This is a genomic window from Agrobacterium sp. CGMCC 11546, assembly GCF_013365515.1.
Taxonomy (GTDB): domain Bacteria; phylum Pseudomonadota; class Alphaproteobacteria; order Rhizobiales; family Rhizobiaceae; genus Agrobacterium; species Agrobacterium fabrum.
Window position 1 is genome coordinate 173,015 of the sequence record NZ_CP047390.1, and the last position, 55,505, is coordinate 228,519.

Genomic DNA, 55,505 nt, shown 5'->3' on the forward strand with positions numbered 1-55,505 from the left:
CCGCGACGGGCGAGCACATATTTGGTCAGCCGCATGCGATAGACCGCCTGCAGAACCAGAAGCGGAAGGGTACGGACATAGATCCGGCGAGCCTCTTCCTGCCGCCCGGCAACAAGCGCCCGGTCGATGGCCACATGTTCCTCGGCGATCTCCAGCGCCGGCATCGCGGCCGTAGCACCTCGGGCATATTCGTCGAGAATATAACGCGCGCCGCCGCCACCGATGACGCCCTTCAGCGTCGAAGGCGCATGGGCGATAATGTGGCTGATGGCCGGGCCGGCGGGAAGCGTTTCTTCCTTGACGTAGGTTACCTGCGGCAAGGCGCGCACGATCTCCACGATCGCCTGTGGCGAAAGATCGGAGCCGCGCGGTGCAGGCGCGTTCTGCAGAATGATTTCAACCTCGGGCAGCGCCTCGACGATCCTGCCGAGGAATTCGATCAGCGCTGACGCATCCGTGCCGACCGATTTGGGCGGCTGCACCATCAGGTGGCGAATGCCAAGCGCCGATGCCGCCCGCCCATGCCCGACCACCTCACGCCAGTCGGCCGCGCTTGCACCCGCCACGACCGGCACGCGGCCCGCCGCTGCGTCCACGACGATCTTCAGCAGCGCCGCGCGCTCGGCGGCATTCAAAGTCTCCACCTCGCTGGCGAAACCGGGAAACACGACACCATCCACGCTCTTGTCGAGCGCAAAGACCACCAGCCGCTTCATACCCGCTTCGTCAATACCACCATCAGCCAGAAACGGCGTGGGCAGAACAGGCAAGATCCCCTTGAGGCCAACCACCATCTTTCTCCTCCCATTTAAGTATCATATATTGATACCTTGAATTCACTAATTGACACTACATAGACTTGCGCCGTATGACAACCCCCCAGATGAAATGAACGAGGAGGTTCACGAAATGGCATCACAGGCGACATCGATCATCGTCGATTGGGGAACGACATCACTACGGGCAACGCTCGTTGGTGAAAGCGGCGAAGAACTCGATTATCTTGAAACTACCGACGGCATTTCGAGCCTTGGCAAAGGTCAACACGAGCCTGCACTGATGACTGCACTAGCCCCTTGGTTCTCAAGCCTGGGCGCCCTGCCCGTCGCCGCGTTGGGTATGATCACCAGTCGCAACGGCTGGGTGGAAGTTCCGTATGTGCAATGCCCGGCAGGCCCGGCGGAACTTGCCGCCGGTACAGTGCGAAGGTCACTGCCGAATGGGTCAGAGCTCGTGTTTTTACCCGGTCTTCAGGATCCTCTCAGAAAACCTTTCCCAGACGTTATGCGAGGGGAAGAAACGCAGGTCATCGGCCATGGTCTCGACAAGGACATTACGATCATCATTCCTGGCACGCACAGCAAATGGGCGCGTGTGAAAGCCGGGAAAATCGACTGTTTCCAGACCTTCGTCACGGGTGAAATCTTCAATCTGCTCATCAATCACTCCTTTGTCGCCCGCGGCTCTACCCAGCCCGCCGTTGACGACGCTGACGCCTATCTTTGGGGACTTCACGAGGCCAAGCAGTCCACCGCCATGTCGTCCCTTCTGTTTTCAGCCCGTACAGGCACTCTTGCGGGCAAGCTGTCGGCGGATCAATTGAGGTCGTTCGTCAGGGGGCTGGTCATCGGGCAAGAGTTCCGGCAGGCACGGGATGCGAACTGGTTTGGGGAGAATGGTCGGGCGACGATCGTGGGTAATGATGGCCTGAATGACCTTTACGTGCAGGCAGCGGAAATCTTTGCTTTGAAAATATCGTTGGGTGCTGACGACGATTTGACCAAAGGCGCTCTGACGGTCCTGCATCAGGCACTTTCCTGAGAATTTGAGGGCGGGACCCAACACGTTCCAGAATAAAAGGAGTGATGATGTACGACTTTCCAGCCAGCATCGGCACCAACCGCTATGATAGTGATGTTATTGTCGTCCTGACGCGACTCCAGCGCCTCGGGCTGCCGGACGATCCGATCGCATTCTACGGCTCCTCGTCGTTCCGACTGTGGAACTCGCTGGCCGAGGACCTGAACTCGCTCAACGTTGTCAATCTGGGGTTTGGCGGGGGAACATTTCTGTCCGCCATCCACTACATGGGCCAGCTTCTTGTGCCCCTGAAACCAAGACAAACGCTCCTCTATTTCGGTGAGAACGACATTGCGAGCGACGGACAAACGGCTGAGACCGCGTTTCGCCATTTCCAGACACTGATGAATCGCATTTCTGAAGGGCTGCCCCAAACGCGCTTATACATTCTTGCGATCAAACCCAGTCCAGCGCGCTGGATTTATCGCGACGAATTCGACCGTTTCAATCGATTGACGCAGGCTTGGTGTGAAAACCGATATAAGGTGACTTGGCTTGACCTGAGTGGCGACCTGCTCGGTGAGAACGGCTTGCCGATGTTTCGCTATTATCAGCCCGACCTCGTTCACCTCAATGCGGCCGGCTATGCGGTCTGGGCGCAGTCTCTCAAGACTGCTCTCGGCATGAGGCCATCGGTTGACAGGCCTGAACGTTAAAGAGCCAACCGGAAATCGGGTTTTCAGTACCCCGTCATTTCCAGATAACCCCGCCCGCTGGTGGTTCCGCTAAACTCTATCGGCCCCTCCCAATAAGGCATCGAGGTTGCCATCCATGCCTGCTCATTGAGAGCCACTGTTTTGATATCAAGACCACGGCTCGGAATCTTCACGTTCCATTCCACCGGCATAACCCTGCCGTTCACAGTCGCGGTCCGCAATGGAGATAGCTGCACATCTGCCGGATTTATGGGTGATGTTTTGCCATCGGCCGAAATCCAGTTGGCGGAGATATATTCTCCTTGCTCTTCCCGCAGCCGGAACGCCATGAGCTTTTCGCCGGATGCCAGATGGAGGGAAAACCAGTCCCATCCCTTCTGGTTTGACGCCAGCGGCTGCGAAGACCATTCCCGATCGAGCCAGGCTTTGCCAGTTACCTCCTGGTTCTTACCGTCGAGACCGATAGTGCCACTGACGTCGTAAAATGGCTGGGAGTAATAATAGCTTGCCTGTCCGTCCGCCGATTTCACCGAAAAACCTCTTTCCCCCTAGGGCCCGCGGGCCTGAAGTTTCAGTTGATAATGGAAGTCCTCGCCGCCAGCGTTCAGATCAATTTGATCCAGCTGATCGGCGAGGCCGGTCGTTGCCGCCTTCATCTGCCAGTTGTCGATCCAGGCTTCGAACGGTTCGGCTTCGACAGCCGCCTGCCCAACGCCGCCCCGCGCCAGTCTTTCCGCAACATAATGGCGGCTCGCGGTCGTGACGGCGGCATGCCCCAGCCATATCTGCGGATCTGCCCATCCGGCGCGCCGACCCGGTTGAAGCGCCGAGCGAAAGAGCGTCCATTGGACGCCCAGTTGTTCGCCACCCGCTGTCTGCAGGTTTGCGGTAACATACCACCACTCAATCCTGAAATCTGGATGCGGCCCGTGGTCTCGTGGAAAAGTCGGAGCGACCCCTCTTTGGGGAATGCTAAAGCCCTCGGCGCTTGAGCCGAGGCCGGCAAAACCCTGTCCAACGGCCACGGCAGGTGCGGGCAAGGACAAGGCGCAAAGAAGAAGGATGCGTTTAACGTTCATTGGCAAATATCCTCAACAGATCGGCCGGCGCTGTTTTTGCCAATTGACGCACCGGAATCAAAACGGAAATCACAGCAGCGAAAAGCGCGACGAGGCCGAGTTTCACCCATTCCCAGGGAAACAGGATCATCGGCAGGCGCCATCCGAATGCCTCCACATTGATGATCGTCAGCAGAACCCAGGCCAGAGCGAGGCCGACGGGAATGGCGGCTACGAAGGTAACGAACCATAATGCCAGCGCGCGAATAAATTCCAGCCACGCCAGATCGCGGCGGCGAAGCCCTAGCGCCCAGACAGGAGCGAGTTGCGGCAGCCGCAGCGAGGCAAGCGTCAAAAGACTGGAAAACATGGCAAAGCCGGCAACGGCAAGCGTCAGTATGTTCAGTGCGCCGGTCACCGCGAAAGTCTGTTCAAAAATGGCGGCGGACTGCCGTTTGAGTGAGGCCTGATCCACGATATTGTCTTGTGGCAGGCCAAAGTCGTCTATCAGACGTCGGCGAAAATCAGCCGCATCATCAGGTGCCACGCGAAGACCGTAACGCAGCTTTTCAACATCTGGATAGTGTTGATTAAGAGCATTGATACCGATAATCACTTGCCCCGTCGGATTGCCGTAATCCGAAAAAATACCGACGACCGTGGCGCTCCAGCCGCCTGGCAAGATGATTTTCTGACCAAGCGAAGCATTTCCGCTTCTCCAGAACTGCTCGTTGACGAGCGCTCCGCGCCCGCTCGCAATTTCATCCCACGTTGTGGCAGAGCTAAGAATCAATGGCCAGTGATCTCTGTATGTAGGATCATCGGCGACACCGAAAATCTGAACCTGTGCCCCGGAGACTTCGCCACGGGTGCTCCAGATCGGGAGGACTGCCCTTGCGTGATCTGGAAACCATTTGCGCAGGCGGGCAGCTTCGGCCTCATCGCGTGCCGTCACGTAAACCTCCGCCGCAAGCCGCTGATCGAGCCACCCCAGAAACGTCTGCCGAAAACTGGAAACCATCGTGCCGACGCCGATGTTGGCCGATAGGGCAAGTAACAGTGCCATCAGCGCGAGAGAAAGCCCCGGCAACTGCTGCCTTGTGTCGGCAAAAAACCATCGTGCCAGCACATGCCGAGACGACCGTTCACCTGCCCTCAGAGCCAGGGCCAGCAGTGGGGGAAGAATAAATGCCGCGCCAAGCAGAAAGGCCGCAAGTATCGCAAATCCCGCCAGAAGCCCACTGCCGATCCAGATGAGCAGGCTGGACAACGCGATTAGAAATATCCCTGCGATCGCCTGAAGCACCAGACTTTTGACGGATGCTATGGTCCACACCCGGCTATGTGCTGTCGACAATATCGGCATTCTCCAGACGCGATAAAGATGTTGCAGCGAAGAAAGCCACGTCCCGACCAATGCCATGCCAAGACCAGTCAGCCACCACTCGGGGCGAATGGAAAGTGAGCCTGCAACACGCGCGCCATACAGGCCGCTCAACGTTGCTGCCACGCCGGGCAGAAGCGTGGAGGCCACAACGTAGCCTAGGACAACGCCGAGAGCGCCCGCCACGAGGGCGAAAAGCGTTATTTCGATAACGAGCATCGTCGTCAGCGAACTTAGCGGGATACCGAGCGACCGCAAGGTCCTGAACGTACCGCGCCTCTGCTCGAATGACAGTCCCGTTGCGGAATAAGCGATAAAAAGTCCCACCACGAAAGCCAGAAAGCCGAAGGCGGTGAGATTGAGGTGAAAACTGTCGGTGAGCCGAGCGACATCCGGCCTCCCGCCGGCCTCTTTCAGGGACAGTTCGGGTGCGACGGTCGCAACCGCCTGAATGTCCAATTTTTGCGTTGGAGAAATGACGATGCGGCTGAGGTTTCCATTGCGGTGCAGAACGCGGTCGGCTGTGGAAATGTCGACAAAACCTGCTCCGTCGGGAATGTTCGCAGCCGTTTTGATGGGAAGTCCTGAAGTGTCTTTCAACGTGCCGGCCGTAGCAGGCGATACGATCATCACGCCGGGTGCCGTCATGAAGTCTATTAGTCCGGATGGCTCCCCAACGGGTAAAACCCTTCCTTCCGATGGCATCGTCAACGGGTCGATCCCGATAAGCCTGATACGCGTTGTACCAAACCTGTGTTCACCCTCGATGATTGGCGACACATCAAGGCCAGCCCGGCGGAGGCGTGCATAAGTGTTGGAGGAAATCGTGCTGCCGTCCTTAGCTACCAGTTGATCGAGCTGGTTTTGCGCCAACACTGACGCAGCGCGGTCATAACTGGCGCGGGCTTCGGCATTGATGGCCTGCACGGCAGACCAAAGGGCGGTCGCGAGAGCCACTCCCACAAAAAGCGTGAAGAGTTGCAGGGGTCTATGGCGCCAATGCGAAAGCAATGCCTGAAACGCGGTGCGGTTCATTGCGAAACTTTCCCGCCGGTGAGCGTAATACGCCGATCGAGTTTCGCCGCCAGCCGGCTTGAATGGGTGACAAGCAGAAGTGCGATCTTGGCTGATTTCGCCAGTTGCAGCATAATGTCGATGACGATGTCCGCGGTCGCTTCATCGAGATTGCCGGTCGGCTCGTCGGCAAGGATCAGTGGCGGCCTTGCTGCAAGTGTCCGCGCGATCGCAACCCGCTGCTGTTGCCCGCCGGAGAGTTGCTCGGGATAGCGACCGAGAAACGATGCAATTCCGAGCGCTTCGACCAGTGTCTTTTCCCAGGTTGGGTCACACCGGCCAGCGAGCTTTGCGTGGAAAGAAATATTGGATCCGACATCTAGGCTTGGGATGAGATTGAACTGCTGGAAGATCAAGCCGACATCACGACGGCGAAACAGTGCACGACCTCTATCGTCCAAATCGACGATATTGCGATCCCTCACCATGATGATGCCACTGTCGGGGAGTTCAAGGCCCCCGACGAGGTGAAGGAGCGTGCTCTTTCCACTGCCGGACTCTCCCGTCAGGGCGAGGCTTTCGCCCGCATCGAGTGAAAGGCCGACACCATTGAGCACGGGTATTGTGCCCTCAGCGGTCTCGTAGGTCTTTCTGATGTCGCAGATTGCCAGGATCATGGGGCGTCGCTCTAATTCATCTTATACGATCGGATGTGTCTGCAGGTTTCAATCAATCTCTCTCGAGGATGTTCCGGTGATGCGCTGCATAGGATAATCCGCATTCGGCCTCTGTTCGGGTAGATCGGTTGTGCTCCATTATTACCGTTGCGTGCGATGCAGTCACGCCGCTTCCAACTACAAAAGCGCGCTCCACCCCCTGAAAATAGAAAGGTACGAAAATTGCACCGGGCCACGATGCCGACACCTGATATTTTCGTCAGTGAACTGTCAGTGATGCAGGCCCGGCGCGGCCTCACGCAATGTAGTTTTCCGGGCCGGAGAGATCGATGATGGTTGAAACGAAAGATGGCGGCGGCAGCAGCAGCCCCACTGGCGGTGGGCGTGACAGCGGAGCACCATAATCGATGTCACGACGGGGCAGTAACGTCTGGGATCGTCGGCGCGCACACGAACTCACGGCCCAACCGGTCGTGTAAAAGTCTCGCGCCAAAGAAACACGCTCGTTTATTTTGGACAGTCAGTAAAAGCGATCCCGCGACACCAATTGACCGGCGAATAAGTAGCTCGTTCGGCATTGGAACCGCGGGCTGATCTCCAGCAGCCCGCTCCCACATATTGCCCTTCGTCAATTTGCCTCAAGACACGCGCGGATCCTTGTCCCGGCGCGCGCGCGACGAGACGATGAAGTTCGTTTCCGGCGCCAACAGATCGTTCTTTTCAGCGAAGGCAAAAAACAGGCCGCGGGCAGTGTCTGCTTCGATTTCACCGCGCAACGCTGCGCCGCATGCCTTAAGCGCGACCGAATGCGCGTTATCTCTAAGGTCAGCCGGCCATTCGCTAAGATACCTGTAGGCATCCATCGCACTGCGCATCTCGGCCGGAACGCCCAGGCCGACAAGAATAGACACAGGCTCTTTGAACATATCGGGTTTCATTGCTTTCTCCTTCCCAACCCGCAATGTTGACGGGCGTCGCAGCAACGGCGCCCTTGTTTCTGTTATGCAGCCTTCTTTTCTTCGATCCGCTCCGCAGGAGTTGAAGGCTCAAGCTTCAGCGCAGTCTCGATGGCGATTTTTCGTGGTCTCATTTCTTCCGGAACCTCGCGAACGAGATTTACGGAGAGGAGACCGTTTTTTAGCTCCGCTGCGCTTACCCTGACATGGTCGGCAAGTTCGAAGCGGTGTTCAAACGATCGCGCGGCGATGCCGCGGTGGAGATAGGCTTCAGTAGACGCCTCATGCTTCTGGCCAGTCACGGTCAGAAGGTTGGATTGGAATGTTATGTCCAGATCGTCCAGTGCAAAACCCGCCACCGCGATAGCGATCCTATAGCTGTCATCGCCGGTCTTGATGATGTCATAGGGCGGCCAGTCGCTGATCGAGCGGGCACGCTGTGCGTTTTCGAGAAGATTGAGCGCCCGATCGAAACCGATGCTGTTTCGAAACAGCGGTGCATAGTCATAAGATGTTGCCATAGCCATATCCTCCTTGAAGCAACATGGGTACGGAGCGCTGAAAAACGGCGCGTCCAACAAGGCCAGCCCCTGACCTCAGCGGCTGGCGGATATCGATTTGGTTTTGGGAATTCCCGATTCAAGGGTGTGCTGGAAAAAATTTGCAGGTCTTTAAGACGCGACGATACTGATCAGTAATCGCGGTACGTTTCGCTTCCGGACTGCGCTTAAATTGCAGCAGAGCTAAAAGACGAGCCGGTTCTTGGCCTCCGGGCAGCGATTTGGGAAAGCAGCGGTAGCAGATTTTGGTTCGTCCGCGATATCAACCTCGGTCGCGACCAGTTGCAGGACGATAGCCTCTCGAACGTTTTTGCCGGGTTAACGTAAGAAAAAGATCGACTGCTTCTTCTTCGCGCTCGAAGTGATGCATTTTGCTCTGCCCTCGCTTCCCGATACGTCCCCATGAGCGGGTAAGGCAGGCGTCTCCGAACAGTGTTGTCGTGATTTCCATGGCATAATAGCGGGCCATATTTTTCTTGCAGTCCGTGCGCTCGACGTAAAGGCGATAAGGCTGTGTAATCATGCCGACAGAATCCGAAATTCCGTAGCATCCGTCCAACGCAACTTATGAATCGGTCGGCTCCAACCGATTCATTCTAGTGAAGTGATCCATATGACTGTCGAAGATCGATGACTGTCTCAGTCGAGCTTTGCGTCGGGCAGCACGACCTGTTGCGCCTATAGGCGTCCCAGATCACTGCATCACGACCAAGGTGGGTCTCGCGCCACTTTATCGTAGGCGTGATCCCGTATTTGTGGCCGACATCCCGTGTGGCTAGGATGCGTATGTGACTACAACCTTGCCTCTGGCCCGTCCGGTCTCGACATAGGCCAGGGCGTCGGGCGTCTGCGCAAATTGAAACACCTTGTCGACGACCGGACGGATAGTGCCGGCATCGATCAGCTTGGCGATCTCATGCAATTGCTGACCTTCGGCGCGCATGAACAGGAAAGAGTAATCGACGCCGCGTCTGCTTGCCTTTTTCAGGACACCACGGCTCAGCATTCTGACGACAAAGCGCAGGAGCGGATTCAGTTTCAACGATCTGGCAAAGGCAACATCCGGCGGACCGGAGATCGAAATGAGCTTTCCGCCCGGTCTCAGCACGTTCAACGACTTTTCCAGCGTCTTGGCATCCTGGCTGTTCAGGACGAGATCGTAGCCGGACAGCACCTGTTCGAAGTCCTGCGTCTTGTAGTCGATCACCACATCTGCGCCGAGGCTTTTGACCAGTTCGGCATTCGCGGCGCTGGTGGTCGTGGCCACGGTAGCGCCGAGATGCTTGGCAAGCTGGATGGCGAAGGTGCCGACACCGCCGGAACCGGCCTGGATGAAAACCTTCTGGCCGGACTTGACCTTGCCAACCTCGATAAGCGCCTGCCAGGCAGTCAGTCCGACGAGCGGGATCGACGCTGCCTGCTCCATGGACAGGCTCGTTGGCTTCAGCGCAAGGTCTGCGGCATCGACCGCAATGATTTCTGCGAAGGTTCCGACCCGGTGATCACGCGGGCGAGCGAAAACCTCGTCGCCTGTCTTGAACTGCCGTACATTCGCGCCGACGCGGATGACCGTTCCGGCCAGATCATGACCGAGAATGAAGGGAGGACGATAGGGCAGGAACAGCTTGAATTCCCCGTCGCGCACCTTGGAGTCGAGAAGATTGATGGCAGTGGCACGGATGCGAACCAGCACATCATTGGCGCCGATGACCGGATCGGGTATGTCGGCCAGACGCAGCGGGCCCTTCTTCTTGTACTTGTCTACGACGAAGGCTTTCACGGGCTTTCTCCAGTGTGAAACGTTTATCAGGTCAGGTAGCGAGGAAAGCCAGGGCTTTCGGCACGAACTCGGCATGGTATTGGAAGATCCCGCCATGGCCCGCATCCTCGTAGATCACCAGCTCGGCATTCGGGATGCGCCGGGCGATATCGCGGCTATTAGATGTCGGCACCATGATGTCATTGTCCCCGTTGGCCACGAGGACGGGAATGTGGATGCGTCCCAGATCCTGAGGTGCCTGACGACCCCAGGCCTTGATCGCCGCAAGCTGGCGCAGGAATGCGTGCGGCGTCGCTCCTTTGTCGCGCCCCATCTTGCGCTCTTTCAGGCGCGCGAGGAAGTCCTTCGCTGCCCGGCGACCGTTGGTAGTCGAGGTGAAAAACAGGTAGGTCTTTGGATCACGAAGCGTCAAAATGCCCTTCAGGATCAATGGCCAGGAGACGGCTCCGACTCGCTCAATACCTGCATCTCCCGCAGGGCCCGTACCCGTCAGGATCAACTTGCGCACCAGGTCGGGGGTTTTCAGCGCAATATCCTGGGCCACGAAGCCGCCCAGCGAAAAACCCATCAGATCGACGGTGGAGAAGCCTAGTTTGCCGATAACGGCGATCACGTCGCGGGCCATTTCATCGATAGTCACGGGGGCCGTTCCGCCGGAAAGGCCGATCCCCCTATAGTCGAGTACAACGATATGATGCGAGGATGCGAGTCCGTCGACAATCCGGGGGTCGAAGTTGTCCAGCACCGCGCCCCAGTGATTGAGCAGGACTAGCGGGGTGCCGCCGTGAGGACCAAGCTCGCGATAGGCAAAGCGGATGTTGCCTGCCGTAACAAAGCGGTTGGGCGCGTCGCGGTAGAAATTCGTAGATGTCGTCGTCATGGATGCGTCGGTCGCGGGTGCAGACGTCTGTCCATTTGATGCGAGGGTCGCCATAGCTGTTTTCTCGATCTGGCATGCGGTATCCGGCCGCGCTGCCTTGGAAATTTCAGGGATTGATGATCACTCGATTATTGTGGGTCGCACCGAGGCACGGCCCATGACGGTTCAACTGCCGGAAGCCTCGTTGAAGCGGGGATAATCCGTGTAGCCCTCAGCACCGCCGCCATAGATGGTGGCAGGATCGATCTCAGCCAGCGGAGCGCCGCTCTGCAACCGTTTCACCAAATCCGGATTGGCAATGAACGGACGACCGAAAGCGATGAGATCCGCCTTGCCCTCGGCTATATGCGTCGCTGCCAGCTCAAGATCGTAGCCATTATTGGCTATATAGGTCTTGGAGAAGCGGCGGCGCAACGATCCATAATCGAAGGGTGCGACGTCGCGCGGGCCGCCCGTCGCACCTTCAACGACATGGATATAGGCGACGCCGAGCGCATCGAGCTGATCGACGATATAGTCATACTGCGCCTGGGCATCGCTACAGGAGATACCGTTGGCGGGCGAGACTGGCGAGATCCTGATACCAGTGCGCGCAGGCCCGATTTCCTGCGCCACCGCAGCGGTGACTTCCAGCATCAGACGCGCGCGGTTTTCCACGGAGCCACCATAGGCATCGGTGCGGACATTTGCACCGTCCTTGGCAAACTGCTCAAGGAGATAGCCATTCGCCCCGTGAATTTCGACCCCATCGAAACCGGCATCGATGGCGTTGGCGGCAGCCTTGCGGAAGTCGTTGACGATGCCGGCGAGTTCCTCAATCTCGAGTGCGCGGGGCTCGGATACATCGACGAAGGCATTGTTGACAAAGGTCTTGGTCGCGGCGCGAATGGCGGACGGCGCCACCGGCTGGCCACCATTGGGCTGGAGGTCGATATGGCTGATGCGGCCAACATGCCACAGCTGCAGCACGATGCGTCCGCCTTTTTCGTGCACGGCTGCGGTCACCTTGCGCCAGCCGTCGATCTGCGCCCGGGTGTAGATGCCGGGTGTGTCCTGATAGCCTTGTCCCTGCTGCGAAATCTGGGTGGCTTCGGAGATGATCAGCCCTGCGGAAGCGCGCTGGGTGTAATACTCGGCGGTCAGATCGCCGGGCACGAAACCCGCCCCTGCCCGGTTGCGGGTGAGCGGGGCCATGACGATCCGGTTTGAAAGGCTGATAGCGCCGAGGGCGTAGGGTTCGAAAAGTGTCTTGTCAGTCATGATTTACCTATACTGTTGCCGCAGAAGCGGCCATCTATCGGGATGCATTCGCGCTCTTCAGGCAGGGTCGCGGTAACGTTCGCCAGGCAGTGCATTGCCGAAGTTGGCCATCATGGTCTTGCGGGCGAGATCGAATGCCTCCCACTGGCCGGCGTCCGGAAGCGGCGGGATGGTGACCGGCTCGCGGCGGTCGAATCCGACCAGGGCCGCATCCACGAGATCGCCTACTTCCATGACGTTGTTCAGGGTGTTGACGTCGGCACCGACGTGATCCCAGATCTCGGTCCGGGTCGTCGCGGGAAGCACAGCCTGGACGTAGACGCCCTTCGGTCCGAGTTCGTGCGCAAGCCCCTGCGACAGGAACAGAACAAAAGCCTTGGTCGCGCCGTAAACCGTCATGCCGAACTCGGGCGCGAGGCCAACGACCGAACCGATATTGACGATTGCTCCCTCGCCGGTCTTGGCAAGACGCGGAGCAATGGCACCGGCAAGCCGGACGAGCGCGGTCGCGTTGAGCGCAACGAGCCTGGTCATGTCATCGACGCTCTGGTCGACAAAGGTTCCGCCGATGGCCGTTCCTGCATTGTTGACGAGAATGCCAATGCGCTCATCGTCACGCAGCCTGGTTTCGACCTTTACAAGATCCGTCGCCTGGGTGAGATCGGCCGGTAGAATATCGATCCTTACACCGGTTTCCTGGCTCAGACGACTCGCGAGCGCCTCCATGCGCGCCATGTCTCGGGCGACCAACACGAGATCATGTCCGCGTCGGGCGAACCGCTCGGCATAGGTGGCGCCAATGCCCGTGGAGGCGCCGGTAATCAGGACTGCGGAAATTTGGCTCATCGGATTGCTCTTTTCTCTGCTTGAACCTATATTCATGACGGTCATCATGATTGATTTAAATATGATGGCCATCATATAAAAGTCAACGGGCGTTGCGGAGAATTTTGAAAATGAAGGTCAGCCGAGAACAGATGGCCGAGAACAGACGCCGGATCCTGGACGTCGCCAGCCGATTGTTTAAAGACAAGGGGTTCGAGGCGGTCAGCGTCGCTGAAGTGATGAAGGCGGCCGGCATGACCCATGGCGGGTTCTACGGGCACTTCACCTCAAAGGACGATCTGGTGGCGGAGACGCTGGCGCACGCGCTTGCGGCGGACAGTGACGGAGATGGCGAGTTCAGCGATTTTGTCCGATCCTATCTCGCGCCTCGCCACCGCGACAATCCGGGCAATGGCTGCCCGACGGCAGGTCTGGCCGCCGCCATTCGTCACCAGATGCCCGCAGCGAAAGCCGCCATGGCCGAAGGTCTGCGCGCACAGATCGCGCGGATTGAGAAAGCACTCCCGGCGCAGGACCCAGCCGACGGGCGCCGTACAGCGATCGGAAGCTGGGCGGCAATGGTGGGGGCAGTCATCCTCGCGAGGGCGGTCGACGACCCTGAATTGTCTGACGAAGTTCTCATACAGACGCGTGCTTGGATCGATAGCCGCACCGGATAGACCGGGTAGTTCCGAGCACCTGATCCGGTAAGGGACCAAAGTCTGCTTCATGAGAAAAGGTCTACACTGTGGATCTCGTCCATTGTCTCCCTAAGTAGGCCGTCCAGCGATCGCGGAATCGGCCAAGATGAACGATGGATTCGGGACCCCTTAAAAATTCGCCTCAAGGAAATGAGCAAGCCGGCCCTCTTGGGCGCGGCGCGGGGGCGAGTGGGCCGCGATGTGTCTTGGATCACAGCCAGTTAACTCGCCGACCCCCCCCGAAGGACACGGGCAAGTCTTGCAGTAGTCAAGTCCGCCGATCAGATAACGGATGCAACAAACACGGCGTGTTCGCCTTAACCCGCTTCTCGATATTGTCCCGGATTAAGAAGCCGAACCGGTCTTCTGGTAAAATACCGCTTTGACCATTCACCAGCAATAATGGCAACGGGCGCGCCCTGCGCATGGCGGCCACCATAATTGCAAAGCACCTTCGCCAATTGATCTGGCTCCAGCAGTTCGGCTAAAGCCAGGTCGGCGCGCCGCCTGCGCCGAAAGAAATCGCGTGACAGCGAGTGCGGCTCCAGTTTCCCAAGAATAGCGTCGCATATGTCTGGCAGCCTAGGGCTTCAATATCTGGCGACGCACACTAAGAGCACAGCAACATGCTCTTGGTCGTGAATGTCTGAAGGAAGCGGGTTGCTCCGGAGCATGAAGGCTCCGGAGCAGGTTCGTCAGAATTCCTCCCAGCTACCTTGTGTAGCGCCGAAAGCTCCTGCGACCCTTCGTGCCTTCGGCCTGCCGACAGCGACATCAGAGGACTGGGTTGCCACCGCGGCCATTGCATGTGCCGACTTGCGGAGCGCAGCAGATTGCGCCGACGCCATCCCGGTCAGATTAAATTGCGAAAGCTGCGCCGTGAGCGAAGCCGCCTCTTTTGCAAGATTGTGGCTGGCGGCAGTCGATTGCTCGACCATCGCCGCATTCTGCTGTGTGCCCTGATCCATCGCGTTTACGGCGGTATTGATCTCCTGGAGACCAATCGACTGTTCTCGTGCCGCTTCAACGATCGCGCTGACGTGCCGGTTAATTTCCTGAACTTCCGCCGAGATGTTTTCCAACGACCTGCCTGCATCTCCCACCAGGTTGACGCCAGCCTGCACATGGCCACCGGAGCCCTGTATAAGTGTCTTGATTTCCTTTGCGGCAATAGCCGAGCGTTGGGCAAGCTCGCGCACTTCCTGAGCGACCACCGCAAAGCCCTTCCCTGCTTCGCCGGCTCGAGCTGCCTCGACACCGGCGTTCAGCGCCAGGAGGTTCGTCTGGAACGCAATCTCATCAATCACGCCGATGATGTTGCTGATCTCCGTGGACGACTTCTCGATCGCCTGCATGGCGGCAACAGCATTGCGAACGACCTGACCCGATTGTTCGGCTCCCTGTCGGGCTCGCGCCACCAGAGCGCCAGCCTCTTCTGCCCGCCGTGCGGAGTCTTTTACCGCTGTAGTAATCTGTTCGAGAGCGGCAGCCGTTTCTTCCACGGATGCGGCCTGCTGTTCCGTTCGTTTTGATAGATCGTCAGCTGCGGCGCGAATTTCGTTGGCGCCGGCGTCGATCCCGTGAGCATTCTGACCCACCTGAAGCAGCGTGTCTTCAAGCTTTGCGAGCGAAGCGTTGAAATTCTCTCGCAGCCGATCTAGCTGTGTCACGAAGGGTACGTTTATGCGATAGGCGACATTGCCCCGGGACAGCTCTTCCAGTCCAGTTGCCAGACCATCCACGGCAAACTGCGTATCTGCAGCCTCGCGCGCTTTCTGCGCCTCACGCTCAAGCCGCTCTTTGTCAGATAGCGACCGGTTAGCGTCTGCCTCCTGCTCCAGTCGCATCCGTTCGATAGCGTTGTCTCGAAACACAGCCACTGCTTTGGCCATCTCTCCAACTTCGTCACGCCGATCGACCCCCTTGACCGGCGCTTCGCTATGACCTGCAGCGAGCGACAGCATACGTTCGCGAAGAGCAGCGATTGGACCCGTAATGCCGCGTGAGATAAGAAGGAGCGTCAGCGCGATGCCCACAGTGAAGACAGTGCCAACGACAGCCAGACTGTAGAAGATTGTGTTTCTCGTTTCCACGCCAAGCGCCGCCGCCTTGTCGGCTATAGTCTTGGAGTAGGTGTTGATCCAGCCGCGCATTTTCGGCAACGCCACCGCGACCTTCTCATCGGCCTGGGCGAGAAGCTGCTTTGCTTCTGTATTACGGTCTGCCGCTCCGGCCTCAATTGCCCTGTCTGTGATGCTAAAGATTTCCTTTGCGTCCGTTTCAAAGGCGGCGAAGCTGCTTACTTCGCTCGGCAGCAAACCTCTGGAATCGCTGACAAGGTCGAGAAATCGTTTCGTGCTTTGTTTGTAATCTTCCTGCGCTGCCATCAGACCGGTTGTCCCCGGGTCATAGGCAAATACCTGGTAGGCATCGTAGACGACAGCGACCAACCTCTGGCTAGCGATAGCCATATTGATTTCGGCAGCGGTTTCGTTGGAAATAAAGTCCGAGTATGTCTCGCCAGATGAACTGTAATTCTTCGCGATGAGAATGTCACCGCCAATGCCGACGAGGCAAAGGGGAAGTATCAGGGAAAGGATTTTAGTGCGGATACGGGCATGCTGAAGGAATGACATCGGGGGCTCCCCCTCAAATTTATGCGGGGACTGAGCAAGACAATCATCGTCTTGGTCGCGCGCGGGGCGGGTCAGCTAGATCGCTGTAATAAAAGTTATATAACAAATTTGTTATTTTACCGTTAAACCTTAATTAACTTTTTTGGTTGCGCCTATCATCAAATACAAATCTTGATTGTTATAAGCCGCACTCATTTCTGTGCTTGATATCACAACCGAATATTGTGCGGGCGTTCGCACTGGAAATCATACGATAGGTCGCGTGCTCCCAGGTCACTTTCTTGCCCCACCAATCCGGATTACGCTCAAGACCAACCTCGATGCCCTGCTTGAATGTCGTGAGGCGGAACGCGCCGGTGGCAATCGCGGCCTTGCCTGAATTATAGTCTGCGGTGTCTACCCGCTCGCCCGCGTGGCGTGACACAATGGCAATATTTGCGAGATCGCCCGGAAGCGTCGGTGCTGGTGCCTTTGTGTTGATGATGACGGCATTGTTGCCGTCCGCCTCGACGCTTGCAAGATTGCGCATGAAACCGCCGAAGCCACCGGGACTGTTCGGCACGCTGCCAGCACGACCAAGCGTGAAAATCACATCATCAGAAGTGAAGGGCTGGCCATCGTGCCACTTGACGCCCTCACGCAGGCTAGACGCCATTTCGTTTCTGAAACGGATCCCACTTCGTTGCCAAGCCTTCAACCAGTTGACCCTCGGCGGTGCGCTCCGTCAATCGGTCGAAAATCTGCATTGCAATCGAGTTGTTGGGCGAGGCATACAATACCTCTCCTCGCCGCTTGTCCACAATTGCGACGACGGCGAGGTCACCGCCGGTCTACGGGGTGATCTCGGTGAATATTTACGATCACGTCCTTGGTTATTGGACGTGAAATAAAAGCCCTTTAAGACGAAGAACATCGAACCGATCGACTGCGCAATTCAAGCGCACGACACAAGAGGAATTGGCCATGACAACACCCCGACGACCGTCCAATCCTAAAGACGCAGCTGAGGCGCTGTTCAAACCGGCAAAGAAGGTCGCAGCGCCAGCCGTTGAACGGCCTGCAATCCCCAACACCAAGGAGCTCGTATCATTGAAGATCGACAGCGATGTCCTCTCGCATTTTCAGGCGGACGGTCCAGGCTGGCAAGATCGCATCAACGATGCTTTGCGAGCCGCAATGAATGTGTCCAATTAAGCTCTTGAGCGGACTCGAACTCTCGGCATCATATGAAGCAAATTAACCGCCTGGCTTTCGGAGTGAAGGACGACCTATTCTCCAAACGGAAGTTCAATTTCTTCGCGGTATCTTTTGCGCCCTCGAGCAGGACCGTGTTGAGCAGCTCGGCATCTTGTGCCGACGGTGACAGGAAGTGAGATGTTCGTTGATGGGGGAGCCGCACAAGTGTGAACGACAACAGAACCTGCCTCGAGCTTTCCTGCTTGGGGCTTTTGCTGGTTTCTGGGGATGCACATGTTGAGTTTTGCTGTGATGTAAATTGCCGAGAGCGATGGGGTTTCAGCTCTAATTGTTTCAATTTTTTATATGATTTACGCGCACTCAGACTCTACAGCTATTTATCGATATGGGTTTACTCCGCACGGGACCATAAAGCCGCACGCCCACCGCACTATGGAATTCAAACGCCATACACATCCTCGCTCAGTCCGATCTGGCTGCCGGCCGCTTTTGGCGCTGAGCGGCAGATGCTTCCCGGTCCTTTACGGTTGTTCATCCCAACCATAATGTTCATGTTACGCTCATGTTTGCGGAAGGGACGTCGATGGCTGTTGTTCGTTGGAAGGATTGGGAAGGTCACGGGCTTGAGCACTGCCTGTACAGTGAAAGCGATGATGGTCTTGTTCTCGAAGGGGTTGTGGCTGGAACTCGGCACGGGACGTATGGCGGTTACTACTATGTTCTCACCGACACCAACTTTCAGACGCGCGAGGTTCGGGTCGTATATGTCGGCGGCCCAAGCCTGCATGTAGAATCCGATGGTCGCGGAAACTGGCGTGACGTGATGAGAAACAGGCCCTTGCCGAACCTGACTGGCTGCATCGACGTCGACATCGGCATCACACCTGCGACCAACACACTTCCAATCAAGCGCCTGAAACTTCAGGCGCAGGAAAGCAGCGACATTGTGGTCGCCTACGTCCCGCTTCCAGATCAGATTGACGGCGATTTTCTGCCCCAGCGGGCAGAACAGCGCTACACTTGCCTGACGCCAAATCGGCGCTATCGCTATGAGGGCCTGTTCCGCGCTTTCACAGCAGAGCTTGAGGTTGATGATGCCGGTCTCGTGCTTGATTACCCTCAGACGTTCCGAAGAGCTGTCATCGAATGACCGCTTCGTCCGCATGATGGCTTCGGCCCATAGCTGTCATCCGCTGATCGAATTATCATTCTTCATTGAATGAAGAGGACGTTTCACGGCAGATGCACTGGCTGGTCGAGAACCGAGGCGCTAACATAATCGTCCTCGGTGTTCGGTACCTTTTTTCGATTTTGAACGGCTTCACATTAAAGTCGATCTGTCATCGAGCGTTTGCTGTACCCGACCTGCTCAGATCGGGTACATCGTTTCGACTTAACCTCAGACCTGCCGCAAGCCGCCGTCGACGCACAATTCAGCACCAGCGATGTAACTCGCGTCATCGCTCAATAAGAACAAGGCGGCTGCAGCCACTTCGGAAGGCCGCGCCATCCGCCCCATCGGGATAGGAGCGACAATGGCCGCGCGCATGTCTGGCTGAACCGCAGCCATCATTTCTGTATCTGTAGGTCCGGGTGCAACGACGTTGACGCGGATGCCGACGGATGCGAGCTCTGCCGTCCAGGTTCGGGCATAGGAACGCACGGCTGCCTTGGTAGCAGCGTAGGTTCCGTAGGAAGCGTAGCCTCCACTATCGGCAATGGATCCGACAAGGACGACTGACCCGCCTTCCGTCATTGCAGGCAGAGCCGCCTGGAAGCCGAAGACCATCCCGCGGACGTTGACGTCGAAGTGGCGGTCGAAATGTTCAGGAGTTATCTCGGCGATCTGCGCAGGCTCAGAAAGACCTGCATTCAAGACGAGCGCGTCGATACGGCCGTGTGCCTTTCGCACTTTTTCGACAGTCGCCACCATATCTTCGGGGATCGCGGCATCGGCGGCGATACCGATCGCGCCATGACCAATAGCCGTTGCTGCCTTTTCGGCATCTTCGCTTCGACGACTGGTGATGAAGACCTTCGCCCCTTCCTCTGAAAGCCGCTCTGCAATTGCCAAGCCGATACCCTTGGCACCCCCGACGACCAGGGCAACCTTGCTACTCATTTGAGCCATCGTAAATCCTTTCAATTGATGGTCTCGCCATGATATACGTTATATATCTGGTATCAATTACGCACCTGAAGTAACCTAGATATGGATGAGTATACTGACCTTGAAGCACTTTCTCAGTGCGCCCTTAACGACATGGCGCGGGTTCGCCCGGTGCTCGACAAGATCGCGGACAAATGGACAATCCTGATCTTGACGGTGATCTGTCCCAGGCCCTCGCGCTTCAACGAGATCAAGCGCCGGCTCGACGGGATCACACACAAGGCTTTGGCCGATGCTTTGAAGAGGCTCGAGCGGAACGGCCTTGTAACAAGGACCGTCCTGCCAACGCAGCCTGTGGGCGTGGAATATGCCATCACGCCGCTGGGCCACTCGCTGCGGGAGCCGTTTGAAGCACTTTGTTCATGGGCCGCGGCCAACGGCAGCAAGATCGAGGCGGCTACGCTACGCTATGACGACGGGGGAAATCGCCGCTGACAATGTTGCTTATAACCGCTTGTGGCGCCAAGCCGCCACGATACCAGGTGGCCAGATCGGAAACCTCTAGCAGGCGAAGATTGCTATAACTGTCGGGTTTGAGCCGGCAGCTTATCTCACAGCTCGTGACTGGTCTGACAGAGAAGACGACCGAGCTTCCAGTCCTCACCGAGCCCTCGGCGGTCTCGAGCTTGCCATCTTACGCCGGATGCTGAAGGCATTCCCACCTAAGGCGCGCGCTATCTGTCATGTTTAGCGCCGGCGCCAAAATCCGCGATGATATTGCTGGTGCGTGTGAAGCGCGTTCGCGCTTATTTGGGCCAATATTTCTCGATGTAGCGGTTCATCTCCGACAGCATGAACTTGCCGGAGTGATCGGCCCTGTCTTCCCAAGCGAAGACGCAGGCCGTCATGGTCCCGTCAAAACCGATCTCCGCCAGAGTGCCGAAGAAATCGTCCCACGGAACCTCTCCCTGGCCAATATTCAGGTGCTGATGCACACGAGCCTGCGTTCCGGGTGGGTTCAGGATGTAGCGCAGGCCGGAGCTTGCCTTGTGATTGAACGTGTCGCCGACATGCACGTGAGCGAGAACATCCTTTGCCTCGCGCAGCATCGCCTTGGTATCATCGCCGAAGTAGAATGTGTGCGGCGCGCAATAGAGGAACTTCACATTCTTTGAGTTCACAGTTCTGATGATATCCAGAGCCGGCTGCAGTGTCTCGCACCAGTCTTCAGGATGCGGTTCGATATTAAGCTGGATGTTTTCACGTTCAAACACCGGCACCAATTCCTCCATCGAGCGCCACCAGGCATCCTCGCAGGCCTCGATCATCGATCCCGTGTGGCAGCAATAGCAGCTTCCCTTGTCGGGATGCGGTCCACGGCCGAACTCGGAGTTCATAGTGTCGATTTCCATCTCGACGGCAATTTCAATAGCCCGCTTCCAGTGCTTCACGGCCGCCTTGCGCTCCGTCTCATCGTTCGATGCCCAACGATACATGGGGAGAAGCGAAGCGATCTTGACGTTCTCAGCCGCCAGCGCCTTCTTGAACTCCTTCATGCGCTGCGGGAACACGCGCGGCGCCTTGAACCATTCGAGAAAATCGGCGCGTGGGCTCATCTCGATCCAGTCGTAGCCAAGCTCGCGCACCTTGCGCGGCAGTTCCTCAAGGCTCAAGTGACGATGCATGAACGGGTCTATTGCGATACGCATTTCTGCCTCCGGGTGAATATGTGTTGAGGTTGCGCTTTCTGGCGCGGTCTTAGCGGTTGCGGGCCTATGGAGGTGTGGCCCGCAACCAGAGGCTGCCTACGTCGCGTAAGCTCCTTGGAGTAGTCGATCATGCCGTTGCGTAGAACGGTCAGAAAGTTGTCGTCGAACAAACCGATGTCCTTGGCACGTGCAGTTCCAGCCATCAGACGACCATCGTACCCTGTTATCCAATCACTGATAATCAACCCAGACTCCGCCGAGGTCGGCGGACCGCACGCAATTTTCTACCCAACGAACGCCTTCCACCCCTGCCTCGACCCCCGGATACCGAAGGTTGGCAAGGCGTTCGCCATCGTTTTCGTTGCGCGCTTCCATGGCGATGGCGAAGCGGTCGTAAAGGTTCGCCCACGCCTCGAAGAGACCCTCCGGGTGACCTGCACCAATACGATCGTCGGCAAGCGCCTTTGCATGCAGATAGCCCATGCCACGCTCCAGGATGCGCACTGGTTCGCCTTGAATCTCAAATCGAAGCTGGTTCGGCTGCTCGTCCCACCATTCGATCGAAGCCTTCGAGCCAACGATGCGAACCTTCTGTCCGTGCATGGAACCCGCATTGATAGCGCTTGACCAGACCGTGCCAAATGCCCCGTTGTCGTATTCCATCAATGTCATGGCGTTGTCCTCAAGCGGCGCGCGCGTCTTGATGAAGCTTTGCCGGGCGCAAAGAAGTCGCTTGATATGAAGATCCGGTAGAATAACCTCGGAAATATAGAGCGGATGTGTTCCGATATCGCCAAGCACATAGCTCGGCCCCGCGAACCGTGGATCTACTCGCCACCGTGTGGCTGGGTTCTGGAGTTCGACAGCCTCGTTGTGGAAGCCATGAGCGAATTGAAGATTGACGAGCCGGATTTCGCCCAGCTCGCCTGCAGCGACAAGTTCCCGTGCATGCTCGATCACCTGATGCCCGCTATAGCCATAGGTCACGCCGACAATACGACCGCGCTCCTCTGCGATACGTTTGAGATCCTCGGCTTCGGCGACTGTGAAGCAGAGCGGCTTTTCGCACACGACATGCAATCCGCTTTCAAGGGCGGCCTTTGTGATTTCGTAATGGGTGTTGTTGGGCGTCGCGATCGATACCGCCTCGATGCCGTCTGGACGCTTTGCTTCCTCCGCGAAAAGCGTCCGCCAGTCCGAGTAGCATCGAGCCTCGTCCAATCCCAGCTCCACACCGAAGGCACGGCCACGTTCCGCATCGATATCGAAGGCGCCGGCAAAGAGATCGAAGTAGCGATCACGAAGCGCGGCACTGCGGTGAATGTAGCCAATCTGGCTGCCGCGGCCGCCGCCCACCATGGCCCAGCGAAGAGGTCGTTTCGTTTGACGAGTTCCGTAAATCATAAATTTCTGTCCCAGATTGTTAGAATCCAGCCGATTTGAGATAGTCGCGGCTGAGTTTCACATCGGCGAGGCTACCGCCGGCATTGCGAGGATCACGCTCTTGCTCCACCGTGATGAAGCCTTCATAGCCAAGCTCATCGAGAAGAGCCCGGATTGCCGGATAGTCGATGCAGCCGTTTCCAATCGGGCACATCACGCCTTGCCCGCAAGCTTCGAAGAAACGGATGTGTTCGCCCATGATGCGGTCGAAAACCGCCTTGTCGATATCCTTGAAGTGGATGTAGTCGAGGCGGTCGGCGTACTTGCGTAGAGTTTCGACAGGGTCCATTCCGGCATACCAGGTATGGCCGGTGTCGAGGCAAAAGCCTGCGACTTCCTGTGGAATGTCGGCGGCGAGACGGGCAATCTCGTCCTCGAATTCAATATAGCCACCGGCATGCGGATGAATGGTGGCACGAACACCATATTTGTCGCGGGCAAGCTCGGATATGGCCCGTATGTTGTTCATCATGCCGGCCCACGCGGCGTCATCGAGCCGCGGCGCTCTGTCGGAATGACCAGCTGCATAATCGCGCTCGTCGTGTCCCCAGTCCATCACGGTCAGATAGGGCGCGGAAAAGCGCTGGCCTGCGGATTTGGGCGGCCTTGGCAGGCGGGTGATCAGGGAGCAGATCTCGTCGGTCTGTCGCAGAAGGCTGTCGCGGTTTTCCGAAGCGACAAGGTCGTTGAAGATCGTTCCGGCCACGATATAGAGCCCTCGGCTCGTTAAAGCCGAAGAAACCAGGTCGGTGTCCAGAGGCACGTAGCCATAGGGGCCAAGCTCCATTCCGCCGTATCCGGCAGCCTTGACCTCATCGAACACAAGCTCCCATGGGGGCAGGTTCGGATTGCGCACGTCATCGACGCCCCAGCAACACGGTGCCGTGGTGACTGTAATATTCATGATGTTCTGGTCCTTCCCTGGCGCCGCTCACCTTGTGGGCGACCCTCCTCGACGCAGAGATTTAGCTTGAGATATTCGGTTTACAAAGTTCGATTTTGATGGGATTCCATCAGAATGAGCGGTGGAGAGGCAGATGGTTGCACGAAAGGTGAGCATTACGGATGTAGCGAAAGCAGCAGGCGTCTCGACTGCCACAGTCGATAGGGTTTTGAACAATCGCGGAGGGGTGCGCGCTGATAAAGAAGACCTCGTTCTGGCCACGGCGCGCGCGCTTGGTATTGATCGGGCGTTAGACCGGACGCCCTCTCGTGCCCTGCGCGTCGCGGTCCTCATGCAGCCTCCGGTCAATCCATTTCATGCAGCGTTGAGAGAAGGCATTGATCTAGCCGGGAGAATGTACACAGCGCTGAATGTGCAGTTCTTCGTCCACCACATTGATCCCCGCAAGCCCGCGGCTATTGCCGCAGCCGTCCGCGATTGTCGCTCATACGACGGTCTCGTCGTCACGAGCCCTGACGATATTCGCATCAGGGAAGCCGTAGCGGTGCTGTCCCGCAAGATGCCTGTCGTGACCCTGGCGACTGACCTGACGGATTGCGGACGCGCTGCCTACGTTGGACCGGACGATCGGCAAGCGGGCCGCGTAGCCGGAGACCTGATGGGACTTTTCCTGCGGGAGGGCGGGCGGGTGATCGTGATCGCCGGGTCGCGCGACATCACCGGCCACCGGGAAAGAGAGGAAGGCTTTCGCGCCGTCCTGACCGAACGCTATCCAGAGTGCAGCCTTGCTGCGGTTCTTGAGACGGGGGAAAATCAGGAGGAAGCAGGCAGAGTGGTGGAGATTGCGTTCCACGACGATCCCGCCCTGCGCGGCATATATCACCTGTCCGCCGGTGCGGTGCCGATCGTGAGCACCCTTCAACGCCTTGGGCGGATTGATGATACGGTGGTCATCACGCACGAACTCACTCCTGATCGACGAATGCTTCTGAAATCCAGGAAGATCAACGCGGTCATCGACCAAAAACCGCTCTTGGAGGCGCGACTTGCCGTCGAGACAATCTCGAAACTCCTTGGCCGCTTACCGGGCGATGGACTTTCTATCGCCACCAACATTCAGATCTTTCTGTCTGAAAATGCGTAGCGAAGGATCAGAACCGCAGAAGACTTTGCATCGATCTCCATTGTGAAAGCTGCTGGAAAGAGTGCTCTTGAGCTGCATCGCATGACGACGGCGCAATGTCCAAATCGACGCTCCTGAAGGGATGCAAGGCGCCGAACCCATTGTTAATTCGCTTGTAATGCTTTGAATCTCTCCCGCTCCGCGATTACCTACCCTGAGATGTCCGCTTCGGGCTGGTATATTGACCGCCTCACGGCCGAAATGAAGGCGCGAAGCTGATGGCACTTCCTCGGTCGGCCCTGAGCGTAAAAGAAAGTGATATGCACTTTCGACCATGTAGTGACGAGACAAAGGCTCACCGCGATCGTGAAAATAGGCCCAAGCCAAGGGAACAAACCGGACAAAAATTCCGTTGCTCGTTGCGATTATTTCTTTGGAGGCAGGTCATGAAACTCAAGCTGGCTTTAAGTGTGATTCTAAGCGTCACGTTCACGGCAGCAGTCGCGGAAGCGCGGACGCAATTGCATCTTTACGGTGCCGTCCCAGTGGCAGGTGACCCCGTCCTCGAGGACGCTTATCGTGCAGCATTCGATAGATGCAGTTTCGACTACTACTCATACGACCACGTCGGTTTCTATCGAGGCGCATATGGCTCTCCCGAGATGCGCAGTTGCATGTATACCAAGGGTTTTATCCTGGAAAATGGTGTGCCTTTCGCATATCCCGTGAGGAAGGCAACGTACCTTTCAAGGTAACAGGAATTCAAATTATATTAGAGTGAAGCTTCTGATAGTCGCCTTATCGATCGGGGTCGACCTGGCACCTTTACGATCCGCTCCTAATTGAGACGAAGCCATTTTGGGCCTGCTGGTTCACTAGCGTATTGAAAATCGCGTTTGGAATATCGATTTTCAGGGTAACCTGGAGGTCGGAATGATCTACATTCTTTTCGCGCTATGCGCGCTTGTCACAACATTCTTTGCTTGTCGGTACTACGCCGCCAGGACTTTACTTGCCGAACACGATATCGACAAAGCTATCGCACGGAGATTTGCGTCGAGTGGGAAGGCCATCGAGCTGGCGAAACTTCGAGAGGAGAACGCCGTGATCCGAAATCTTTTGCTCGACCTTTTGGAAAACGAAGCGGCTTTTCCGGTCCAGCAGGCAAATTTCTCGAAGGATGATTTATCCAGGATGAAAGCTGCCAAGATCCAGAGGTATCGCGAGATACTAGCCGAAAGCCGGCATGTCTTGCAGCAGCGTGAAGCCATGACCGTTTTCGAACACTCCAGCTCATTAAAGGGGGGCGAGCGCAGGATGTAAGGTTCAAAACTGCCCAGCGTAAAACTTCAAGAAACCGCTCAGCGGGCATAACCGTTGAGAACCTGTGACCAGCAACATCTGCTATCGGCCTATTGTGCTCATTTATGAGATCTCGTCCGGCATTTGAACGATGTGACGCCGGGTGATAGAGCTTCCGTTGGCCACAGATGGCGATACCAGCGATCCAGATCCTCGGAGTTTTGCAGGGGGCAACCGCCTGAAAGAACTGATCTTGCGTGAACTCCATCTGGAACTCTCCACGCGTTTTGAATATCAGGATAATGCATCACCTATCACCACAAATGGCGCGAAGCGCAAGACCGCAGTTGCATGGAAGCTGACAAAGGAACTCGGATGTCGATCAATGTACAGAGAACAATCCCTGCTGCGCGAATGCGCCAGTTTCATCAGATGGTTGATCGGTGGCTTGAAGAAGGTCCGATCAAGCTCGCAACAAATGCAACGATAACCGCAATGGATAATGCCGGCATTCCGAAGGCCGAACAGGCGGCGATCATCGAGGACCGGGATATCATCATGAAATACAATATGCGCCTCGGTGTGATCAGCGAGATATTCGGCCCGGCCATCGATAACGCGGTGGGGTCATACCGGTCAGGAAGTGAAGCTAAGGATGAGATCGCTCGGTTGATTGTGACCGCAATCGGTATCCGCCAGAACGATGACAGTGAACTGATCACATTCACCTTCACGACTCAAAACGAGGCAGATGCATTTGCCGAATCCACCTGAGATCATCGCTTCGAGCGTTGATGTCAGGCACCCCACGCCATGTTGGGGCCATTCATATTCCATCGGTCCTTTCCGTACATTTGCAGTGTGAGCCATTGAGGACGTCGGATGGATGAACGGAGTAATCGTCCGCGAGGCAGGATGGATGTTATCCATAGATGAGGAAATGGGACGGTTACCATCAACGGGATGGCAGGAACGACGATGCAACATGAATAGCCCCCGAGTTGCGTAGACACCATCGGGTTAGATTTTTTGCTGCTTCTCGAACTCGACGGGCGACAGCAGCCCGATCCTGAGTGTTTGCGTTTCGGGTAGAAACACGGTCCAGATCGACGTTAAGGGTTCGATAACTCTCGACGAACCGAGCCTTGTTAGAATAGCAACTCAAAAGGGCATTGGTCTTGGGTATGTTATGGAACCGGATGTTCGTGATGACATCGCGGCCGGCCGGCTCGTGCGCGTCCTTGAAGACTGGACACCCTCTCTCATCCGATTGGCATTGTATTACCCCGGCAGGCAGAATCCACCCGCTGCCGTCAGTGCCTTCATCAAAGCTGCTCGCCATTTCTCCAACGGCTGACCGCCCATGGCAGTTCTTTCGTCACATCTTTACCGAAACGTTGCCGCCGCAAGCCTCGGAAGCATGAGCCGAAAGGCGATGCTTCGAGCGCCCTGAAACAATAGCAGGGAAATCCATAGGCCATCGTTGCCATAAAGAGGCTGCAGGACCGCCCAGGCGGCAAAATAGATGATCAGCGATACCACCATGAGGTTGCGCATTTGCCGGGACCACGTGGAACCGATATAGACGCCGTCCATCTGAAAAGCGATGATGCCGATGACAGGCAGAACCACGACGTAGATCAGATAACTGTCAGCCAGTCTCGCAACGATATCTGTAGGCGCGGTCAGCGCGATGACCCAATCCCCGCCAGCCAGGAATGCCAAGGAAACCAGCGCTGCGAAAATGCCCCCCCAGAGCGTCGTCAGTTTGATCGTGCGATCGAAGGCAGGTCGATAACGTGCGCCGACGGCGCGGCCGGCAAGCTGTTCTGCCGCTGTAGCGACACCGTCGAGGAACGCGACGCCGAAGAAATAGAACCGCAACAGAATAGTGTTGGCGGCAAGCACCTCGATCCCGAGAAAGCCGCTCTGGCGCGTAAAAAAGGACAGGCCGATCAGCAATGCGAACGAGCGGATCATCATGTCGCCGTTGACTTCAAAGGATCGTCTGATCGCCGGTATATCAGGAAGCCGCCAGGCGGAGCGATCGGTCTTGCCCAAAATTAAAGCCGCATCTGCCACAGCAGTTACAGCTTCTGCAACCAGAGTGGCGATCGCGACACCTTCCACGCCCCAGCCCAGCCCTATGACCCAGTGAACGCTGAGGGCGGCATTCAGGCCATTCAGCAGCGTCTGGAGGATCATGCTCCACATGGCCTCACCGCGGCCAATAAGCCAGCCGAAGGCGACAAAATTGAAGAGAACAAAGGGGGCCGACCAGATTCGCCAGTGGAAATAGGTCGAGGCGACTTCGGCGACAATCCCGTCTGCGCCCATGACGCTCATGCCAAGCGCGCCGATCGGACCTTTGAGCAGCAACAACAACAGACCGGCCACCAGTGCGATGATGAGGCCGCTCAACAACATGCGCTGTTCGCCCACCCGGTCGCCGGCGCCCATTGCCTGCGCCGTAAAGCCGGTCGTGGCGCCGCGCAGGAAATTGAAGGTCACGAAGATGACGTCGAAGATAACCGAGGCCAGCGCCACACCGCCCACCAGCGCCTCGTTTCGCATATGCGCGATGACACCCGTCGCCACCAGACCCACAAGCGGCGTCGACAGATAGGCGATCATCATCGGTATCGCGATTTTAAGGACATCGCGGTGCGCGACGTCGAACGGGCGGACAGCTGCCTCGGTCCCCGTGATTGCCGTTGCCTTCACTTATTCTTTCCGATGTGGTTCACCCAACGTATGCATCAGCCGGTTCGCCCAACCGAAGATGGCGATGGAATGGATGAGATCGAGAATTTCAAGATCATCCAGACCGATTTCCCGCAAGTGATAAAATTGGTAGACCCCCACATTATCTGGATGGGCGGTCAGATCGACACCGAAATTGAACAGCGCCTGCTCGAAATCAGGAAGGTCGGCATCCAGCCCGTTCTTATATATCTCGTCCACGACCTCGGGCCGCTTCTCCAGCTGAATATAGCGGTTGGCGTGAACCGCGGCGCAGTAGATGCAGTGATTGACGAAGGACGCCGCCAGCGCGCCGATCTCGCGCCCACCGCGTGATAATCCGCCGTCACTATACATGATATCGTTGAAGAGCGGCGTGCGCTCGTTCAGCGCCTCCGCCTCATTGGCGAGCACCAGGACATAGGCCGATACCTTGGTATTGGAAGGGGTGACCTTCAGGGCCGACAATTGCTCGGGCGTCGCCGTCGCGAGATCGACAGGCTTGACGTAGGGATGCCATTCAAGCGCATCGAGCGTGAATTCATGGACAGGCTGTGACATATCAATTGTCCCTCATCATCTTGAGGCCGGCGACGACCAGCACCTGATAATTCACATAGGCAATCAGGCCGGCGAGCGTGACGATATCGCGGTCGTCAAGACCAACGGCGTAGAGTTTCTCAATGTTTTCCCGGGTCGCATTCTTCGGCGAAAGGGTCACGAGATCAACGTGGTTCAGGATGGCTTGCAGGCGGGAATCCGTGTGCTGAAGGACCGATGACGGATCGGCGACTGATGCGTGGTCGGAGCCTCCCTCCTCGGCAAGCCGCTCAATGTAGTGCGCATGGAGTTCTTTCGCCTTCCACAAAGCGGACATACGCGCGGCAAGCGCCGCCCGCAAGGCGTAGGAAAAGTTGCGTGGCTCTGCTGGCCTCAAAGCCGCAAGATAGCTGGTCTGCGTCAGATGTTTAAGCTTCGAACGTCGCTCGCGGAGTTTCAGGAGATCGGAGCTTTCATCGAGGCCGAGGACGCGGTCGATCACGTCTTCTGGAGGTGTAGCTGTCATAGTTTTTTCAATCCTCGGAAAGAGCGTCATCCAGAAAGGTCAGGCGGTCCTGCCCCCAATAGAGCGTGTCGCGATAAACCCAGGTGGGGGTTCCAAAGACACCACGCGACTGCGCTTCGGCGTGGCTGTCATGCCAGGCCGCCATGATCTCGGGCGTATCTTCGAGCGCACGTAGCGCACGACCATCAAGACCCAGGCTGTTTGCCACGGCAATGCGAACGTCCGGATCGGTCACGTCCTTCTCCTCCGCCCATAGGGCGCGCAGAAGCGCATGACTGAGTTCCAGTGCAGGCAAACCCTGCCTGTCGGCCGCAATCACCATGCGCGCGGAAAACTCGTTGTTGGTCGGATAATATCTCGGCTTCAGCACCAACGGCATGCCCAGACGCTTGCGCCAGCGGTCCAGTTCGACGGCGTGGTAGTCCTGCCGCGGCTGGGGTCTGGAACGAAGTGGAACGCCACCGTTTTCGGTGACGATGCGGGTGGGGCGAACGACGACATCAAGATCGTGCTTTTCGACCAGCGCCTTAAACTGTGGCCCGCCCAGATAGGCCCAGGGCGAACTGAGCGCATGGTAATAATAAACGGTTTTTCTGCTCATCGCCTTAACCTCAGGCTGTCTTCTGCATGGTGGGGTCGGCATCCGCATCGGTCCATTCGGACCCATCGAGTTCAGGCTTTTCGTAAGCCTTCAGCGCTTCCCAGTGATGATCGATGTCGGCGATGAACAGCGAAGCGGCGATACCTCGCGCGAGCCAGAGCGCACCTTCGCTGATGGCCGGAATATCGCCGCTGACTTTGCCCAGACTGACCGATGAACCGTAATTGAAACAATGGATGTGCTGCAGCCAAGGGGCGGCACCCGGCTCTTTCTCGGTGAAGGAGAAATCGTCTTGCAGCCAGGGAAACCGGCCAAGACCGGGGTTTTCCTCACCTGCTGGCGGTGTGTAGCGGTCCTCCCAGCAGGCGATCTGCCCATTGAACATTTCGAGTTCGGGACGACTGACGGGGTCGATTGAGAATCCCGTTCCCAAAATCACGAAATCGGTCCGAAAGACGCGACCGTTGATTGTCGTGATAACGACCTCGCCGCCCTCTTCCTTCATCGATTGGATACCGCAGTCGAAATGGAAATAGGCGTTGGAATGTCGGCTCACCCTCAGCGTCGAGTTGTGCGGGGCGGGTGTCTGCTGCTTGACGGAATAATCCATGAGACGCCAGCGCCACTCAGGGTCAATTTTCGCGAAGCCGGCGGTGACGCCATAGGATCCGATGCCCATCAACTTGTTGATTGTCGGCATTGTCTTGCGTCTGGCAAGGAGACGCACCTCACCGGCCCCCTGCTCCAGCGCTTCGGCGGCATTGTCCACGGCGGACGCCCCTACCCCGATGACAACGACGCGTTTCCCTTTCAGACGCTGAAAATCAATCATATCGGCGGAATGCGCCCAGCTGACGTGGCGCTGCATGCCCTTCACAAAATCCGGGATCGTCGGTTCTCCAAGACCATCGCGCCCTGTTGCCATCACTAGTTTCCGGGTGATGATCGGGTCAGCCTTCCCACCCTCGATCTCCAGCTCCAGAAGCCCATCGAGCCGCGGGATGACGCGGGTGACGTGGATATTGTTTTCAACCGGGATTTCCATCACCTGCCGGTACCAGCTCAGATATTCCATCCACATGGGTCGCGGGATGCGGAAGAGTTCTTCCCAGGCCTCTTTGCCAAAGCGGGCGGTGTACCAAGCCCTGAAGGTGAGCGACGCCATGCCGAGGGCCGGTCCGAGCAGGTTCTTGGGCGAGCGCAGGGTTTCCATGCGCGCGTAAGTCACCCAGGGGCCCTCCTCACCTTTTGCGGCGCGGTCCACAATCCGTATATTGGCGATCCCTGCCCGTGTCAGGGCATGCCAGGCAACGAGGCCGCACATGCCGCCGCCGATGATCACGACATCGCTGACAAGCTGACCGTCTGAGGTCGAGACCGGTTTCGACCAGTTTGCTGCGGGATAGTTGAGGTAGGACAGATCCTGCCTCACCCGGGCGTTGAGCGCAGCTAGTCTCTGCTGCTCGGTCCGGTCTTGCTGTTCCAAAGTCATCAGGTGATCTCCTGAAATATAGTGTTGCCCATCGGCACCGAAGGGCACGAGGATTAATCGGCGAGCACCACGGCATCGCGATCGCGCCAACCCACCCAGACCGTCTCGCCTTCGAGATTCGAGAGCGCCACCGGATCGAGCTGGGCCGACAGGAGGGCGCCGTTATCCAGACGGACAGTCAACGTCGTGTGCGCGCCCTTGAACACACGCCGCTCGATCTGGCCCTTGAGGGCAAAACGATCACTCGGCTGCTCGGGCAGACAGAACAGAGCCTCCGGACGCAGCGCAATCGTGACGTGGCTGCCAATGGCGTGATGGTGGCCGTTAAGATCCGCCCGGATCAAACTACCCTGCCAGTCGACCGTAGCGACCCCGCTCTCGGCAGACACCAAACGGCCATCGAGAAAGTTGCTCTGACCAATAAAGTCGGCGACGAAGCGGCTGCGGGGGCGTGCATAGAGATCGTCAGGCGCTCCCATCTGCTCGATCCGCCCCTTGTTCATCACCACCACGACGTCAGACATGGTCAGCGCCTCTTCCTGGTCATGGGTGACGAAGATGAAGGTTTTGCCGGTCGTCTGCTGGATCGACTTCAACTCGATCTGCATCTCATGACGCAGCTTGGCGTCGAGTGCCGATAGCGGCTCGTCGAGCAACAAGACATTCGGGTCCGGCGCCAGCGCCCGCATGAGGGCGACGCGCTGGCGCTGACCACCCGACAATTGTTCAGGCATGCGTCCGGCAAAATCCTGCAGCTTGACGAGACCGAGGAGTTCCATGACCCGGCGGTGGATGGACGCCGAATCCAGCCCCTTCAGTTCAAGTCCGAAAGCAATGTTGCGCTGGACTGACAGGTGCGGAAACAGGGCATAGTCCTGAAAGACGATATTGACGTTTCGCCTGTTGGGCGGCAGATGCGAGATCGGCTGCCCGTCAAGGTAAATCTCGCCGGAGGACGGCGTTTCGAACCCGCCCAGCATTCTCAGTGTCGTGGATTTGCCGCAACCGGAGGGGCCAAGCAGGGTAACGAATTGGCCCGGCGCGACCGCCAGGTCCAGATCGTCGACAGCAAGGGAAGCGCCGTAAGACTTGTTGACGTTTTTAAAATGAACAACCGGCTGCATAACTCAGCTCCTCGAACGGCGGGTGAAGTGCTCGGCATAAAGGCCGATGGCGGCGGTGACGATGAGAACGATGGTCGCCATCGCATTGATCTCGGGTGACATGCCACCCTGGACTTTGGCGAAGATGAGCATCGGTAGCGTCGGCTTGTATCCGCCCAGGAAGAAGGTGCGCACGAAATCGTCGATACTGGTCAGAACGCAGAAGATCATGCCACCAATCAGCGCCGGCAGGATGTAGGGGACCGTGACGCGCATGAAGGCGACAAATGCGTCCGCCCCGAGGTCTCTTGCAGCATCGACGAGATTGGCAGGCATGGAACGCAGGCGCGTCAGCACCATGATCACGACAAACGGCACCGCGTGTACGGTGTGGGACAGAATGATGGCGAAGGTGCCCGTGGGGATATCGACCATCCGGATGAATATCCGCATCGAGATGGCGTTGATCAGGCCGGGAACGACGGCAGGCAGGCAGGCGAGCGCAAAGAGAATGGCCTTGCCGCGGATGCCTTCAGTTGAAATCAGCAGGGCAATCCACACACCGATGACGGTCGCTCCGATCGTGGTGGCAAGCGCAATGCCCGCCGAATACACCGAAGCTTCGATGAACTGCTTGTCCTGCAGCACTTTGCCGTACCAGTCCAGGGTCCAGTTACTGATCGGAAAGGCGATGAAGTTTGCGTCCTTGAAGCTCATCGCCATCATCAGGGCCAGCGGCAAAAGCAGATAGATAACGAAAATGGCATAACAGGCACCAAGTGCCGTTTTCGGAAGGTCGTTTAAGGGGGACCGCATCGTCATCTCCTACATCAGCCGGACAGAGCGACCGCCAACGACGCGCATGAAGAGACCAACCGTTGTCAGCGATACGGCGAGCATCAGCATGGCGAAGGCAGCGCCCTCCGGCCATTTGTCGTTGGAGGAGTGGAAGAGCGTCGCGATCACCTCCGGAAAGATGACGGCGTTCGGGCCACCAAGCAGCAGAGGAGCCGCGAAGACACCGACGGCCGTGAGGTAAACCAGGCTGCAGCCGGACACGATACCGTCTTTCGACAGCGGCAGGATAACGCGGCGGAAGCGTTGGAAAGGGCTTGCGCCAAGATCCGCAGCGGCATGCACCAGCTGTACCGGGATCTTTTCTATGGCTGAATAGAGTGGGAGCAGCATGTAGAGCGCCAAGAGGTAGATAACGCCGAAGCTCAGCGAGAAGGACGTGTAGAGCATCGGGATAGGCCGATCGATGACGCCGATCTCGCGCAACAGAACGTTGACGGCTCCCCGATTGGCCAGCAGCATGATGACCGAGAAGGTACGGATCAGTTCTCCGGCCCAGAACGGGATGAGCAGGAGCAGCAGCGCGCGCATACGCTGCTTCGGCTGGAGCACCTTCGCCACGTAATAGGCAACCGGATAAACGATCACTAGAGTCGACACGGTAACGACGGCTGCAAATACGAGGCTGCGTATGAAGGGCAGCACGTAAATCGAATCCGAGAAGAACAGGGCATAGTTGGCGAGCGTATAGCGCGTGGCCTCGTTCGGTTGAGGCGGATAGTTGTCCGTGAAACTGATATTGGCCATTTGCAGGATCGGCCCGACATGCAGGACGAAAAGCCATATCACGGGTATCCCGGCAAGGAGTGCGAGGCGCGCATGCCGACTGTCCGCCAGCCGGCCTATGGTGGTTCGGTAAAGGGTTGAGCCTGTCACCTTGCCAATCCATCCGGAATAATGCGCCGGGGCTGGCGCGCTTTCCTCTCGCAGTTCAGTCATTGTCGTGTTCACCATGATCGTTCCCAGCTCTGGACAAGCTTTTTATTGGGGTCTGCGAACCCGGTACCGGTCGGGTTCGCGTCGCATCGCAACGGTAACTCAGGCAGCCTTGATTTCGGCAGCTGCCTTGTCGATCACCGCGTTCTTCATGGCCCGGTTGACCGAGCTGAAGAACTTGATGCGCTCCATCTGGTCCTGTGGAAGGGCCATGGCGGCCCGTTCGCGATCGTTCAGCAGCTTTTCAACGCCATCAAAGGCTGAGGCAAAGCCCGACTGCCGAACCATGGCAGCCCCGATTTCCGGTGAGGCGAGGATAGCGTCGAGGAAGGCATAGGCAGCATCCGCATTCGGACCGTTCTTCACCACGTTGAAGGAGTAGAGGAACCCGTAGGTGCCTTCCTTCGGAACCGACAGCTCGATGGGGTGGCCGTCCATGATCAGCTTGGCTGTCGGGCCGGACCAGGCTTGCGCGACGTAGATGTCCTCGTTCAGGAACATCTGCTGAACCTCGGAGCCCGCATCATAGTATTTGCGGACCTTGTCCTTTTGCCTGATCAGGAAGTCGCGCGCCTTGTTGGTGGCGTCCTGGGCAACGGCTTCCTTGCCCTCGTAGGTGACATAATCGCCGTCATTGCCTTGATAGAGCATGGTCAGCGAAAGGAAGTCCGAAATGATGTAGGACGTCAGACCCTTGTATTCATCGTCGAACATCGTGCCCCAGCTGTCGGAAGGCTTGGTGTACTCCGTATTGCGGGCCAGACCTTCAAAGCCCGCCAAAAGCGGAACGCCGTAGGTGGAGCCGTTGATGGTAAGCTGCGGCGCGCCTTTGTAGGCTGCAGCCAACTTGTCCCAATTCTTCAGTCGGCCGGTGTCAAGCGGCGTGAGGAGGTTGGAACCGATGAACTGGGAGAGCCGGTGGCCGGTTACCGTCACGATATCGGTCGATGGTGTGGCGCCTTCGGCCGTCAGGATGTTGTATTGCTTGCCCTGGTCGTCTGTCAGACGGATGCGGATCTCGATCCCCGTGTCCTTTTGAAACTGATCGATGAAAGACTGCGGCACGAACTTGTCATATGTCGTGATGTTTACGACCTTGCCTTGCGCGTGGGCGGAGCGCATCAGGCTGGGCGCCGCAAGGATGCCGGAGCCGGCGGCGAGCAGTTTAAGGGTGGAACGGCGGGTCGCATTAAACTCTTTCATGGCACTCTCCTTTGTTGTTTTTTGATGGCGTCGATGAGGCAGAGACATTATGATTTAGGGAACGTCTCCTTCGACGGTTCCCCCATAGGTGACATCCGCAAGACGTCCTGACGTGCGGGGATCGTGAGCGGTGAAATCGGGCATGCGTGCCGAGGCGACACGGATAATCAGCTGGATCAGCTCCTGGGCGGTGGCCGACAGCGGGCGCGCTGTTGCCGAGAAAATTCCCCAGAGAAACGGAATGTCGACGTCGAGCGGTCGGACAGTCACGCCCGCGGTCAAGGGACCGTAAGCGGTAGCCGGTTCAACGATCGCAATTCCCATACCGGTCGACGCGACCTGTACCGCACTCATCGCCGCACTCGTGGCGATGATCCGCCGTGCACGGACATTTGCCTCCTGCAGCGCCTTGTCAACGCGACGACGCAACCGGAATGGGTTTGCAAGCGTAATGATCGTCTGGTCGGCAAGGTCGCTAATAGAAACGACATCCTTGGCGGCCAGCGGATCGTTGACGGACAAGACCGCCACACAGCGGCCCTGGAAATAACCATGCGCCTCGAGACCCGGTTGCTCGGCCGGAAGCGACGTCACGCAGAAATCAGCGGTACGGCCTAGCACCGCCTGGACCGCAGCCTCGGCCGGCATGCTTCTTAAAAAAACCGTGTGCGGCAGAAGGGCTTCGGGTAACTCCGCAAGCGCGAGCGGCACCATTCCGGTTGCAAAAGCGGGGGTCGCCGCGATCTCGACCGGCTCAGGCTCCTTGAGACTGATGCGTTGGGCACGGTTGCGCAGATGCTCGATGCCGCTGATGAAACGCTCCGCTTCGGCGTGGAAAGCCACCCCCTTGTCACTCGGCGTAATACGCGGGCCATTGCGATCGAACAGCGGAAATCCAAGCGATGTCTCGAGATCCTGAATGAGGCGCGTCACCTGAGATTGCGAACGGTCAAGGAGGCGCGCAGCACCGGTAATGCTGCCTGCGGACATCACCGCCAGAAACGCCTCTAACTCGCGTATCTCCATCGCTATCATGCATCCTTTGCATTATGACAAATTTAATGTGCATTAAACGCATGATGTCTGCTAGTGACAAAAGAGAATTTTTCGTTCGACGAGCAGAAGATGAAAAATATGGCTCGCTGACTTCGAACTGTGCAGAAAACTAAGCTTCTAGCCTTGGCTTTTGCTAATGCAGCAGACGCTTTTACTCGAAGCAGTCATATCTGCTGAGGGGTTAGGCAGGGACGCGCGAATTAAACAGGCAGAGCACCCGAGCAAGCGGCTGTGGCAGTCGAGACAAGATGATGCATTTGCGCAACGATCGGCAGGCAAAGTTCAGAACCGGTTTGTGAGTTGCGCGAAGGGTAGTGACCAGAGGGTGGGGCCATGCCCACTCCTACAACCGAAAGGATAGATGACATGCGGATAGCCATTCTCGGTGCGGGATCGATTGCCTACGGCGTGGCGGCTTTTCTCGCCGAAGCGGGACATAGCCCGTCGCTGTGGTCACCCTCCGGCCGCAGCGGCAAGCCATTGTCGCAAGGCGAACCGCTCACCGCCACGGGGGCTTTGGACTTCGTCGGCCCCGTTGAGGTCGCAGCAAGCTGTGAGGCCGCCATTTCGGATGCGGATGCCGTCATCATTGCCATGCCAGCCAACGGGCATCGCGCGGCCATCGATGCAGCGCTGCCGCATCTACGATCGGGCCTGCCTGTCATCATCAGTTCCCATAGCTCCTTTGGAGCGCTTTATCTGTCGAAGCGGCTCGCCGAGCGACAGCTCCATTTGCCGATCATCGCCTGGGGGACGACGCTTCTGACGGCGCGCCGTCAGCCGGACGGGCACAGCGTCGTTGTGAACACCATTCGTCAGAAGGTGGACTTTGCCACCTTGCCGAAGTCTGCAGCTCATGAGGGCCATAGCCTGTGCACTGAACTCTTCGGTGATCGTTTCGTCGAGCGCGACGGTTTGCTCGCTATCGCGCTCTCAAACCTTAATCCGCAAAATCACCTCGGGATCGCATTGCTCAATCTGACACGGATGGAAAAGGCAGAGAGCTGGGGACAGGGTGAGCATGTGACCCCGGCAGTCGGACAGTTGATCGAAGCGCTCGACGCCGAGCGACTGTCAATCGCGGAGAGCTTTGGCCTTGGGGTGAAGACGGTCCGAGAGCACTTTTCTCTCTCCTTTCATGTACCCCTCGCCTCTGTGTCGGAAATGAACCAGCAGATGCATCGCGAGGGACGAGGCGGGATGGGACCTTCCTCCATCGACAGCCGCTACATCTTCGAGGATGTGCCCTTCGGTCTTTTACCGACGGTCCTTCTTGGCCGCATCGTCAACCGTCCTGCCATCCTCCATGAAGCCGGTATTCGCATCTTCACCGCGTCGGTCGCGCGCAACCTGGAAGCTGACAATGACCTGCTGCCGGAGCTTTCGCTTGATCATCTCGCTCCGGGGGAGCTGCGGGATCTTTGCGAAAACGGATTTTCGCCGGCGTAAGTAGCGCCCTCACCCCAGCAGGAAGCGGGATCATCTGAGCCCCATCACGCAGTCGAGAATACGTGCAAGCGCTTCGGTATCGATGTCGCTATCAACGCGGATACTGCGGCCACGTCCAAGTTCGATCGTTACATCGCTTCGCTTCCGACGAGAATGGGATGTCGGGGCAGTCCCGGTTGTACAGCAGGGACGGCCAGCGCGGTTTAGGCAACGATCACCGGCACCAAGGTGTTGCCGTCTCGATGTTCGGCTTCTCGATCCTGCAGAGCTCTTTGCGCCAACGAAGAGCTGGCTAACGTGAACCCCAGCATCACGCGCAACCTCAGAGATGATCGCTCCCGGTTCGAGGCAGGCAGCAACGAACTGCACCTTCCCCTCAAGAGACCAATGCCGACGTGGAAATTACCAATGCCGCCAAGAAAAAATGTGCAAAATACACTCGATTCCGCGTCATTACGCGATTTGCACGGCGCGCTGCTGGAGATCGTCAGTGCGATGAACCGGCCGCCGTAGCGTGATGAACATATGGTCCGGGAGGTGGGGATCGCGCTGAACCGCGCGTTGTTTCCGCTGCTGGTCATGATCGAGCGCCTGGGGCCGATCGGTATCGTTGATCTCGCTGACCGCGTCGGGCGCGACTACACCACCGTCAGCCGGCAGGTCTCGAAGCTGGAGGAATTCGGCCTTGTCACACGTTAGGAAAGCGCCGCCGACCACCGCATCCGCGAGGCAGCCATCACAGCCCAAGGCAAGACCATGACCGGCAAGGTTGATAACGCTCGGGACAAGATGGCTCGCGAGATTTTCGCGGATTGGGACGAAGACGAGGTCAAGGAGCTCGTCCGCCTTCTGCGTCGCTTTGCAGACGCCGTGACGGGGGGGAAGTTGACGTGTCACTCTGTGGGCAAAAAGGGACTTCCGGATAGTAGAAAGAAGCTCTTGATAGGATCTGAACCTCTGACCCGCTGGATTTTTTCACCAAGCTATTGAAATAGGTTCGAAGCGTTTACGGTCGATGCAGGAGAAAGCCTAATTGCCTACCTCCAACTTGAAGCAGTTCAGTTAGCTTTTCCGCAAGTGGGATCTGCCTACTTTCGCGCCGACACGACTGGGACGCATCAAAGGTAGAAAAGGCTCCGCGCGGAGGGGCCCAGATTTCTCTTTCTTCATGATGGGGGGTTCTGTGCAAACTTTCTGTCGATTTTACCAGCAGGTTCATCTCGGCTGAAGATGAGCAGATTTAGTTTGCCGATCATGGTCGATTCGCACGCACTAGACCAACCATGCAGGGCAAGAGGAGTTCCGATATTTAATATTTCGTGAGGAGCAATTTTTCGCTCAACGGTGCAGAGCGAGCAATGATGACGATTAATGCGCAAGATCAGTCCTAGTGCCGCTTGCCAAATTCCTTGCGAAGCTCCCCCTTCGCATCTTCCAGTACTTCTTTGCGGTCGTCCGATAGGGTCCGACCGGCGCGGTTGATGTAAAACACCAGCATCGACATCGCAGACCGGAAAGGGTTGGTCTTGCGCCTGTCAGATTGCTCTGCCGAGGCTTTCAGCGAACGTGCAATCTCCGAGGCATCGTTTTTTGTGAACACCTCTTTTTCAAGATCGAGCGCGTCGCTTTCCTTGGTCACCTTCTGCGACCATCTCTTTTTCTTTTTCGCCTTTTTCATTGGTTTTCTCCACGCCGCTCATGATTTTGTTCTGGGTCATGGGTGTGGTGACTGCCGCGCTCACCACCTCCTCCGGAAACCCTGCTCTTCGAACGCTTGTCGTTATCTGCGGCGGGTTTCTTGATTTCCAAGGGTGCCTTCGCGTTTTCATGCGATGCGCCCGGCCCGCCCTGACGGATGCTGGCCGGTGTTTTTGTTGAAGGGGACATGTCTTCCTCCTGTCGCAGCAGACGAGCCGCCGCTTACTGGTCGTCGCGCGTTTTCATCGCGTCGGAAACACGCTTCTTACGCGGGTCTTTAAGGTTCTCCCCAACAGCATCCCGATCGTGCTCGGGATCGTCGGCGGGCTTCATGTAGCCTCTGGGGCGGGTTTCCTTCGGCCCCTCCCAGCGGGGTGATTGGTCGGTGGTGCCGGGAGCCCCATCTCGTGGAGAATTATTGGTCATCATTGCCTCCGGTTGGGTTGCGAACCCACCCAACCTCTTTGCGGCGACGATGTTCCGCAAAGACCGCGACACAACAGGGGAACTTTTTTCGAAACAATTTCGCGTTGCCCCGGTTAGGCGCGAGAGAAAATTCAATCCGAGGGAACATGACGATGACGGACAAATCCGGCAAATCCGATCGCATCTCCAGAATAGCTTATGAGCAGTAGCAGGACTTTCTCAGGCGCTCGTCCCTGCAATTCCTGGAATGCGCTATCCATTTATGCGCGACAAATATGAGCATTTCCGAACTTGCTACCCGGCTTGAGAAACAAGCCCAATATTTGCGACACTTCGGCTGAGGACAAGCCGCGGTGCGCCTACGGCGACCATGTCTTTCCTGAGGAACCAACATGCCAAGATTTTTCTTCACCGTGATCAGCGGCAAAAACATCCTCGATGATCCGGAAGGCAGCGATCTGCCGTCGCTCGACCGGGCGATCGAGGAGGCGCTCCAAGATGCCCGGGCGCTGATGAGCGAGGCAGTCCTGCAAGGGCGCGACATCTCGGAAGGATGCATCATCATCCGGAATAAACAGCAGGAAGTATTGAAAGTCGTCCGCTTCGCCGACGCGCTAGGCAGAAATGACTGATGGCGTTGCAACGTCCGTCCGCATACGAGTTATCAGTTTTTCATATTCTTTTTCCGGGACGCCGTAGGTCGTGTCGGCGACGTCTTCCAATATGCTTCGATTGACGATCCGGACGTTTCCTCGGCTGGCACGGATGGCATGAATGCCTTCGAGAACATGCAGCTCGTTGGTGATGCCCGGCCGCCGCACGCCAAGAACCGTGGAGAGGAACTCATGGGTGATCGGCAGATCATCGGTATCGAGCCGGTCATGACACATCAGCAGCCAGCGCGCGAGCCTTTCGCGCAGACTGTACTGCCCATTTGCCAGCACAAGCTGGCCGACCTGAAGCAGACAGATATTGATATAGCCCAGCAAAAGCTCCCGCAGCCGCGCGTCGTTCTCCATCTCCTGTCGCAGTTCGACGGCGGGGATCAGAAAACCACGACCGCTGACACACATGACGGTTTCATCCGGCGTGGTTTCCGCGCCCAGAAGAGTGGGCCAGCCGGTGATCCCCTCCCGGCCGACGAGCACGGTTTCTATGCTTTTACCGCTATCGTCATGAACGACGGTGGATGCCAGACCGGTTTCGATGAAACAGAGATGGGAAACAGGCGTGCCAGCCGCAACGAGCTGATACCCCGCCGGCAGATCGACGTGCTCCATCCGGGACGCGAGCCGCGACAGCCCTTCCATGCCAAGGGTTTTCAATAGCAGGTTACAAACAAAAAAATCTGATCCAAGCATAGCGGTTCGCCCCTTGCTCGAAAACAACAATATGCGGCGGTCATATTAACGGCGGAAAATCGCATGGAAACAGTGAGTACGTTTCCGTACGAATTTGCAGGAGGGTCCCTTGCTGCATCGGGGAATGGCCGAAATTCCAAATTTTGGCCCATTTTCTAAGCAGCATCATACATCGCAATCGGGCCATTGGGTATGTGCGCCTGACCGACCAATCCGGGGGGCGACGGCCGAATAGGCGAAATTTTTGCCGGGACGACTTAGCGAAACCAATCCGCCGTATCCGCCTTCAATATCTGGAACAAGCTTTTCAATTCGTGGTTAGAGGCTACCAAACAGGGAGGCTTGAACATCATGAAAAAGAACATCGAATACCAGATCATGGCGCATGAAAAGGATGGGCCGTCGTCATCTCTGATGTCATAAGAGGCGTTTATCCCAGCCAACATCTGGCGCTCGCGGCAGCAAAGCTGCTGGAGAGCGATATGCTGCCGATCGAAGAGACGAGACGCTTCGCTCAAACCACCCATATAACCCCGACCGATACCGTAGCGCCCAACCGGGTGTCCCGGTCGCTCCAGGTAATGGTGGCGGTGCCCTATCAGGTGGATATTCCCCTGCGACACAGGAGTGGAGAAATCAGCTTTCCATCGTCGACTGGCGGTCTCGATCTGACGGCGGGCAAAGCCTAGGCGAAATGGCGGCCCGGTCCCGCCTCACGCGGCGCGGCCGGGATGCGTCGCTATCAAAAATAGAGCGAAATGGCGACCGCCAGTGCAAATATCACGAGCGCGTAGACCATCATGGTCTTCCAGGAAAATCCTGCTCAGGCCTGATGCTTTCCCGTGGCGCATCAGCCATTTCATTGTCTTTCGCCCGCATCGGATACCTCCTCATGGGCGCACGGCGTCCTAACCACGGCCATCCGCAATTGTTCCGCCCCCGAACCCGTGACGGCGGAGAGGAAAGCCATGGCAAGAGGTTTGCACCACCGGGACGAGATGCCCGACGCCGCGCGCCCCTCTCGCGCTTATTTGATAAATTCAGACTACGCGGCGGCTGAAATCATCCTGCTCAGGCGTTATGGTAGGCAGATAGGCACACGCATGCGGTGGTATGCGAGGAGTAAAGCATGCAGACTGTCAAACGCCTCACCATCGCAATCATTGGCATGACTGATACCGTGACGCCGGAAATCAGGATGGCCTGGTTTCACGCCCGGATTGGTCTTGAGGGACCGTATTCCGCCAGCTTTATAGAGAGTGAAGACGCTCTGAAATTTACCGCCGCGATTATCGACGTCCGTTACGAGGCGAACGTCCTTCTGCGCCTCACCGAGCAGTTGGATAGCGAAGCCATTCCCTATCTTTTTTTCGTGCCCGACGCGGTCATCGATAGCGAACCGGGACCTTTTGTCCTCTCTAGGCGTTCGGAAGACATTGAAAACATTGTTTCCGCCTTGATGGCGCAAGGAGGAGGCATCAGACATTAAAGCGAGGCACGTGTCATGCTGAACCAACCCGATAGCCATGGCGAAGCGAATATTCTGCTTTCTCATTTACCCGATGACGTCCGGGTTGAGGTTGGAGACGCGTGCAGGTCTATCAACCTCGCACTGGGCGACGTGCTGATACCCGCCGGCCGGGCCATCGAGGGTGTTTTCTTCCTGTCATCCGGCATAGCTTCCGTCGTTGTCGTCACCAAATCGGGACGCAAGACCGAGGCGGGAGTTGTCGGCAAAGAGGGGTTCGTGCCAGCGGGAGCCGTAGCAGGCGCGCAAACGAACCTGACCGAGATCGTCATGCAAGCTCCGGGCGAAGCACTTTTCATGGATATCAGGTCGTTTGACGCGCTTGTTTCAAAACATCGGGTATTCCTCGACATTCTCGTCTGCGCCCTGCACGTCTCAAGAACACAGATACAATTCACGGCATCTTCGAATGCCACCCAGTCCGTAACGGAGCGCCTCGCCCGCTGGCTCCTCATGTGCCACGACCGGGTAGAAAGCAATCAGTTGCAACTGACCCACGAGTTCCTGTCCACCATGCTGGCAGTCAGGCGCGCAAGCGTAACGGACGCTCTCCACGTGCTGGAAAGCCTTGGGTTCATTCGCTCCGAAAGGGGACGAATTACGATCAAGAACCGCGAGATGCTTGAGACCTATGCCGGCGATCTCTACGGCGTGCCCGAGGAGGAAAACAATCGAATGCTCGCCCGATTTATGCGCAAATACAGCTCTGATTCCGCGCTTGCCGACCTGACTGCTGTTGCGAGCGAGGACGTTCGCTAGGCCCGACGGCCGTTCTCAGTTGTCGTTGGTACGCTCGCGGACATTTACCTTTGGTCGTTTCTCTATAAGATAAATGCATCTTCCCTCATGCTGTGAAACGCCGAGCGCGTTTCAAGGATGTGAAATGCAAACCAATCACGAATACCTGAGTGCGGGAATTTTTCTGAACGAAGACATCAATATCGTTAAGGCAGCCTACGAAAATGTTGTGTCTGCAGAACGCGATCCGGCTCTATGCCCTGCCGAGGTCGCCCGCTATGTCCTGAAAATGTATGATCGCGGCGTTGTCGATCAGTCGAAACTCCAGCAATTGACCGCTCTCTACTTCCGAACCAAATTGCGTGTCGGCTGACGTCCAGGTCTGACGCGTGGCAGCCTGCCACGGTTTCAGCTCGGTTCTATTCAGAATAACCCCAGGTTTCCGATAGTCCTGCATCTCGCCATGCTGGTGGGCAGAACGTTGCCGTGTTCCGATCGTCGATCGATCCTTGAAACGACACGATCACGATATGAAAGTCAGCCGGCGGACCGGGAACAAACCTGCGTAGGCACGGTTCGGGTTGCTCCAAGGAACTCATACCGAACGAGGTTATCAAATGACCCGGAGAACTCTCCCTATTCCAGAAGACAACCGGAGCCACCAGGGCCCCGGTGACAATGGCCGCCTGAGCACGGAAGACGCCTCATCTGTCGAGGAACAGAAAGCTTCGACCCAGACGGGCCGGCAGGCAAACATAAAGATTAACACGACCCATCAAGGGCACCGGCAGGACAGGTAATGCCCGCCTGTTCCCGGCAGGCGGCTTGGTTGTCACCAACCTGTTTCCGGGCTCCTCGCAATCTAAGATCAATGCGGTTCCTGGAGGCGCCAAATGCGGATTCTTGCCGTGACGGCCGAAATGTTTCCATTCGTCAAAACCGGCGGATTGGCCGATGCGGCAGGTGCTCTGCCGGAGGCGCTGGCGAGACAGGGGGCGGATGTTCGTACATTGCTGCCTTTGTACCACAGGCTCACGCCACTTATCCGCGGAAAGGAGCCATGTCTGAGTGCAACTGTTCTTGAGCAGCCGGTATCGGTTTATCCCGTTATCTCAGACGGTCAACAACTGCTGCTTCTGGAAGCGTCGGACCTGTTCGACAGGGACGGCCATCCCTATGGCATAAAAGGCGAGCCTTTTTCCGACAACGATTTGCGCTTTGCGGTCCTTTCCAAGGTTGCAGCGGAAATCGCAGTCGGTGCGATTGACGGCTGGAAGCCCGATCTCGTTCACGCGCATGACTGGCACGCCGCCTTAACCTGCGTCTACCTCGCCGAGGCAACGCCGCAGGTGCCGTCCGTCCTTACCCTTCACAATCTTTCGTTTCAGGGACAATATCCACTGGAGCGGGCGGGTATGCTCGGATTGCCGCCCCACCTCTGCACCGTGGATTGCCTCGAATATTATGGCGACATGTCGTTTTTGAAGGGTGGCCTGACGACCGCATCGGCCGTGACGACGGTAAGCCCCACTTACGCAAGAGAAATCCTCACACCGGAAATGGGAATGGGAATGCAGGGCGTGCTTGCCAAGCGGCGCGAGAACCTGCGCGGCATCGTCAACGGCGTCGATCACGACGTCTGGAATCCGGCAACAGATCCGTACATTCTCGCAAATTTCGCGGCTGCCACGGCGACAAGACGGAGCCTCAACAAATATGCCTTGCTTCAGGCCCTTGGCCTAGCCCCTACCCAGGGCCCTGTCTTCGGCGTGGTCAGTCGCCTGACCTGGCAAAAGGGAATCGATCTCCTCCCTCACGTCGTACCCCTTATAATAGAAAGGAAAGGTAGGCTGATCGTCCACGGAGAGGGAGATACGGCACTGGAAGACAGCTTGCAGGCGCTGGCAAAGCGCTATCCGGAGCTGGTCTGCGCCCATATCGGCTATGACGAACGGCTGGCGCACATGATCCAGGCCGGCTCGGATTTCATCATCCAGCCGTCACGGTTCGAACCCTGCGGGCTGACGCAGCTTTACGCGCTGCGATATGGCGCGCTGCCCATCGTCAGCCGCACGGGCGGGCTGGCGGAAACCATTATCGACGCGAACGACGCGGCCATTGAAGCGGGCGTAGCAACAGGCTTTCAATTCGAGCCGGCGAATGAACACGATCTGCGCGCCGCGCTGGAGCGTGCCATTAGCGCCTATAACGACCGGGAACTTTTCCGACGGCTTCAGACGCAGGCCATGCAGGCCAATTTTTCCTGGGACAAGAGTGCCGCACAATATATGGCGCTTTTCGAGAGCCTTGTCGGCAACAGCACGCGCGAAACGGATGCCGTCGCCGACATCAGACCCGAGACTTTTGCAAAGATAAGAGCTGATAGGCGGCTGGCGGGAACCCCAGGATCACCAACAGGTTAGGCCACCGGCAACAGGAGGCTCTGGTGATGAATGCAGCGAATTATCGCAAATGGGGTGCGCAGCGCCATCAATCCGGCGACACGGATTTCAGCATCTGGGCACCCGCCTCGGCAACAGTGAAACTGTGGCTGAACGATGCGGAATTCGACATGCACACGGCTGGTGATGGCTGGCACGACATCACAAAACCCGCCCTCCCCGGCGATCGCTATGGCTTCGTGCTGGCCGACAGGACGAGGGTTGCAGATCCCGCTTCCAACCGGCAGCAGGAAGGCCCGCGTGGCCCCTCCCTGATCGTCAACCATGATTTCGCCTGGAAAAACCCGAACTGGAAGGGCCGGCCTTGGCACGAAGCAGTCGTCTATGAGCTCCATATCGGGACTTTTACACCCGAGGGCACCTTTGCCGCCGCGGCAGAGAAACTTGAATATCTTGCAGACGTGGGCATTACCACCATCGAACTTATGCCGCTTGCGACCTTTGCTGGAAGTCGCGGCTGGGGTTACGACGGCGTCCTGCAATTTTCACCGCAGCGGGATTATGGCACTCCAGACGAGCTCAAGGCTTTCATTGATCAAGCCCATGGCCATGGCATCATGGTGCTGTTGGATGTCGTCTACAATCACTTCGGCCCCGCAGGAAATACCCTTCAGGCCTACGCGCCGGCATTTTTCAAGAAGCATGAGACACCGTGGGGACCCGCGCCGGACTTCAACCGTGCCGAAGTTCGGTCGTTCTTTCTTCAGAATGCATTCTACTGGCTCGAGACCTATCGCTTTGACGGATTGCGGATCGATGCCGCAGATCATCTCGCTGGCGGCGACGGAGAGGTTGATTTCCTTATTGAGATGGCGCGGGAGGTGAAGCGCACAATAAGAAACAGGCATGTGCATCTGGTCATAGAGGATGCGAGAAACGCGGCCTCGCCAATGACACCCATGGCCGATGGGGCGATCTTGGTCGATGCGCAGTGGAACGACGATTTTCACCACGTCATCCACGTGGCGACCACGAACGAAGAGGGCGGTATCTACGAAGATTTCGCCAGTCGGCCCTATGAAAATCTTCGCCGCTCGCTGGCGACCGGCTTCGTCTATCAGGGAGAACCGCGGCCCTCTCGGAATTTTGCCGCCAGCGGCGAGCCGAGCGGGCATCTCCCGCCCCATCGATTTGTGAACTTTCTCCATAATCACGATCAGGCCGGCAACCGTTTGCGCGGTGAGAGGCTGCGTGCCCTCATACCGCCGCCGCTTTTCGGCACGCTCGAGGCGATCCTCTTGCTTTGCCCGCAGACGCCGCTGGTCTTCATGGGGGACGAGCACGGCTCGGCCAACCCGTTCTTCTTCTTTTCCGACCACCCCGACCACAACCGGGAACAGGAAATAAGGAACCGGCTTAAACAGGCGGAAAGTTTTCAGGGAGAACTCCCGCCAGATGCTTCCCAGATGGTAATGGACCCGAATGATCAGCACACCATGCAGCTCTCTACACTGAAGTGGACCCATGCAGAAACAACCGAGGGGAAACAGTCAAGAGCAGACATGGCCGCGTTGCTTGCAAAACGCCGCGGGCACATCTGGCCTCTCCTCTGCTCACACTTCGAGAAAGGCATTTCCCTTGATTGCGAGCCTCGGTGTCTTGCAATCGACTGGCATTTCAAAGCGGGACAGCTGGAAATGCGGGCAAACCTTTCGGAAAACATGTGCGAACTGCCGGCGGTGAAAGGAGAAATCCTTCACCGGAACGGCAGCATCAGTAACACGCGATACGAAGGTTATGCGGCGCAATTTGCGATCTATGCAGGCCGCTAGCGCATGTCCAGCAAATTGGGTTCGGACTGCGTAAAAACAACAAAGAGAAAGGTCATTTCCGCAGATCCGATTTTCACCGGAAATGCTTTAGTCAAGATTGCGCCGTAGCGATTCCCTTGCCCTGTTGACCCGGCTTTTGATGGTGCCAACCCGGCAGCCGCAAATCGCCGCAGCATCGGAGTAACTCGTCCCTCCGGCGAGGCCGGCGCCAGGTCTGAAATACCGATACGCAACACCTCTAGCTGCGTATCATTCAATGTGTTTCCGGAAACTCCACTCACAGCGTGCTTGGCCATTTTCCTATCCTTTCACGATGGAAAAATGTCTCGCGAGACGCTTGGCTGCCGTACGCCAACGTACAATCGCAAAATCAGTAACTCTCCCGCGTCGGTGTTCGAACAGTTGAACCGCTCCAAGCGTTAGTTCCTACAATTGATCGGCGTTTTCCGCGCCGCCAGCTGACAGCCGCTGCGGCCTCTGATCAATCATAAGTTCGGCGTTTTTTCTCCTTTGTTCCCTGTCTTGGCAGCTTTCGTGGCCGTTCCGGTAGAAGGCATCATCTGTACCGGGTTCTGGCTTGATATCTTCGTCTGGCTGATTCATCGCTTCATCACCGCTTGGGGATCGCGGAATAAATGGATTCATCCGGCGGTCTAACTGCGGCATCTGAAGGCAGTTCCAGCCCGATAAAGGCTTTGAGGGAACAGTGACGCGGGAAAACGGTTAGTAAAGGATCAAGGAGGACACGATGAACAAGGACGAAAAGCTGAAGCAGATTCACAAGGACAGCGAACCGCAATTTGCGCGCGGCAAAAAAACCTCTGATAACAACGGCGTGGTGAGTGCAAAGCCGCGCGTTATCACCGGGTCCGACGACGCAACAGCCAACAAGCTGCCACCCGGAGCCAAAAAACCCGAAAAAGACTGGGACTTGAACTACGACGAGCGAGACGCTAACGAGGGCGATTTCAGGGGTTAACCCGGTCCCGGAGTCCTGACCTTAGGCGCCAGGTCGTCGATTGTAAGCTCGATGGATTGAGGTTCGGCGCGCTTTCGTGTCTTGACCGTCAGAACACTGCCAGTGTTGAGGATACCCTCAAGTACCGTGCGCTTGCCCACAATGATTTTGATTACCTTTGGGGTCGCGGCCCGGGTGGCCTAACTTATCTCGGGCAATCTAGCTCCTCTCTTCGGTGGAAGCGCCCGAAGGAGCGTTGCCGTATCGCATACCTGCAGTTGCGTTGAAAAACGACCCGAGAGCAGCTTCATGGCTGCATCATGTGTTGCGTCCCTTCCGCTGCAAAGTGCATCCTCGACCAGAATGACGTAAAATCCCTGGTCGATCGCCCCAAGAACAGTAGCGAGCACGCAGACATCTGTTTCCCCGCCGGTAATCACCACGGTCGAAACCTGCTCCTGCCGCAGGATTTCGCCAAGGCCTCCATGTTGCCACGGTGAATAGACGCTTTTGCGGAAGATGCGGGCGGGCGGGATGTAGCGCGATAAAGAAGGGATGACCTCGATGAGTTCGGGAGCCAGGGCCTGCTGTGTCATCATCGGCCATTTTTCATAATAGGCTCGCCATGCCCCACGGGCCTCCTCTACAGACCTCGGCGGCACAAAACAGGTGAAGATGCATCGCGCGGGGTCGCTGTCAACCACAACCTCTACCTCTTCACTGATGCGGTCCATCCATTCGACATGCCACGGCGTATCTTCAGCGAAGACACGCTGCATGTCGACGCACAGGTGCCGCCAGTCCCCCTCCGCAGAAAACTCGATCAATTCCCTCCCCCTCTATCCGCCGGTCTCGCTGTGAGGCGCGGCGACGGGTTTCGATTCCGGTGACCCACGGAAGCGCAGGAAGATTGAAAGAACCACAAGAACTGCGGTCGAAAGAAACTCCGATTGCCAGTTCTGAAACGATTCAAACCAGAACTCTGTACTTCCCAGATGCGAAAACAGCGTCGTCTCGGGATTGCCGTGCATGGCAGTCTCCAGGGCAGCCGCGTCGGCACTGTATTTCAGATGCAGGACAAAACTGACAACAAAAAGGAAGAACAGGGCAAGCCCCAAAGAGTACGAATAGATGGCGCGGATAAATCCCCCTGCTCTCACTGCCCAGGGCGCCTCGGGATCATCTGCTTTTTGCGCAGGGTCTTCATCCTGTGACGCTGGCTCGTCGGGGTTTTTGGATTCGGACGAGCCTCGTTGAAACAGAAAAGCGGTCAGCATGACATACGCCGACATTTGCAAAAATTCGCTCTCCCAGTTTTCGAACAGTGCGGAAAGGAAATGGCCGCTTCTTGCGTAAGAGAATAGTGTGAGCGGCGTCGCGTGATGCTGCACAAGCTCCTTGTTGTAAACAGCCCAGCCAGTCGCAAGCATGCCTCCGATCGTTAACAGGGAAGTCAGGACAAGGACAATCGTCAATCCATTGTCGCGTACCAGCCTCATGATTCAACCTCGCATGAAAGAAATATTTCATAACGGACGTGCCGCCGGTTTCAGCGGCACGTCCGTATAACGGATCACGCTGCTTTGGATTTTCCCTTGATGTTGGCGCTTGCCTGAGCAAGCGATGAGAGAGCCGTATCCGTCGCGCTCTCTTCGCCCAGCGTCTGTTCGAACAGCTTGGCTGCTTCTTTCATGCCCAGTTCGACCGCCCAGGTCTTCAAAGTGCCGTAACGGGTGATCTCGTAGTGCTCTACCGCCTGGGCTGACGAAATCAGCCCGGCATCCAGCGCTGATGACCCCTTGAACTCCTCCATGATCTCCTCGCCTTCCGCGATAATGCCCTGGATCGCCTCACAGGTCCTGCCGCGTGCCGGCTTGCCGAGCAACTCAAAGACATTCTGCAAACGCTCCACATGAACCTCGGTCTCGTCCCTGTGCTTTTCGAAGGCGGCCTTCAGATCCGCTGACTGCGCAGCCCGCGCCATCTTTGGGAGCGCCTTCAGGATCTGCCGCTCGGCGAAATAAATGTCCTTCACCGTGTCGAGGAAAAGGTCTTTCAATGTCTTCTCAGCCATTTCAATCTCCTGTTGCTTGGTGGCGGTAAGCCAAAAGCCCACTCCCTCCGAGGAGCAAGGCAACGAAAACAGTTTTCTTCATCTGGTTTTTCCTCCACTAGAAACATGCTTGCGAGCCTCCCTTACGGAGTTTCCTCCAGTAGGCTGAAACCGGTCTCGGACAGCATGGGCGCTTTCCAAACAAACCGAAATGCGGAGAGTTCCGAAAATAATTAGTGGAAGGGAAAATGCCGTCTCAGCCGGATTATTGCCGTACCCGCGCGCCCGGCGCGACGTGGCTAACGGGCTATCTGTCGTTTTTATACGCCGTCCGTTGCGGCTATGAGTGGCGGCAGGAGATGGCTGCCGCCGCCGCTATCCGGGAAACTGTCCGACCTAACGCCGGGAAAGCAATCGCGCCATGGCATGATGTGGCGACGGCTTCTCGCCTTCGTGTCCGTTCTCCTTTTCCAGTCGAGAACGGATATCCTCGATTTCTTGGGCCGTGAGATGCTCGATTCCGATAAAATCCGCGCGAGCCTGCTCCACAGCCCTCAAGAGTTCGTCCAGCTTTGCTTCCATTGCAGCAGAATCTCGGTTCTGCGAGTTCTGTACGAGGAAAATCATTAGAAATGTCACAATGGTCGTACCAGTGTTGATTACCAGCTGCCAGACTTCAGAAAACCCGAAGAAAGGCCCGCTTATGCCCCAGGCGATGACGGTGCCGAACGCGACGACAAAAGCAGTCGATGAGCCGGCAAAAGAGGCAGTACGGCTCGCAAAAAGCGTAAAGAACTTGTTCACGGCGCTGCACCTCGCTGCTGACAACGGGGACCTGACCGCCAGAAGACTGGACAGTTAGCCAGGGCACGACGCGTCTTGGGTCCTCTAACAATGGAACTATGCGTTGGTTCCGAGGTTAGCGGAAAGGCGAAAGCGAGCAGTTTCCAATTTCAATTATGCGGGTGGCGATAACCGCAAATGTTCGGGGGAGAGAGCACAGCCGCCGACTGACGTTACCTGCCCTGTCTAGAAATCATTCCTGTGGAACCCGGAGCGACCTCGATGGTTTATCGCGCTCCCCCTGCAAAAGGAGAGAAAACATGGGAGACACCCGACACCCTACCCCGCCATATCCGGAACAACAGCAGGAGCCACCGGGCAAGACAGCCGAGATGAAACCCATCCCGGATCATGGAGAACAGTCCTACGTGGGTGACGGTAAGCTGAAAGGCAGGGTTGCCCTCATCACCGGAGCCGATTCAGGCATTGGCAAGGCTGTCGCCATTGCTTTTGCGCGAGAAGGCGCCGACATCGTCATTTCCTACCTCAACGAGGACGATGACGCCCGCGACACTGCAAAGTGGGTAAAGGAAGCCGGCCAAGGAGCTTTGTTGGTACCCGGCGACATCAAGTCTGAGGAACATTGCAAGAATCTCGTACATCGCGCCGTCAATGAGCTCGGTGCTGTCGACATTCTCGTGAACAACGCAGCGTTCCAGCGAACCTATGACGATATAGCCGATATTACCGCCGAGGAGTGGGACGAAACTTTTCGCACCAACATCTATGCACCTTTCTTCCTGTCGAAAGCGGCCGCTCCCCACATGAAACCGGGTAGCTCGATCATCAACACGACCTCAATTCAGTCGCGGCAGCCCTCGCCTCAACTTCTCGCCTACGCTTCCACAAAGGGTGCGATATCCAACTTCACTGCGGGTCTGGCGGAAATGCTGGCGGAAAAAGGTATTCGCGTGAATGCGGTCGCACCGGGGCCGATCTGGACCCCTCTCATTCCCTCGACCATGCCCGCTGAAAAGGCTTCCAAGTTTGGAGAGAATACCCTCATTGGCCGTGCCGGGCAACCGGCAGAGCTCGCAGGAGCCTACGTCCTGCTCGCTTCGGATCTGGGAAGCTACATGACGGGAGCCGTCATTCCCGTGACCGGCGGCGAGATCATGATCTGATGCGCACTCGGCCGCTGACCTGGGTCGCCGGCCACCGTCGACTTCATGATAAGCGCGGCCAACGACGGTCGGCGGTGATGAATGGCGCAAGCTGTCCATCGCCGCCGTCTTCAGTTGGTTCAGGAGGTCTTGAGCGTGACATGCCCGAGGGAAAATGACGGTCCTTTGAGCGCACTGCAGGCCCGGTTCCACGCGTGAGGTTCAGTTGCAAGCGCGGTATGAAGCCAGGCTAGCGTCAGACGTTTGGTTGCTTCGAGTACGTCAGGCAACTCGGTCTCGGTTTCTTTTGCGTCAAGCCCGGCGATGCCACCCAGCCCGTGGCCAGCGCCGTGCAGCATCAAAAGCGCTTCCGCCCCGGGAGCGTCGTGGAAGGCATCGGTATGCCATTCGGGACCGCGGGTCGTAAAATGGGGATTATCCGCATCGCCACAAACCACCAGGCAGCGTGTCACGATCTTTGAAAAATCGAGGTCGAAGAACGGGAACCGGGCGGCGCTTTCGGCGGTCATGTCCTTACCGCCGCGCCCGGGGGCAGCCATCAGAATACCGGCTGAAATCCGAGCATCTGAGAAGTCTTCTCCGTGGAGCTGTGCACCCAACAGCAGGCTCACCGTGTGGCCTCCAAAAGAGTGGCCGGCTGTAGCAATCTTCTGGTGATCCAATCGACCGGCAATTGCGGGCGCCTGGCTTTCAATTTGGGCAAGCTGATCGATGATGATCCTTATTTCCTCGACCCGGTCCCGCCAGAAGAATGGTGCTCCCGCCGCGTCCGCCGGAAGGCCGCCGACACGGGAACTGGCGTGCGTCGGCTGTATGACCGCAAAGCCGCATTCAGCCCAGAACTGCGCAAGGTGGGCATACCCGTCTTTCGAAGGGATATAGTTCGATGGACCGTACCCATGCGATAACAGGACGATGGGTAACTTAGCACCTGTTGACGGCGCGGTTAGCCTCAGTTCCAGTGGCTGGCGACCATCCATTTGAAGCTTGATCGGGGTATAGGCGACCGTGAGACTGGGTTCAGGCGCAGGGATGTGACGGGCCAAGTCGATCAGATTGTTCATGCTCAGTGTCCTCTGGGTTGGTCTGGATACGGGTCAAGTAAAGTGCTGTCCCCAGGATGGACGATCTCGGCCGGACTCTCTATATTCCGATATCCATTATTCTTTAGCATAAGTCCAGAATCATGACTGATCCCATCGCAGAGGTCGTCTCGCTACTCAAGCCGAGCCCGTCCATTTCAAAGCTCGTCACGGGCGGTGGTCGGTGGCGGGTCGAGCGAACCGAGCTTGGAAGTCCCTTCTATTGCGCGGTCGTCGAAGGGCGATGTCTGCTGACAGTTGCCGGAAAGGCACCGATCGTCTTGACGACCGGTGATTTTGTGCTGGTTCCAGAAATCTTTTCATTCACGATGAGCAGCATCGAACCACCGCCTCGGGGCGCGCTGTTGCAGCGCCTCGAAACCAGTCCCGGCGTGTTCAGACTGGGAGACCCCGACGCGCCGGTCGAAATCAAGGCCATGGTCGGACACTGCCTGTTCGGGTCGGATGACAAGACACTTCTCGTTTCGTTGCTACCGGAGATTATCCACGTTCGCGGCGAGCAACGACTGGCTCTGCTTGTCCAGATGATAAACGATGAAACAGGAGCCGAGCGGACCGCACGGGAAATGGTGCTTGGCCGATTGCTGGAGGTGCTACTGATCGAGGTGCTCCGTTCGACGGGTGGAGCTTCAGCACCACCCGGTCTTCTGCGCGGAATGGCCGACCCGCAATTGGCACCGACGTTGCGGCGAATCCACGAGGACCCCGGTCGAAACATGACGGTGGAGGGCTTGGCGCAATTCGCCGCCATGTCCCGCTCGACCTTCTTTGAACGCTTCCGACGAGAGGTCGGCGTGGCCCCGATGGAATACGCAACAGGCTGGCGCATGGCCTTGGCGAAGGAGCTCCTTAGAAAGGACGTCGCAACAGCCGAGATCGCACAACGGGTTGGCTATGGCTC

59 protein-coding genes and 5 pseudogenes (2 of these 64 running past the window's edge) are annotated in these 55,505 nt (G+C 57.3%); 23 read left to right on the top strand and 41 right to left on the bottom strand.

Annotated features, from left to right (window positions below; genetic code table 11):
• Positions 1-794, bottom strand: partial view of a dihydrodipicolinate synthase family protein gene (locus GSF67_RS25530; protein WP_006315802.1) — the 5' portion only. It extends 115 nt beyond the left edge of the window; 794 of the gene's 909 nt are visible here — the first part of the coding sequence; it begins with the start codon at positions 792-794; its stop codon lies off the left edge, out of view.
• 115 nt (positions 795-909) lie between these two features.
• Between GSF67_RS25530 and GSF67_RS25535 the strand changes: the two genes are divergently transcribed.
• Positions 910-1,821, top strand: coding sequence for a 2-dehydro-3-deoxygalactonokinase (locus GSF67_RS25535; protein WP_035216523.1), 912 nt, complete (start codon positions 910-912; stop codon positions 1,819-1,821).
• Positions 1,822-1,868: 47 nt separating this feature from the next.
• On the top strand, positions 1,869-2,516 hold the full coding sequence (locus GSF67_RS25540) for an SGNH/GDSL hydrolase family protein (protein WP_176072114.1): 648 nt from the start codon (positions 1,869-1,871) through the stop codon (positions 2,514-2,516).
• Between the two features lie 23 nt (positions 2,517-2,539).
• Here the strand turns inward: GSF67_RS25540 and GSF67_RS25545 are convergent.
• The 10 genes and pseudogenes from GSF67_RS25545 to GSF67_RS25590 form a co-directional block, all read right to left on the bottom strand.
• Positions 2,540-3,595 (bottom strand): annotated as a pseudogene (locus GSF67_RS25545) (lipocalin-like domain-containing protein).
• A complete protein-coding gene (locus GSF67_RS25550) occupies positions 3,585-5,993 on the bottom strand; it encodes an FtsX-like permease family protein (protein ID WP_006315807.1) in 2,409 nt (802 codons plus the stop codon). The pseudogene GSF67_RS25545 and the gene GSF67_RS25550 overlap by 11 nt, the downstream one beginning before the upstream one ends.
• A complete protein-coding gene (locus GSF67_RS25555; protein WP_006315808.1) occupies positions 5,990-6,649 on the bottom strand; it encodes an ABC transporter ATP-binding protein in 660 nt (219 codons plus the stop codon). The genes GSF67_RS25550 and GSF67_RS25555 overlap by 4 nt, the downstream gene beginning before the upstream one ends.
• Before the next feature lie 638 nt (positions 6,650-7,287).
• The gene (locus GSF67_RS25560; RefSeq protein ID WP_006315809.1) at positions 7,288-7,587 is read right to left on the bottom strand and encodes a DUF982 domain-containing protein; all 300 of its coding nucleotides are present in this window, start codon (positions 7,585-7,587) and stop codon (positions 7,288-7,290) included.
• Between the two features lie 62 nt (positions 7,588-7,649).
• Complete coding sequence (locus GSF67_RS25565; RefSeq protein ID WP_006315810.1) at positions 7,650-8,126, bottom strand: Hsp20 family protein; 477 nt, start codon at positions 8,124-8,126, stop codon at positions 7,650-7,652.
• Between the two features lie 301 nt (positions 8,127-8,427).
• Positions 8,428-8,688: a WGR domain-containing protein gene (locus GSF67_RS25570; protein WP_010974686.1), complete on the bottom strand. Its 261-nt coding sequence runs from the start codon at positions 8,686-8,688 to the stop codon at positions 8,428-8,430.
• A 252-nt stretch (positions 8,689-8,940) separates the two neighbouring features.
• On the bottom strand, positions 8,941-9,945 hold the full coding sequence (locus GSF67_RS25575) for an NADP-dependent oxidoreductase (RefSeq protein WP_006315811.1): 1,005 nt from the start codon (positions 9,943-9,945) through the stop codon (positions 8,941-8,943).
• 31 nt (positions 9,946-9,976) lie between these two features.
• Entirely contained in the window at positions 9,977-10,879 is a 903-nt protein-coding gene (locus GSF67_RS25580) for an alpha/beta fold hydrolase (protein ID WP_006315812.1), read from the bottom strand.
• A 111-nt stretch (positions 10,880-10,990) separates the two neighbouring features.
• Complete coding sequence (locus tag GSF67_RS25585; protein ID WP_006315813.1) at positions 10,991-12,085, bottom strand: alkene reductase; 1,095 nt, start codon at positions 12,083-12,085, stop codon at positions 10,991-10,993.
• 57 nt (positions 12,086-12,142) lie between these two features.
• Positions 12,143-12,931: an SDR family oxidoreductase gene (locus tag GSF67_RS25590; protein ID WP_083816031.1), complete on the bottom strand. Its 789-nt coding sequence runs from the start codon at positions 12,929-12,931 to the stop codon at positions 12,143-12,145.
• A gap of 110 nt (positions 12,932-13,041) precedes the next feature.
• On the opposite strand from GSF67_RS25590, the gene GSF67_RS25595 reads away from it, so the two are divergent.
• The gene (locus GSF67_RS25595; protein WP_006315815.1) at positions 13,042-13,590 is read left to right on the top strand and encodes a TetR/AcrR family transcriptional regulator; all 549 of its coding nucleotides are present in this window, start codon (positions 13,042-13,044) and stop codon (positions 13,588-13,590) included.
• A gap of 150 nt (positions 13,591-13,740) precedes the next feature.
• Here the strand turns inward: GSF67_RS25595 and GSF67_RS26345 are convergent, their stop codons facing one another.
• The 3 genes from GSF67_RS26345 to GSF67_RS25610 all read right to left on the bottom strand — a co-directional run bounded on the left by GSF67_RS26345 (position 13,741) and on the right by GSF67_RS25610 (position 16,902).
• Complete coding sequence (locus GSF67_RS26345) at positions 13,741-13,947, bottom strand: (2Fe-2S)-binding protein (RefSeq protein ID WP_371814452.1); 207 nt, start codon at positions 13,945-13,947, stop codon at positions 13,741-13,743.
• A gap of 359 nt (positions 13,948-14,306) precedes the next feature.
• Complete coding sequence (locus tag GSF67_RS25605) at positions 14,307-16,247, bottom strand: methyl-accepting chemotaxis protein (RefSeq protein ID WP_006315817.1); 1,941 nt, start codon at positions 16,245-16,247, stop codon at positions 14,307-14,309.
• 178 nt (positions 16,248-16,425) lie between these two features.
• Positions 16,426-16,902, bottom strand: a complete 477-nt coding sequence (locus GSF67_RS25610; RefSeq protein ID WP_006315818.1) for an ABC transporter substrate-binding protein — start codon at positions 16,900-16,902, stop codon at positions 16,426-16,428.
• Between the two features lie 308 nt (positions 16,903-17,210).
• On the opposite strand from GSF67_RS25610, the gene GSF67_RS25615 reads away from it, so the two are divergent.
• A complete protein-coding gene (locus tag GSF67_RS25615; RefSeq protein WP_006315820.1) occupies positions 17,211-17,441 on the top strand; it encodes a BrnA antitoxin family protein in 231 nt (76 codons plus the stop codon).
• Between the two features lie 586 nt (positions 17,442-18,027).
• A complete protein-coding gene (locus tag GSF67_RS25620) occupies positions 18,028-18,594 on the top strand; it encodes a putative glycolipid-binding domain-containing protein (RefSeq protein ID WP_035216498.1) in 567 nt (188 codons plus the stop codon).
• A 249-nt stretch (positions 18,595-18,843) separates the two neighbouring features.
• On the opposite strand, the gene GSF67_RS25625 is transcribed toward GSF67_RS25620, so the two are convergent.
• Positions 18,844-19,575, bottom strand: coding sequence for an SDR family NAD(P)-dependent oxidoreductase (locus GSF67_RS25625; protein ID WP_006315822.1), 732 nt, complete (start codon positions 19,573-19,575; stop codon positions 18,844-18,846).
• An 81-nt stretch (positions 19,576-19,656) separates the two neighbouring features.
• Here GSF67_RS25625 and GSF67_RS25630 point away from each other — a divergent pair, with 81 nt between their 5' ends.
• Positions 19,657-20,049 (top strand): helix-turn-helix domain-containing protein, encoded by a 393-nt coding sequence (locus tag GSF67_RS25630; RefSeq protein WP_006315823.1) that lies wholly within the window; start codon positions 19,657-19,659, stop codon positions 20,047-20,049.
• Positions 20,050-20,360: 311 nt separating this feature from the next.
• Here the strand turns inward: GSF67_RS25630 and GSF67_RS25635 are convergent, their stop codons facing one another.
• The 4 genes and pseudogenes from GSF67_RS25635 to GSF67_RS25645 form a co-directional block, all read right to left on the bottom strand.
• Positions 20,361-21,263: a sugar phosphate isomerase/epimerase family protein gene (locus tag GSF67_RS25635; RefSeq protein ID WP_006315824.1), complete on the bottom strand. Its 903-nt coding sequence runs from the start codon at positions 21,261-21,263 to the stop codon at positions 20,361-20,363.
• A 107-nt stretch (positions 21,264-21,370) separates the two neighbouring features.
• Positions 21,371-21,466, bottom strand: a pseudogene (locus tag GSF67_RS26175) (rhizopine-binding protein); the annotation flags it as partial.
• A gap of 28 nt (positions 21,467-21,494) precedes the next feature.
• Entirely contained in the window at positions 21,495-22,667 is a 1,173-nt protein-coding gene (locus tag GSF67_RS25640; protein ID WP_035216500.1) for a Gfo/Idh/MocA family protein, read from the bottom strand.
• Positions 22,668-22,686: 19 nt separating this feature from the next.
• A complete protein-coding gene (locus GSF67_RS25645; protein ID WP_006315826.1) occupies positions 22,687-23,610 on the bottom strand; it encodes a TIM barrel protein in 924 nt (307 codons plus the stop codon).
• Positions 23,611-23,743: 133 nt separating this feature from the next.
• Between GSF67_RS25645 and GSF67_RS25650 the strand changes: the two genes are divergently transcribed.
• The 4 genes and pseudogenes from GSF67_RS25650 to GSF67_RS25665 form a co-directional block, all read left to right on the top strand.
• Positions 23,744-24,754, top strand: a complete 1,011-nt coding sequence (locus GSF67_RS25650) for a LacI family DNA-binding transcriptional regulator (protein ID WP_006315827.1) — start codon at positions 23,744-23,746, stop codon at positions 24,752-24,754.
• A gap of 912 nt (positions 24,755-25,666) precedes the next feature.
• Entirely contained in the window at positions 25,667-26,056 is a 390-nt protein-coding gene (locus GSF67_RS25655) for a hypothetical protein (protein WP_006315829.1), read from the top strand.
• Positions 26,057-26,410: 354 nt separating this feature from the next.
• On the top strand, positions 26,411-26,809 hold the full coding sequence (locus GSF67_RS25660) for a hypothetical protein (RefSeq protein ID WP_006315830.1): 399 nt from the start codon (positions 26,411-26,413) through the stop codon (positions 26,807-26,809).
• 319 nt (positions 26,810-27,128) lie between these two features.
• Positions 27,129-27,392: pseudogene (locus GSF67_RS25665) on the top strand (LysR substrate-binding domain-containing protein); the annotation flags it as partial.
• A gap of 29 nt (positions 27,393-27,421) precedes the next feature.
• On the opposite strand, the gene GSF67_RS25670 reads toward GSF67_RS25665, so the two are convergent.
• From GSF67_RS25670 to GSF67_RS25715, 10 genes are all read right to left on the bottom strand, one after another.
• A complete protein-coding gene (locus tag GSF67_RS25670) occupies positions 27,422-28,759 on the bottom strand; it encodes an MATE family efflux transporter (RefSeq protein WP_176072110.1) in 1,338 nt (445 codons plus the stop codon).
• Positions 28,760-29,338 (bottom strand): peroxidase-related enzyme, encoded by a 579-nt coding sequence (locus tag GSF67_RS25675; protein ID WP_006315833.1) that lies wholly within the window; start codon positions 29,336-29,338, stop codon positions 28,760-28,762.
• Between the two features lies 1 nt (position 29,339).
• A complete protein-coding gene (locus GSF67_RS25680) occupies positions 29,340-29,843 on the bottom strand; it encodes a CMD domain-containing protein (protein ID WP_006315834.1) in 504 nt (167 codons plus the stop codon).
• A 7-nt stretch (positions 29,844-29,850) separates the two neighbouring features.
• Positions 29,851-30,444: a 2-hydroxychromene-2-carboxylate isomerase gene (locus GSF67_RS25685; protein ID WP_006315835.1), complete on the bottom strand. Its 594-nt coding sequence runs from the start codon at positions 30,442-30,444 to the stop codon at positions 29,851-29,853.
• A gap of 10 nt (positions 30,445-30,454) precedes the next feature.
• Complete coding sequence (locus GSF67_RS25690) at positions 30,455-31,936, bottom strand: NAD(P)-binding domain-containing protein (protein ID WP_006315836.1); 1,482 nt, start codon at positions 31,934-31,936, stop codon at positions 30,455-30,457.
• A gap of 53 nt (positions 31,937-31,989) precedes the next feature.
• Complete coding sequence (locus GSF67_RS25695; protein ID WP_006315837.1) at positions 31,990-33,060, bottom strand: ABC transporter ATP-binding protein; 1,071 nt, start codon at positions 33,058-33,060, stop codon at positions 31,990-31,992.
• Between the two features lie 3 nt (positions 33,061-33,063).
• On the bottom strand, positions 33,064-33,855 hold the full coding sequence (locus tag GSF67_RS25700) for an ABC transporter permease (protein ID WP_006315838.1): 792 nt from the start codon (positions 33,853-33,855) through the stop codon (positions 33,064-33,066).
• Between the two features lie 9 nt (positions 33,856-33,864).
• Positions 33,865-34,848 (bottom strand): ABC transporter permease, encoded by a 984-nt coding sequence (locus GSF67_RS25705; RefSeq protein ID WP_006315839.1) that lies wholly within the window; start codon positions 34,846-34,848, stop codon positions 33,865-33,867.
• Positions 34,849-34,932: 84 nt separating this feature from the next.
• A complete protein-coding gene (locus GSF67_RS25710) occupies positions 34,933-36,033 on the bottom strand; it encodes an extracellular solute-binding protein (protein ID WP_006315840.1) in 1,101 nt (366 codons plus the stop codon).
• A gap of 54 nt (positions 36,034-36,087) precedes the next feature.
• A complete protein-coding gene (locus tag GSF67_RS25715) occupies positions 36,088-37,068 on the bottom strand; it encodes a LysR family transcriptional regulator (RefSeq protein ID WP_035216506.1) in 981 nt (326 codons plus the stop codon).
• Between the two features lie 387 nt (positions 37,069-37,455).
• Between GSF67_RS25715 and GSF67_RS25720 the strand changes: the two genes are divergently transcribed.
• Positions 37,456-38,538: an NAD/NADP octopine/nopaline dehydrogenase family protein gene (locus GSF67_RS25720; protein ID WP_006315842.1), complete on the top strand. Its 1,083-nt coding sequence runs from the start codon at positions 37,456-37,458 to the stop codon at positions 38,536-38,538.
• 30 nt (positions 38,539-38,568) lie between these two features.
• On the opposite strand, the gene GSF67_RS26350 is transcribed toward GSF67_RS25720, so the two are convergent.
• A complete protein-coding gene (locus GSF67_RS26350) occupies positions 38,569-38,907 on the bottom strand; it encodes a hypothetical protein (RefSeq protein WP_083816027.1) in 339 nt (112 codons plus the stop codon).
• On the opposite strand from GSF67_RS26350, the gene GSF67_RS26180 reads away from it, so the two are divergent.
• Both GSF67_RS26180 and GSF67_RS25730 read left to right on the top strand, forming a co-directional pair.
• Positions 38,836-39,051 (top strand): hypothetical protein, encoded by a 216-nt coding sequence (locus GSF67_RS26180; protein ID WP_230059971.1) that lies wholly within the window; start codon positions 38,836-38,838, stop codon positions 39,049-39,051. The two genes, GSF67_RS26350 and GSF67_RS26180, sit on opposite strands and share 72 nt — an antisense overlap.
• A 12-nt stretch (positions 39,052-39,063) precedes the next feature.
• A pseudogene (locus tag GSF67_RS25730) lies at positions 39,064-39,528 on the top strand (MarR family winged helix-turn-helix transcriptional regulator).
• Between the two features lie 397 nt (positions 39,529-39,925).
• Here GSF67_RS25730 and GSF67_RS25735 read toward each other — a convergent pair.
• The 3 genes from GSF67_RS25735 to GSF67_RS25745 are packed head-to-tail and all read right to left on the bottom strand — an operon-like array spanning position 39,926 to position 40,662.
• Positions 39,926-40,216: a DUF3175 domain-containing protein gene (locus GSF67_RS25735; RefSeq protein WP_006315845.1), complete on the bottom strand. Its 291-nt coding sequence runs from the start codon at positions 40,214-40,216 to the stop codon at positions 39,926-39,928.
• Positions 40,213-40,425: a hypothetical protein gene (locus tag GSF67_RS25740; protein ID WP_083816028.1), complete on the bottom strand. Its 213-nt coding sequence runs from the start codon at positions 40,423-40,425 to the stop codon at positions 40,213-40,215. The genes GSF67_RS25735 and GSF67_RS25740 overlap by 4 nt, the downstream gene beginning before the upstream one ends.
• A 33-nt stretch (positions 40,426-40,458) precedes the next feature.
• Positions 40,459-40,662, bottom strand: coding sequence for a hypothetical protein (locus GSF67_RS25745; protein ID WP_035216529.1), 204 nt, complete (start codon positions 40,660-40,662; stop codon positions 40,459-40,461).
• Positions 40,663-41,054: 392 nt separating this feature from the next.
• On the opposite strand from GSF67_RS25745, the gene GSF67_RS25750 reads away from it, so the two are divergent.
• On the top strand, positions 41,055-41,294 hold the full coding sequence (locus GSF67_RS25750) for a hypothetical protein (RefSeq protein WP_006315847.1): 240 nt from the start codon (positions 41,055-41,057) through the stop codon (positions 41,292-41,294).
• Here GSF67_RS25750 and GSF67_RS25755 read toward each other — a convergent pair.
• Positions 41,277-42,023, bottom strand: a complete 747-nt coding sequence (locus tag GSF67_RS25755) for a Crp/Fnr family transcriptional regulator (protein ID WP_006315848.1) — start codon at positions 42,021-42,023, stop codon at positions 41,277-41,279. The genes GSF67_RS25750 and GSF67_RS25755 overlap by 18 nt on opposite strands.
• A 482-nt stretch (positions 42,024-42,505) precedes the next feature.
• Here GSF67_RS25755 and GSF67_RS26185 point away from each other — a divergent pair, with 482 nt between their 5' ends.
• From GSF67_RS26185 to treZ, 6 genes are all read left to right on the top strand, one after another.
• Positions 42,506-42,712: a hypothetical protein gene (locus tag GSF67_RS26185; RefSeq protein WP_006315849.1), complete on the top strand. Its 207-nt coding sequence runs from the start codon at positions 42,506-42,508 to the stop codon at positions 42,710-42,712.
• 440 nt (positions 42,713-43,152) lie between these two features.
• Positions 43,153-43,512 (top strand): hypothetical protein, encoded by a 360-nt coding sequence (locus GSF67_RS25765; RefSeq protein WP_006315852.1) that lies wholly within the window; start codon positions 43,153-43,155, stop codon positions 43,510-43,512.
• 15 nt (positions 43,513-43,527) lie between these two features.
• Positions 43,528-44,310 carry a Crp/Fnr family transcriptional regulator gene (locus tag GSF67_RS25770; RefSeq protein ID WP_006315853.1) on the top strand — a complete coding sequence of 261 codons (783 nt, stop codon included), beginning with the start codon at positions 43,528-43,530 and terminating at the stop codon, positions 44,308-44,310.
• Between the two features lie 124 nt (positions 44,311-44,434).
• Positions 44,435-44,662, top strand: coding sequence for a hypothetical protein (locus GSF67_RS25775; protein ID WP_006315854.1), 228 nt, complete (start codon positions 44,435-44,437; stop codon positions 44,660-44,662).
• Between the two features lie 520 nt (positions 44,663-45,182).
• Positions 45,183-46,712, top strand: coding sequence for a glycogen synthase GlgA (glgA, locus tag GSF67_RS25780; RefSeq protein WP_006315855.1), 1,530 nt, complete (start codon positions 45,183-45,185; stop codon positions 46,710-46,712).
• 26 nt (positions 46,713-46,738) lie between these two features.
• Complete coding sequence (gene treZ, locus GSF67_RS25785) at positions 46,739-48,523, top strand: malto-oligosyltrehalose trehalohydrolase (RefSeq protein WP_006315856.1); 1,785 nt, start codon at positions 46,739-46,741, stop codon at positions 48,521-48,523.
• Between the two features lie 87 nt (positions 48,524-48,610).
• Here treZ and GSF67_RS25790 read toward each other — a convergent pair.
• Together GSF67_RS25790 and GSF67_RS25795 are read right to left on the bottom strand one after the other, a co-directional pair.
• Positions 48,611-48,724 (bottom strand): annotated as a pseudogene (locus GSF67_RS25790) (sigma factor-like helix-turn-helix DNA-binding protein); the annotation flags it as partial.
• Between the two features lie 225 nt (positions 48,725-48,949).
• Entirely contained in the window at positions 48,950-49,189 is a 240-nt protein-coding gene (locus tag GSF67_RS25795; RefSeq protein WP_006315858.1) for a hypothetical protein, read from the bottom strand.
• An 82-nt stretch (positions 49,190-49,271) separates the two neighbouring features.
• Between GSF67_RS25795 and GSF67_RS25800 the strand changes: the two genes are divergently transcribed.
• Positions 49,272-49,502 (top strand): hypothetical protein, encoded by a 231-nt coding sequence (locus tag GSF67_RS25800; protein WP_006315859.1) that lies wholly within the window; start codon positions 49,272-49,274, stop codon positions 49,500-49,502.
• A gap of 179 nt (positions 49,503-49,681) precedes the next feature.
• Here the strand turns inward: GSF67_RS25800 and GSF67_RS25805 are convergent, their stop codons facing one another.
• The 4 genes from GSF67_RS25805 to GSF67_RS25820 all read right to left on the bottom strand — a co-directional run bounded on the left by GSF67_RS25805 (position 49,682) and on the right by GSF67_RS25820 (position 52,338).
• On the bottom strand, positions 49,682-50,308 hold the full coding sequence (locus GSF67_RS25805) for an isochorismatase family cysteine hydrolase (RefSeq protein WP_006315860.1): 627 nt from the start codon (positions 50,306-50,308) through the stop codon (positions 49,682-49,684).
• A 12-nt stretch (positions 50,309-50,320) separates the two neighbouring features.
• Positions 50,321-50,980: a DUF6766 family protein gene (locus tag GSF67_RS25810; RefSeq protein ID WP_006315861.1), complete on the bottom strand. Its 660-nt coding sequence runs from the start codon at positions 50,978-50,980 to the stop codon at positions 50,321-50,323.
• A 74-nt stretch (positions 50,981-51,054) separates the two neighbouring features.
• Positions 51,055-51,555, bottom strand: coding sequence for a ferritin-like domain-containing protein (locus GSF67_RS25815; protein ID WP_035216531.1), 501 nt, complete (start codon positions 51,553-51,555; stop codon positions 51,055-51,057).
• 375 nt (positions 51,556-51,930) lie between these two features.
• Positions 51,931-52,338, bottom strand: a complete 408-nt coding sequence (locus tag GSF67_RS25820) for a low affinity iron permease family protein (RefSeq protein WP_006315863.1) — start codon at positions 52,336-52,338, stop codon at positions 51,931-51,933.
• Between the two features lie 299 nt (positions 52,339-52,637).
• Between GSF67_RS25820 and GSF67_RS25825 the strand changes: the two genes are divergently transcribed.
• A complete protein-coding gene (locus GSF67_RS25825) occupies positions 52,638-53,501 on the top strand; it encodes an SDR family oxidoreductase (RefSeq protein WP_176072111.1) in 864 nt (287 codons plus the stop codon).
• A 119-nt stretch (positions 53,502-53,620) separates the two neighbouring features.
• Here GSF67_RS25825 and GSF67_RS25830 read toward each other — a convergent pair whose 3' ends face one another.
• Entirely contained in the window at positions 53,621-54,565 is a 945-nt protein-coding gene (locus GSF67_RS25830) for a hypothetical protein (protein WP_006315865.1), read from the bottom strand.
• Between the two features lie 122 nt (positions 54,566-54,687).
• Here GSF67_RS25830 and GSF67_RS25835 point away from each other — a divergent pair, with 122 nt between their 5' ends.
• Positions 54,688-55,505, top strand: the 5' portion of a protein-coding gene (locus GSF67_RS25835; RefSeq protein ID WP_006315866.1) for an AraC family transcriptional regulator. It continues 82 nt past the right edge of the window; only the first 818 of its 900 coding nucleotides appear in the window; its start codon is at positions 54,688-54,690; its stop codon lies beyond the right edge, outside the window.

Coding starts and splice junctions, on each gene's coding strand:
- GSF67_RS25700 (WP_006315838.1), bottom strand. CDS start 33,855: ATGCGGTCCCCCTTAAACGACCTTCCGAAAACGGCACTTGGTGCCTGT.
- GSF67_RS26185 (WP_006315849.1), top strand. CDS start 42,506: ATGCTGCCGATCGAAGAGACGAGACGCTTCGCTCAAACCACCCATATA.
- GSF67_RS25650 (WP_006315827.1), top strand. CDS start 23,744: ATGGTTGCACGAAAGGTGAGCATTACGGATGTAGCGAAAGCAGCAGGC.
- GSF67_RS25795 (WP_006315858.1), bottom strand. CDS start 49,189: ATGCCGCAGTTAGACCGCCGGATGAATCCATTTATTCCGCGATCCCCA.
- GSF67_RS25565 (WP_006315810.1), bottom strand. CDS start 8,126: ATGGCAACATCTTATGACTATGCACCGCTGTTTCGAAACAGCATCGGT.
- GSF67_RS25570 (WP_010974686.1), bottom strand. CDS start 8,688: ATGATTACACAGCCTTATCGCCTTTACGTCGAGCGCACGGACTGCAAG.
- GSF67_RS25770 (WP_006315853.1), top strand. CDS start 43,528: ATGCTGAACCAACCCGATAGCCATGGCGAAGCGAATATTCTGCTTTCT.
- GSF67_RS25590 (WP_083816031.1), bottom strand. CDS start 12,931: ATGAGCCAAATTTCCGCAGTCCTGATTACCGGCGCCTCCACGGGCATT.
- GSF67_RS25720 (WP_006315842.1), top strand. CDS start 37,456: ATGCGGATAGCCATTCTCGGTGCGGGATCGATTGCCTACGGCGTGGCG.
- GSF67_RS25690 (WP_006315836.1), bottom strand. CDS start 31,936: ATGACTTTGGAACAGCAAGACCGGACCGAGCAGCAGAGACTAGCTGCG.
- glgA (WP_006315855.1), top strand. CDS start 45,183: ATGCGGATTCTTGCCGTGACGGCCGAAATGTTTCCATTCGTCAAAACC.
- GSF67_RS25550 (WP_006315807.1), bottom strand. CDS start 5,993: ATGAACCGCACCGCGTTTCAGGCATTGCTTTCGCATTGGCGCCATAGA.
- GSF67_RS25710 (WP_006315840.1), bottom strand. CDS start 36,033: ATGAAAGAGTTTAATGCGACCCGCCGTTCCACCCTTAAACTGCTCGCC.
- GSF67_RS25755 (WP_006315848.1), bottom strand. CDS start 42,023: ATGCTTGGATCAGATTTTTTTGTTTGTAACCTGCTATTGAAAACCCTT.
- GSF67_RS25620 (WP_035216498.1), top strand. CDS start 18,028: ATGGCTGTTGTTCGTTGGAAGGATTGGGAAGGTCACGGGCTTGAGCAC.
- GSF67_RS25595 (WP_006315815.1), top strand. CDS start 13,042: ATGAAGGTCAGCCGAGAACAGATGGCCGAGAACAGACGCCGGATCCTG.
- GSF67_RS25605 (WP_006315817.1), bottom strand. CDS start 16,247: ATGTCATTCCTTCAGCATGCCCGTATCCGCACTAAAATCCTTTCCCTG.
- GSF67_RS25810 (WP_006315861.1), bottom strand. CDS start 50,980: ATGAGGCTGGTACGCGACAATGGATTGACGATTGTCCTTGTCCTGACT.
- GSF67_RS25800 (WP_006315859.1), top strand. CDS start 49,272: ATGAACAAGGACGAAAAGCTGAAGCAGATTCACAAGGACAGCGAACCG.
- GSF67_RS25735 (WP_006315845.1), bottom strand. CDS start 40,216: ATGAAAAAGGCGAAAAAGAAAAAGAGATGGTCGCAGAAGGTGACCAAG.
- GSF67_RS25685 (WP_006315835.1), bottom strand. CDS start 30,444: ATGAGCAGAAAAACCGTTTATTATTACCATGCGCTCAGTTCGCCCTGG.
- GSF67_RS25540 (WP_176072114.1), top strand. CDS start 1,869: ATGTACGACTTTCCAGCCAGCATCGGCACCAACCGCTATGATAGTGAT.
- GSF67_RS25705 (WP_006315839.1), bottom strand. CDS start 34,848: ATGGTGAACACGACAATGACTGAACTGCGAGAGGAAAGCGCGCCAGCC.
- GSF67_RS25610 (WP_006315818.1), bottom strand. CDS start 16,902: ATGGCGTCTAGCCTGCGTGAGGGCGTCAAGTGGCACGATGGCCAGCCC.
- GSF67_RS25715 (WP_035216506.1), bottom strand. CDS start 37,068: ATGATAGCGATGGAGATACGCGAGTTAGAGGCGTTTCTGGCGGTGATG.
- GSF67_RS25825 (WP_176072111.1), top strand. CDS start 52,638: ATGGGAGACACCCGACACCCTACCCCGCCATATCCGGAACAACAGCAG.
- GSF67_RS25585 (WP_006315813.1), bottom strand. CDS start 12,085: ATGACTGACAAGACACTTTTCGAACCCTACGCCCTCGGCGCTATCAGC.
- GSF67_RS25765 (WP_006315852.1), top strand. CDS start 43,153: ATGCAGACTGTCAAACGCCTCACCATCGCAATCATTGGCATGACTGAT.
- GSF67_RS25560 (WP_006315809.1), bottom strand. CDS start 7,587: ATGAAACCCGATATGTTCAAAGAGCCTGTGTCTATTCTTGTCGGCCTG.
- GSF67_RS25830 (WP_006315865.1), bottom strand. CDS start 54,565: ATGAACAATCTGATCGACTTGGCCCGTCACATCCCTGCGCCTGAACCC.
- GSF67_RS25775 (WP_006315854.1), top strand. CDS start 44,435: ATGCAAACCAATCACGAATACCTGAGTGCGGGAATTTTTCTGAACGAA.
- treZ (WP_006315856.1), top strand. CDS start 46,739: ATGAATGCAGCGAATTATCGCAAATGGGGTGCGCAGCGCCATCAATCC.
- GSF67_RS25695 (WP_006315837.1), bottom strand. CDS start 33,060: ATGCAGCCGGTTGTTCATTTTAAAAACGTCAACAAGTCTTACGGCGCT.
- GSF67_RS25660 (WP_006315830.1), top strand. CDS start 26,411: ATGTCGATCAATGTACAGAGAACAATCCCTGCTGCGCGAATGCGCCAG.
- GSF67_RS25740 (WP_083816028.1), bottom strand. CDS start 40,425: ATGTCCCCTTCAACAAAAACACCGGCCAGCATCCGTCAGGGCGGGCCG.
- GSF67_RS25645 (WP_006315826.1), bottom strand. CDS start 23,610: ATGAATATTACAGTCACCACGGCACCGTGTTGCTGGGGCGTCGATGAC.
- GSF67_RS25680 (WP_006315834.1), bottom strand. CDS start 29,843: ATGACAGCTACACCTCCAGAAGACGTGATCGACCGCGTCCTCGGCCTC.
- GSF67_RS25640 (WP_035216500.1), bottom strand. CDS start 22,667: ATGATTTACGGAACTCGTCAAACGAAACGACCTCTTCGCTGGGCCATG.
- GSF67_RS25555 (WP_006315808.1), bottom strand. CDS start 6,649: ATGATCCTGGCAATCTGCGACATCAGAAAGACCTACGAGACCGCTGAG.
- GSF67_RS25535 (WP_035216523.1), top strand. CDS start 910: ATGGCATCACAGGCGACATCGATCATCGTCGATTGGGGAACGACATCA.
- GSF67_RS25625 (WP_006315822.1), bottom strand. CDS start 19,575: ATGGCTCAAATGAGTAGCAAGGTTGCCCTGGTCGTCGGGGGTGCCAAG.
- GSF67_RS25615 (WP_006315820.1), top strand. CDS start 17,211: ATGACAACACCCCGACGACCGTCCAATCCTAAAGACGCAGCTGAGGCG.
- GSF67_RS25745 (WP_035216529.1), bottom strand. CDS start 40,662: ATGACCAATAATTCTCCACGAGATGGGGCTCCCGGCACCACCGACCAA.
- GSF67_RS25635 (WP_006315824.1), bottom strand. CDS start 21,263: ATGCGTATCGCAATAGACCCGTTCATGCATCGTCACTTGAGCCTTGAG.
- GSF67_RS25630 (WP_006315823.1), top strand. CDS start 19,657: ATGGATGAGTATACTGACCTTGAAGCACTTTCTCAGTGCGCCCTTAAC.
- GSF67_RS25580 (WP_006315812.1), bottom strand. CDS start 10,879: ATGGCGACCCTCGCATCAAATGGACAGACGTCTGCACCCGCGACCGAC.
- GSF67_RS25815 (WP_035216531.1), bottom strand. CDS start 51,555: ATGGCTGAGAAGACATTGAAAGACCTTTTCCTCGACACGGTGAAGGAC.
- GSF67_RS25750 (WP_006315847.1), top strand. CDS start 41,055: ATGCCAAGATTTTTCTTCACCGTGATCAGCGGCAAAAACATCCTCGAT.
- GSF67_RS25655 (WP_006315829.1), top strand. CDS start 25,667: ATGATCTACATTCTTTTCGCGCTATGCGCGCTTGTCACAACATTCTTT.
- GSF67_RS25675 (WP_006315833.1), bottom strand. CDS start 29,338: ATGTCACAGCCTGTCCATGAATTCACGCTCGATGCGCTTGAATGGCAT.